The sequence below is a fragment of the Ectobacillus soli genome, from assembly GCF_042610425.1.
Lineage (GTDB): Bacteria > Bacillota > Bacilli > Bacillales > Bacillaceae_G > Ectobacillus.
Map to the genome: position 1 here is coordinate 2018506 of NZ_JBGJZM010000001.1, position 57671 is coordinate 2076176.

47 protein-coding genes and 4 pseudogenes (2 of these 51 only partly in view) are annotated in these 57671 nt (G+C 36.4%); 23 read left to right on the forward strand and 28 right to left on the reverse strand.

All coding sequences use genetic code 11. The features are described from left to right. The 3 genes in view from dptH to dptF are tightly spaced (each overlapping or abutting the next) and all read right to left on the reverse strand, a layout consistent with a single transcriptional unit that may run on beyond the window. Positions 1-1861, reverse strand: partial view of a DNA phosphorothioation-dependent restriction protein DptH gene (dptH, locus tag ACAN53_RS10285; RefSeq protein WP_379969621.1) — the beginning only. Its footprint begins 3476 nt before the window's first position; 1861 of the gene's 5337 nt are visible here — the first part of the coding sequence; the start codon lies at positions 1859-1861; its stop codon lies off the left edge, out of view. Further along, positions 1842-3218, reverse strand: coding sequence for a DNA phosphorothioation-dependent restriction protein DptG (dptG, locus tag ACAN53_RS10290; protein WP_379969623.1), 1377 nt, complete (start codon positions 3216-3218; stop codon positions 1842-1844). The genes dptH and dptG overlap by 20 nt, the downstream gene beginning before the upstream one ends. Beyond that, positions 3218-4939, reverse strand: a complete 1722-nt coding sequence (gene dptF, locus ACAN53_RS10295) for a DNA phosphorothioation-dependent restriction protein DptF (protein WP_379969625.1) — start codon at positions 4937-4939, stop codon at positions 3218-3220. Before dptF ends, dptG begins: the two co-directional genes overlap by 1 nt. Before the next feature lie 225 nt (positions 4940-5164). Here dptF and ACAN53_RS10300 point away from each other — a divergent pair. Continuing rightward, positions 5165-5287 (forward strand): annotated as a pseudogene (locus tag ACAN53_RS10300) (IS3 family transposase); the annotation flags it as partial. Between the two features lie 205 nt (positions 5288-5492). Here ACAN53_RS10300 and dcm read toward each other — a convergent pair. After that, a complete protein-coding gene (gene dcm / locus ACAN53_RS10305; protein WP_379969627.1) occupies positions 5493-6743 on the reverse strand; it encodes a DNA (cytosine-5-)-methyltransferase in 1251 nt (416 codons plus the stop codon). A gap of 274 nt (positions 6744-7017) precedes the next feature. Between dcm and ACAN53_RS10310 the strand changes: the two genes are divergently transcribed. Continuing rightward, complete coding sequence (locus ACAN53_RS10310) at positions 7018-8403, forward strand: Sau3AI family type II restriction endonuclease (RefSeq protein WP_379969629.1); 1386 nt, start codon at positions 7018-7020, stop codon at positions 8401-8403. Between the two features lie 255 nt (positions 8404-8658). Here ACAN53_RS10310 and ACAN53_RS10315 read toward each other — a convergent pair whose 3' ends face one another. The 6 genes from ACAN53_RS10315 to ACAN53_RS10340 all read right to left on the reverse strand — a co-directional run bounded on the left by ACAN53_RS10315 (position 8659) and on the right by ACAN53_RS10340 (position 18041). Continuing rightward, positions 8659-11208 carry an SNF2-related protein gene (locus ACAN53_RS10315; RefSeq protein ID WP_379969631.1) on the reverse strand — a complete coding sequence of 850 codons (2550 nt, stop codon included), beginning with the start codon at positions 11206-11208 and terminating at the stop codon, positions 8659-8661. Further along, positions 11208-12413 carry a hypothetical protein gene (locus ACAN53_RS10320; protein ID WP_379969633.1) on the reverse strand — a complete coding sequence of 402 codons (1206 nt, stop codon included), beginning with the start codon at positions 12411-12413 and terminating at the stop codon, positions 11208-11210. Before ACAN53_RS10320 ends, ACAN53_RS10315 begins: the two co-directional genes overlap by 1 nt. Further along, complete coding sequence (locus ACAN53_RS10325; protein WP_379969635.1) at positions 12410-14800, reverse strand: hypothetical protein; 2391 nt, start codon at positions 14798-14800, stop codon at positions 12410-12412. The genes ACAN53_RS10320 and ACAN53_RS10325 overlap by 4 nt, the downstream gene beginning before the upstream one ends. A 12-nt stretch (positions 14801-14812) precedes the next feature. Next, positions 14813-16369, reverse strand: coding sequence for a MutH/Sau3AI family endonuclease (locus tag ACAN53_RS10330; protein WP_379969637.1), 1557 nt, complete (start codon positions 16367-16369; stop codon positions 14813-14815). Between the two features lie 203 nt (positions 16370-16572). Beyond that, on the reverse strand, positions 16573-17163 hold the full coding sequence (locus ACAN53_RS10335; protein ID WP_379969639.1) for a DnaB-like helicase N-terminal domain-containing protein: 591 nt from the start codon (positions 17161-17163) through the stop codon (positions 16573-16575). Then, complete coding sequence (locus ACAN53_RS10340; RefSeq protein ID WP_379969641.1) at positions 17160-18041, reverse strand: DnaD domain-containing protein; 882 nt, start codon at positions 18039-18041, stop codon at positions 17160-17162. The genes ACAN53_RS10335 and ACAN53_RS10340 overlap by 4 nt, the downstream gene beginning before the upstream one ends. A 177-nt stretch (positions 18042-18218) precedes the next feature. Between ACAN53_RS10340 and ACAN53_RS10345 the strand changes: the two genes are divergently transcribed. Continuing rightward, positions 18219-18353 (forward strand): hypothetical protein, encoded by a 135-nt coding sequence (locus ACAN53_RS10345; protein ID WP_379969643.1) that lies wholly within the window; start codon positions 18219-18221, stop codon positions 18351-18353. A gap of 169 nt (positions 18354-18522) precedes the next feature. On the opposite strand, the gene ACAN53_RS10350 is transcribed toward ACAN53_RS10345, so the two are convergent. Continuing rightward, positions 18523-19161 carry a TetR/AcrR family transcriptional regulator gene (locus tag ACAN53_RS10350; protein ID WP_379969645.1) on the reverse strand — a complete coding sequence of 213 codons (639 nt, stop codon included), beginning with the start codon at positions 19159-19161 and terminating at the stop codon, positions 18523-18525. Positions 19162-19351: 190 nt separating this feature from the next. On the opposite strand from ACAN53_RS10350, the gene ACAN53_RS10355 reads away from it, so the two are divergent. From ACAN53_RS10355 to ACAN53_RS10365, 3 genes and pseudogenes are all read left to right on the forward strand, one after another. Further along, positions 19352-20236 carry an SDR family oxidoreductase gene (locus ACAN53_RS10355; RefSeq protein WP_379970305.1) on the forward strand — a complete coding sequence of 295 codons (885 nt, stop codon included), beginning with the start codon at positions 19352-19354 and terminating at the stop codon, positions 20234-20236. 169 nt (positions 20237-20405) lie between these two features. Beyond that, positions 20406-20681: pseudogene (locus ACAN53_RS10360) on the forward strand (hypothetical protein); the annotation flags it as partial. Positions 20682-21283: 602 nt separating this feature from the next. Next, positions 21284-22108 carry a cupin domain-containing protein gene (locus tag ACAN53_RS10365; protein WP_379969647.1) on the forward strand — a complete coding sequence of 275 codons (825 nt, stop codon included), beginning with the start codon at positions 21284-21286 and terminating at the stop codon, positions 22106-22108. 257 nt (positions 22109-22365) lie between these two features. Here ACAN53_RS10365 and ACAN53_RS10370 read toward each other — a convergent pair whose 3' ends face one another. Beyond that, positions 22366-22560 (reverse strand): YgaP family membrane protein, encoded by a 195-nt coding sequence (locus ACAN53_RS10370; protein WP_379969649.1) that lies wholly within the window; start codon positions 22558-22560, stop codon positions 22366-22368. Positions 22561-22819: 259 nt separating this feature from the next. Next, positions 22820-24559: a CoA-disulfide reductase gene (locus tag ACAN53_RS10375; protein WP_379969651.1), complete on the reverse strand. Its 1740-nt coding sequence runs from the start codon at positions 24557-24559 to the stop codon at positions 22820-22822. 278 nt (positions 24560-24837) lie between these two features. Here ACAN53_RS10375 and ACAN53_RS10380 point away from each other — a divergent pair, with 278 nt between their 5' ends. Then, positions 24838-25338 (forward strand): GreA/GreB family elongation factor, encoded by a 501-nt coding sequence (locus tag ACAN53_RS10380; RefSeq protein ID WP_379969653.1) that lies wholly within the window; start codon positions 24838-24840, stop codon positions 25336-25338. Between the two features lie 275 nt (positions 25339-25613). Next, positions 25614-27464, forward strand: coding sequence for a sensor domain-containing diguanylate cyclase (locus ACAN53_RS10385; RefSeq protein ID WP_379969655.1), 1851 nt, complete (start codon positions 25614-25616; stop codon positions 27462-27464). 35 nt (positions 27465-27499) lie between these two features. On the opposite strand, the gene ACAN53_RS10390 is transcribed toward ACAN53_RS10385, so the two are convergent. Continuing rightward, positions 27500-27814, reverse strand: a complete 315-nt coding sequence (locus ACAN53_RS10390; RefSeq protein ID WP_379969657.1) for a hypothetical protein — start codon at positions 27812-27814, stop codon at positions 27500-27502. Between the two features lie 375 nt (positions 27815-28189). Further along, positions 28190-29068: a LysR family transcriptional regulator gene (locus ACAN53_RS10395; protein ID WP_379969659.1), complete on the reverse strand. Its 879-nt coding sequence runs from the start codon at positions 29066-29068 to the stop codon at positions 28190-28192. A gap of 190 nt (positions 29069-29258) precedes the next feature. Here ACAN53_RS10395 and ACAN53_RS10400 point away from each other — a divergent pair, with 190 nt between their 5' ends. From ACAN53_RS10400 to ACAN53_RS10410, 3 genes and pseudogenes are all read left to right on the forward strand, one after another. Next, complete coding sequence (locus ACAN53_RS10400; RefSeq protein WP_379969661.1) at positions 29259-30008, forward strand: MFS transporter; 750 nt, start codon at positions 29259-29261, stop codon at positions 30006-30008. A gap of 47 nt (positions 30009-30055) precedes the next feature. Then, positions 30056-30463: pseudogene (locus ACAN53_RS10405) on the forward strand (MFS transporter); the annotation flags it as partial. 353 nt (positions 30464-30816) lie between these two features. Then, on the forward strand, positions 30817-31722 hold the full coding sequence (locus tag ACAN53_RS10410) for an SDR family oxidoreductase (RefSeq protein WP_379969663.1): 906 nt from the start codon (positions 30817-30819) through the stop codon (positions 31720-31722). An 84-nt stretch (positions 31723-31806) separates the two neighbouring features. Here the strand turns inward: ACAN53_RS10410 and ACAN53_RS10415 are convergent, their stop codons facing one another. From ACAN53_RS10415 to ACAN53_RS10425, 3 genes are all read right to left on the reverse strand, one after another. Beyond that, on the reverse strand, positions 31807-33411 hold the full coding sequence (locus ACAN53_RS10415) for an MDR family MFS transporter (protein ID WP_379969665.1): 1605 nt from the start codon (positions 33409-33411) through the stop codon (positions 31807-31809). A 20-nt stretch (positions 33412-33431) separates the two neighbouring features. After that, the gene (locus ACAN53_RS10420; protein WP_379969667.1) at positions 33432-33875 is read right to left on the reverse strand and encodes a MarR family winged helix-turn-helix transcriptional regulator; all 444 of its coding nucleotides are present in this window, start codon (positions 33873-33875) and stop codon (positions 33432-33434) included. A gap of 213 nt (positions 33876-34088) precedes the next feature. Then, the gene (locus ACAN53_RS10425) at positions 34089-37115 is read right to left on the reverse strand and encodes an efflux RND transporter permease subunit (protein ID WP_379969669.1); all 3027 of its coding nucleotides are present in this window, start codon (positions 37113-37115) and stop codon (positions 34089-34091) included. Between the two features lie 132 nt (positions 37116-37247). Between ACAN53_RS10425 and ACAN53_RS10430 the strand changes: the two genes are divergently transcribed. Together ACAN53_RS10430 and ACAN53_RS10435 are read left to right on the forward strand one after the other, a co-directional pair. Then, on the forward strand, positions 37248-37847 hold the full coding sequence (locus tag ACAN53_RS10430; RefSeq protein WP_379969671.1) for a hypothetical protein: 600 nt from the start codon (positions 37248-37250) through the stop codon (positions 37845-37847). Between the two features lie 58 nt (positions 37848-37905). Next, positions 37906-38295 carry a YybH family protein gene (locus ACAN53_RS10435; protein ID WP_379969673.1) on the forward strand — a complete coding sequence of 130 codons (390 nt, stop codon included), beginning with the start codon at positions 37906-37908 and terminating at the stop codon, positions 38293-38295. Between the two features lie 270 nt (positions 38296-38565). On the opposite strand, the gene ACAN53_RS10440 is transcribed toward ACAN53_RS10435, so the two are convergent. Further along, positions 38566-39441, reverse strand: a complete 876-nt coding sequence (locus ACAN53_RS10440) for a DMT family transporter (RefSeq protein WP_379969675.1) — start codon at positions 39439-39441, stop codon at positions 38566-38568. 405 nt (positions 39442-39846) lie between these two features. Next, positions 39847-40620 (reverse strand): alpha/beta fold hydrolase, encoded by a 774-nt coding sequence (locus ACAN53_RS10445; protein ID WP_379969677.1) that lies wholly within the window; start codon positions 40618-40620, stop codon positions 39847-39849. 247 nt (positions 40621-40867) lie between these two features. Between ACAN53_RS10445 and ACAN53_RS10450 the strand changes: the two genes are divergently transcribed. From ACAN53_RS10450 to ACAN53_RS10460, 3 genes are all read left to right on the forward strand, one after another. Further along, on the forward strand, positions 40868-41545 hold the full coding sequence (locus tag ACAN53_RS10450) for an ArsR/SmtB family transcription factor (protein ID WP_379969679.1): 678 nt from the start codon (positions 40868-40870) through the stop codon (positions 41543-41545). A gap of 76 nt (positions 41546-41621) precedes the next feature. After that, a complete protein-coding gene (locus tag ACAN53_RS10455) occupies positions 41622-42869 on the forward strand; it encodes an MFS transporter (RefSeq protein WP_379969681.1) in 1248 nt (415 codons plus the stop codon). Between the two features lie 25 nt (positions 42870-42894). Continuing rightward, positions 42895-43587: a class I SAM-dependent methyltransferase gene (locus ACAN53_RS10460; RefSeq protein WP_379969683.1), complete on the forward strand. Its 693-nt coding sequence runs from the start codon at positions 42895-42897 to the stop codon at positions 43585-43587. Positions 43588-43716: 129 nt separating this feature from the next. Here ACAN53_RS10460 and ACAN53_RS10465 read toward each other — a convergent pair whose 3' ends face one another. Genes ACAN53_RS10465 through ACAN53_RS10475 form a run of 3 tightly spaced genes read right to left on the reverse strand, consistent with a single transcriptional unit; the run spans position 43717 to position 45636 of the window. Then, complete coding sequence (locus tag ACAN53_RS10465) at positions 43717-44091, reverse strand: DnaJ family domain-containing protein (protein ID WP_379969685.1); 375 nt, start codon at positions 44089-44091, stop codon at positions 43717-43719. Between the two features lie 34 nt (positions 44092-44125). Then, positions 44126-44797 (reverse strand): methyltransferase family protein, encoded by a 672-nt coding sequence (locus ACAN53_RS10470; protein ID WP_379969687.1) that lies wholly within the window; start codon positions 44795-44797, stop codon positions 44126-44128. 23 nt (positions 44798-44820) lie between these two features. Beyond that, positions 44821-45636: a MerR family transcriptional regulator gene (locus ACAN53_RS10475; RefSeq protein ID WP_379969689.1), complete on the reverse strand. Its 816-nt coding sequence runs from the start codon at positions 45634-45636 to the stop codon at positions 44821-44823. 324 nt (positions 45637-45960) lie between these two features. Here ACAN53_RS10475 and ACAN53_RS10480 point away from each other — a divergent pair, with 324 nt between their 5' ends. Next, a complete protein-coding gene (locus tag ACAN53_RS10480) occupies positions 45961-46659 on the forward strand; it encodes a DUF421 domain-containing protein (protein WP_379969691.1) in 699 nt (232 codons plus the stop codon). 772 nt (positions 46660-47431) lie between these two features. Here the strand turns inward: ACAN53_RS10480 and ACAN53_RS10485 are convergent. After that, positions 47432-48277 carry a hypothetical protein gene (locus ACAN53_RS10485; RefSeq protein WP_379969693.1) on the reverse strand — a complete coding sequence of 282 codons (846 nt, stop codon included), beginning with the start codon at positions 48275-48277 and terminating at the stop codon, positions 47432-47434. Between the two features lie 352 nt (positions 48278-48629). Here ACAN53_RS10485 and ACAN53_RS10490 point away from each other — a divergent pair, with 352 nt between their 5' ends. The 3 genes from ACAN53_RS10490 to ACAN53_RS10500 all read left to right on the forward strand — a co-directional run bounded on the left by ACAN53_RS10490 (position 48630) and on the right by ACAN53_RS10500 (position 50785). Then, the gene (locus tag ACAN53_RS10490) at positions 48630-49223 is read left to right on the forward strand and encodes a YdeI/OmpD-associated family protein (RefSeq protein WP_379969695.1); all 594 of its coding nucleotides are present in this window, start codon (positions 48630-48632) and stop codon (positions 49221-49223) included. A 616-nt stretch (positions 49224-49839) separates the two neighbouring features. After that, positions 49840-50190 (forward strand): hypothetical protein, encoded by a 351-nt coding sequence (locus ACAN53_RS10495; protein ID WP_379969697.1) that lies wholly within the window; start codon positions 49840-49842, stop codon positions 50188-50190. Positions 50191-50272: 82 nt separating this feature from the next. Further along, complete coding sequence (locus ACAN53_RS10500) at positions 50273-50785, forward strand: DinB family protein (RefSeq protein ID WP_379969699.1); 513 nt, start codon at positions 50273-50275, stop codon at positions 50783-50785. A 257-nt stretch (positions 50786-51042) separates the two neighbouring features. Here the strand turns inward: ACAN53_RS10500 and ACAN53_RS10505 are convergent, their stop codons facing one another. Further along, on the reverse strand, positions 51043-51471 hold the full coding sequence (locus tag ACAN53_RS10505) for a cell wall hydrolase (RefSeq protein WP_379969701.1): 429 nt from the start codon (positions 51469-51471) through the stop codon (positions 51043-51045). A 138-nt stretch (positions 51472-51609) separates the two neighbouring features. Then, complete coding sequence (locus ACAN53_RS10510; protein ID WP_379969703.1) at positions 51610-52680, reverse strand: DUF5667 domain-containing protein; 1071 nt, start codon at positions 52678-52680, stop codon at positions 51610-51612. Positions 52681-53020: 340 nt separating this feature from the next. On the opposite strand from ACAN53_RS10510, the gene ACAN53_RS10515 reads away from it, so the two are divergent. The 3 genes and pseudogenes from ACAN53_RS10515 to ACAN53_RS10525 all read left to right on the forward strand — a co-directional run bounded on the left by ACAN53_RS10515 (position 53021) and on the right by ACAN53_RS10525 (position 55486). After that, a complete protein-coding gene (locus ACAN53_RS10515; protein WP_379969705.1) occupies positions 53021-54130 on the forward strand; it encodes a GerAB/ArcD/ProY family transporter in 1110 nt (369 codons plus the stop codon). Positions 54131-54428: 298 nt separating this feature from the next. Continuing rightward, positions 54429-55004: pseudogene (locus tag ACAN53_RS10520) on the forward strand (transposase); the annotation flags it as partial. Positions 55005-55135: 131 nt separating this feature from the next. Then, positions 55136-55486, forward strand: coding sequence for a DUF805 domain-containing protein (locus tag ACAN53_RS10525; RefSeq protein ID WP_379969707.1), 351 nt, complete (start codon positions 55136-55138; stop codon positions 55484-55486). Between the two features lie 8 nt (positions 55487-55494). Here the strand turns inward: ACAN53_RS10525 and ACAN53_RS10530 are convergent, their stop codons facing one another. Together ACAN53_RS10530 and ACAN53_RS10535 are read right to left on the reverse strand one after the other, a co-directional pair. Next, complete coding sequence (locus ACAN53_RS10530) at positions 55495-55890, reverse strand: hypothetical protein (protein WP_379969709.1); 396 nt, start codon at positions 55888-55890, stop codon at positions 55495-55497. 58 nt (positions 55891-55948) lie between these two features. Beyond that, positions 55949-57671, reverse strand: partial view of a glycoside hydrolase family 94 protein gene (locus ACAN53_RS10535; RefSeq protein ID WP_379969711.1) — the end only. It continues 6296 nt past the right edge of the window; the window shows 1723 of its 8019 coding nt (coding positions 6297-8019); its start codon lies beyond the right edge, outside the window; it ends in the stop codon at positions 55949-55951.

Below are 57671 nucleotides of genomic sequence, written 5' to 3' on the forward strand. Positions count from 1 at the left end.
CTTCCACATACTCTTTTGCTAGTACTGAAAGTTCCTCATTGTAAAAGGCAAAAGACGGGATTGTGTTACTTACTTTAAAATATTCTAAAAATGCACAGTAGCTCGCTTCTAAACGCTCAGGCATTGCAATTTTCTTTGCATGTAGACCTAATAAATCCTTCTTTGTAACATGCCAGCTTGCTTTCACCCACTGCTCTTCGATTTCATACAAATAGCGAAATTCCTTTTTTATCACTAATGGTTGATCACCAATCATAATTCGCTGATTCAAACGTGTATATTCAACATTTATTTTTTTACACATCTTTCGCTGCCAAACTTGGAAGGGAGTCACAGGGAAAGAACTTAAATCCTCATCTTCAATTTCAATGGTAAATACCGCTTCTTCAATTTTCACGGGAAAGGCTAATTTAGACGTTTCTACATCTAATATATCTGGAGAAAATCGTAGCTTTAAACCACATTCAGGAATTTCTACTACTTCTTCTTTATTTTGCAGCTCAAAATCTGCTTCCGGTACTTCGCCAAATACTAAAAATTCATTTTTAAGCTCTAGTACAAGATGACCCTTTGTATTTAATGAAAAACTGTTGTCATGTGTTGCCAAAATTTTTTCAACAATTGGTAACACTAAAAATCTGAAGCTATAAGCGCCTTTCGTCATATTCTCATGCTTATAATCAATTTTTACAAATGTTGAACCATTTTTTAGTTCAATTATCACTTCAAGTGAATGTCCTATAGCTTTAGTGAATTTTTGGGATTTATCTTTGATATATTCTTGTTTTGTTTTTGCGGTAAATGGGAGACTGACTTTAAGTCGCTGTCCAGCCTTTGCTTCCGGGATAAAAACAACAAAGTCATACGTGCGGATACGGCTTTCTATTTTCCAATATGTCTTCACTAAAACCTTTTTATCAGCATCTTCCACTCGCCAAATCTTTACTTCCTCTGGCTTATATGCAATCATTTTTATTGATTCAACTTTTTCCTTCGCTTTAATAATTTCTTCAAAGGTAAGCGAATCATCCTCTTTGAAAAGCTTTCTACCAATTGAAGAATCAAAATTTTCCTTTAGTAAATCCTCACTATTTCCTAATTCACGCGTACGTGTAATATCCTCGAATAGTGTTTGGTTATCATTTAATCGCTTTTGAATTTCTCGGTCTAAATTTTTATAATCCCGAGTATTTTTTTCATATATATCACGTGCCTCAATCAATCTTTCCAATAGTGGATCTTTGAAATAGTTAATCATTTTAAGATCTTCAGTAGTCATTTCATCTTGGTTCACCCAAGTCAACAAATCCTCAAAATCTAAAAACGAAACATTTTGAATGTGATTCATATCATCTCGATGTTCTAAATAGTTATAAAGCATTTCTTTATTATGTTTTGGTAACTTACTTTCAGTTACCATTTTTATAATATTGCCAACCATACTCGAACTATGTAGTGGGAATCCTTCTGCAGTTAAATTGACACTCCCTCCGCGAATAGAATCCAGTTTCTTATTTGAAATCATTACGATTGAAGCATTTTTCCAATCACCTTGCTGTTCACTCATCTCATTTCTTAAAGTCACGATAAAGTCAACATGTGTACTATCTAGTGTAGAAGCAATTACAAATTTTGCGTCGTCGTAATGTAATGCAATCGTCTTGTATTCGTTTGAACCATCAGGGCTTTTGTATACAAATGTTGTTGCCTCTTCTAAACTTTGTAACGATTCTACTACCCGCTTCATATATTCCTCAGAAGGCAACTCCATATAATAACGCCCAATTTCTTGATTTGAAGCCTTATGCTTAAAGAACATCCGGAGTTGTTTAACAACTACTTTATAAAATGGACTTAACATATTGTGCATCCCCACTATCACTTTTTTTATCTAGATAGTTTAACTTGTCTAACAGTTCAACTATTTCTAATTTCGTATCATCATCGACAATGACACCTCGTTTATCAAATTCAACCCATAGTTGATTTAACTCAATACGCGGTTTACTTCCAACAGCAACAGCTGTTAATAATAATAATTGCTTCAGATTAAGTGCTAAAATCGTTCCTAATGCTCCCCCATTTTTTCTATAAAACTTCGAAATAAAGGTTGTATAAGCTAATTTATAACGTGTGAAAACTTCTGTACTAATTTGACGACGGATTTTTTCAAACATATACCGATATGCTGTATCGATATCCTGCCCATTATATGCTTCTAATTCCTCTAGCCCGTGATAGTGACTAAACACTTCATTGATCCATTTATATAGCGATTCAATGTATTGCTTTGCTGCCTCTTCACCTGCTTCAGACAAGATTTTTTTGTAATCATGGTAGTATAGGTTTTCATCTGTTGTAAATGTATTTAATGCTAAAATATTAAGTAAATGCTCATGCGTATAGAAGTTCAAAATCTGACCTTTTATACGTAAAAAGCCTTCCTTATAACCTAGCCTCCATTTTGAAGCCTTTTCCTGATTCATTAAAAATGGTAAACTATGTAATTTCATTTCATCGAAATTACTAAACTTATTAGTTTGGAAAATGATTTGAGTCATTGCTATAAATGTGTAGTGAATGAATAAATTATCAATATGCTCAACAAAAAAACCTGGATTTTTCGATAGCGCCCTTACATCCTCTAAAAACAATTCCTGATACTGTTTAAATAATACGCGGAACCGTGGTTTTAAAGAACTTTGCGTCTTAGGAATTTCAATATTTAAAATGTCATGCATTAACCCCTCATGCTGTAATTCACTTAAAACAACTTGAATTTCATCGTGTATATCGCGAATATAAATATCATAGAAAAACTGAATAACCTGCATTTGTCCTTTATATTCTGCTTTTTCTTCAGGTAAGTGAATATACTTTAAATATTGAAAAGAATCCACATTATTCGTATCAACATTTCCTAATTCATATGTTAAAAACTCTTCAAACATCGCTTTTGACTCGTCAGAGTCATAATCCCCGGCATCCAAAATGTTATTTAGGAAATTATCCGCTTTTGTAAACTCTAACGCTTCATTACCCACTAAACGTAATAATGCCGCTGTTACTGTTGAAAACCCATCTTTATATGCTGCTCGGTCAGCGGTTCGTGAAGGTAATGGTAAAATACGAACATACTTTTTTCGTTCAAAGCTATATTTATCATTTTTATCTGTTACAAAATTTTTGATTTTATCAAAATCTAATGTATATGTCATTATCTTACCTTCTCTACCTCGAATTTTACTGAACCAAAGCTAGGCTTAGTAATTAAATACTTTGATTTATCAACACTTCTCACAATCATAACTTCCTCGCTACTTTTTTCTACCGAACTTAATAGCTGCTTATAGAAATCTTCAAATTGAATTGCTACATTCATTTCATTTTTATTCGGACGATAGCCGCCTTTTACTTTTAATAGCAACTCGTACAATCTTAAATCTAAGTTAAAGACGGATTTGCAAAAGCCCAAGGTTATATAGTTGTCAAATTGTAAAATTACTTCATCTGACTCCTGTGCACCAAATGATTTCTGTACATACTCTTTTAATTTCAGTGGAAATGCTAAACGATGTGGACGACTTAAATCATTCGATACGAAATAATAGTTTGGTAGCGGTGATCCCTTCCATTTAATGAATGCTTCCTTCAAAATAGCAAATAATTCCCCTATCATTTTTTTATCACCTGTATGGAAACTGTATAGATACTTCACAAAATCCAGAAATGTTTTATATACGGTAGGCTCTGTTAAATCCTTCATTCGAATAATGAATTTAGACAGCTCTTGTAATTGATTTTTTTCAATTGCCTGCTGAATTACATTTCGAAAAATATCAGACTGCCAATCTACTTTACATTCATTAAAAATTTTTTGAACAAACACTTGCTTTTCCGATAACACATGTAAATTAGAAATTAACACATCGATTTCTTTTACACGTATCTGTAATGGATCGATTATACAGATTTTTTCGAGTAGCGATGAACGCTCAGGATGATTAAATAAAAGATTTGGCAATGTATGCTCAATGCTAAATCCTGTTTTATTTGAATTCACTTCTAACTCTGATGGTACAATTATCGTAAAAATAAAGTTATAGAATGCTCGAGTAGATAGCATAATTTTCTCTCGCAAAATTACATGATAAATCTTTTCTAGTACACGGACACGAATTTCTTCATTTTGTAAAAGTTGATAGTTCGCATGTGCAATTGTCAAAATGCCTGCTTCGACATCCTGCTTCCATGCCTGATAAATTGGATTATCGCAATCATCTTGTACGATTTTTGTGAAAATAGATTCTAAAAAAGCAGATTGCGGTCCATTAGGTGTTAATGCAAAAACTCGTTCGCTTGCAAAATTATATAATTGAAACCTTTTATTTTTATCGGAATTACTGTCCGTGAATAATGAATTTTCATCAAACACGCCATTTTCATTAATAAATTGTCTTAGCTGTGCAAATTGCCCTTTTTCCTTTTGAGAAATATAAAAATTGTGCAATACTCCAATATTAATCGCTACAATTATGTGCTGAGTAGGGGTGTGCCCATCATTAAACCCTTGTAAAATCTTCTCTAATGTTTCGATAGAAGATTCAGTCGGATTATGGGATACCGTCGCATCATTATGTACAAAAACATTTAAAAATAGTGACGGGTATGCTGACTTTAAAGCTGATTTTAAATATGAAAGCAAGTGTGACTTTCCATCACCAACAGACCCACATAATAAAATTAACTGTTTCTCATCTTGTTGCTCGAGACACTTTACTGCTTTAATAATTTTATCTTCAATTGGACGCTTAGTATGCATATATTTATTAAAAGGCGTAAATGTGTTCGTATGTATAACTGTCTCTTTTGATGAACTTTTTAACATTTTTATTTGATTTAAAAATTTTGATTCTGGATTCGGCTTTATATTTGTCATTACATCACCTTTTGTCTCTTTTGTTATTATTCTACCATTTATCCATTCATTAAGTTAACTTAATATGCCTCCCTGATATATACCAAAAAAAAGATATGTTCTAACAATTGAGCAGTAGTAAACATTCAATTATATAATCACTATGCATCTTTTTAGAAAAAAGTGCTTTCCCACACAATGTTAAAGAACATCATATTACACAAATATATCTTTTAATATAAATATATAGATAATGCAGTCACAGAAAATTTCTTTGGCTTATTAAAATCCTAACTATTGTATCTCTATGAATTTGGCAGTATAGAGCATTTTAAGAAAAAATTAGAAACCTATATTTACAAACACAAATGAATCAAAATAAATCGAAGAGGAGTGAGCCTGTAAAACAGAATTCACTCCTACTAGCTGCTTAATATATTTGTCTAACTTTTTGGATTTACTTCATTTTTGTGAGCGTTTTTGTTACTTTAGTTTCTATTTAGATGTCTTGGCCTACCATTTTTCGTAACTCATCAAAAAGACCTCGCTATTTAGCGAGGTCTACATAATTATTTTAAAATAGACTAAGTTGTTTAGGCTTGTTTTCTGCAACTTTACTATCTTCTTTTTCAATTTTAAGAATCTGTCTCCCCATTCTTTCGATTAACCCAACAACTAAAGCATTGCCCATACAAAAATACCTCATTCTATCAGACATGCCTTCCGTCCAGTTATCAGGGAATCCATTAAGCCGCTCACATTCTTTAGGAGTAAGAATACGTAATCTATTTGTTTGTGGGTCTTGGACAACATGACTACTTCGATTAACGGTTCCTTCACTCGTTAACATTGTTCTTCCTGGCTTATCAAGTGAATCAGGAAATACCATCCCACCTTCGGAAAATATATATTTATGCCCAGTTGCTGATATGCGTTCAATTCTCTTAGGACCTTTTAAATATTTGTACTTTTCAATTGCGCTTTCATTTAAATAATACTTTTCTTCTACATCTTGTTCAAGAATTTCACCTAAAGTAATAAATTGTTCTACTATAGGAATTAGTTCTTCTGTATATACAACACCATTACGCATAATACCACCGTTCAAATATTTTGCTGAAAATTGGTCAGATATCTCAAGTATGTCCTTTGGTAATTCAAAAGAATTTGGTATGTGCTTTTCAGAATGAATTTCTGCAGTTGGAAATACATTAGCAAAAAAGCCCTCTTGATGAAGCATATTCCGACTTTCTATTACAGACATCCTTTCAACATAAGGTGTATCGTTACGAATTGCAAAAATAAAAACTCTACGACGACGTTGTGCTTGACCATACTCTGCTGCATTTATAACTCGCCATTCTACGGTATAGTTTAAATCGCGAAAACTCGCTAGCATAATTGAAAAGTCTCTTCCTCTTTGTTTTGAAGGAGATTTTAATAATCGATCAACATTTTCAAGTAGTACGTATCTTGGCCTAATTTCAGACACAAAACGAACAATTTCCCAAAACAAAACTCCTTTTTTCCCTTGAATTCCTTTTTCATTAGATAGGCTACGTGCAACAGAGTAATCCTGACAAGGGAAACCACCGACAAGTACTTCAATATTCATATCTCTTAAACTTTTTTCATCCACTGTTGATATATCTTCGTTAGAATGGATGCCTTTATTGTTAAAGTGACGAGTATAGCAATCAAATGCGTCCTGTGCTTTTTTTGATGGTTCCCATTGGTTCCCCCACACTACATCGAATTCTTTTGTCGCTTCAAGACCAAGACGAAACCCTCCTACACCAGCAAATAATTCTATTACTCTTAACATATTTTGAACATCCTTTCGATACATGCAGAACTAAGAAGTTTTATAGTATTTACTTGTACTAAATAACTTAAATAAGAATAGACTAGATTATTTTATAATATCATAAATCGTCTAATGTTTCATATGTCTACAGTATGCTGAAAATAAATTTACTTCTAGTATATTATACACAAAATCGAACGTATATTCTATATTAACCTTTTTATTGAAATATTTGCATATTTCATCTATCTTTTAAGTTAAAGCGCATTCTTTATTAGAGGAGTACATGAAAATGGACTATCAAACTATGGAAGAACTACTTATTAAGGCAAAAGAAGCAGAAGGAAAATCATTTAAAGAATTAGACAAATATAATCGACTCGAAAATATCAAAGCAAAAGGTGCTTTAGGTCAAGTTATTGAAGAAAGCTTTTTTGGTTACTCAATTAACTCGGCTGCTAGACCAGACTTTGATAATATTGGTGTTGAATTAAAAGTTACTCCCTTCAAAAAAAATAAAAATAAATCCTTATCAGCAAAGGAGCGACTTGTACTAAATATTATCAATTACATGGAAGAAGCTTATACTACTTTTTATTCATCTAGTTTTTGGAAGAAAAATAAGTGTCTATTGCTGATGTTTTATGAGTGGAAGCCTGATGTTAATCGTCAGAACTTCTATATACAAAAAAGTATCCTTTACCAATACCCTGAAGCTGACTTAGAAATTATTAAACAAGATTGGAAAACCATTATAGATAAAATCCGTAGTGGTAAAGCTGATGAACTGTCCGAAGGAGATACCAATTACTTAGGTGCTTGTACTAAGGGTTCGAACAAAAGCTCACTTCGACCACAACCCTTCTCCCAAACCATGGCAATGCAAAGAGCATTTTCTCTAAAACAATCATATATGACCAGCTTGGTCAGAAAATTCGTAGACCAAGAAGAATTAGTTAGTTTTGCGAAGACGGAAGAATTAAAGACAAAAACACTTGATCAACTTTTATACGAGCGCTTCTCTCCTTTCGTAAATTTAACTGACAAAGAAATTGCCACTAAAACTGGAATAGAATACAAAAATCAATCGAAATCCTTTGTCGCAAATATAATAAGTTCTTTATTAGGCATAAAGGGTACAAATCTAAATCAAATAGCTGAATTTGCAAAAGCCAATATCAAGTTTAAAACCATACGTCTTGAACCGAACGGAAAACCTCAAGAAAGTATGTCGTTTAAAAATATTGATTTCCATCAATGGACAAGTGAATCATGGGAAGATAGTTATATACGTAATTTTTTTCTCGAAACCAAATTTCTATTTGTTATATTTAAATATAAGGAAACAAAGAAACAGAACTTTAATCGTGAATTGTTCTTCGAAGGAATAAAACTGTGGAATATGCCCTTCTCTACCATCGAGAAAGAACTAAAACAAGTCTGGGAAGAAGTAAATAAATTAATAACAGAAGGCTTGAAAATTAGCTATATAAAAAAAGGTCAAAAAAAAATAGAAACAAATAATCTACCTAAAAGCTCCTTCAACGGTGTTGCTCATATTAGACCAAAAGGAAGAGATGGCACTGATAAGATTCAATTACCAAATGAACAAACGATTACTAAGCAGTGTTTTTGGTTGAATAGTAGTTATGTTGCACAGATAGTAAATGAGGACTAAATTTCATACAAACATAAAAATGCCCCTAAACTTTTAAATCTTAAGACTTTAAGTTTAGGGGTAAAAATTATTTTATTCTTCCATCTATTAAACTAATACAAATAAACACTAAATTATTCTGCTTAGATTCCGAATGTTATTGCCTTCCTATATCTTGAAATCAGATAAAAAACTATCTGTTTTGCAAATGTTACCTTTAAATCGCGCATAAATTTTGTGTTAGTGATTCCATAAAAATTCAAAATTCTTTTTTAGCTATAGTTTAAATAATGAAAGAATATCTTCTATGTCCTCAATTGGGTCAGGGGTCAGTTCCTTTCCTTCTATAGCATCGAGCATACGTTGTTCTTTTTCTTTTAAGCGTACATAGACTTTTTCATCAATTGTATTATGGACTTGATCTTCTGTATCTAACATAAAGTAATAGTATTGAGTATATTGGTTGTTTGGCAGACCTAATCGATGAATTCGGTCTCTAGATTGCAACATGTGAGTGAGATTAAATGAATACTCTAAATAAATTGCGTCATGGCAGGTCTTATGTAATGAGACAGATTCTGCCAGCGTGTGTGGATTGGTTATTAATACGTCTATTTCTTGTTTTTTAAAGCTTTCAATAATTCGATTTCGTTCTTCTTGAGGTGTAGCACCATAGATTACAGCAGCTTTAACACCTTTTGAAATTAAATCGCGATATACTTTATCAATTGTATTTACAAACATGCACCAAATAATGCATTGTTTTTGTTGCTGATGTAAATTATAGGCCAGATGTAACGCTTTATGATATTTCGTTGTTTCTTTTACTTTTCGAATAATGTTTACTTCCTCTTCTGAGAAACTAATGACATCATTTTGAAACTCTGCATACCAATCAACATTACTTTCTTCACCGTATATTTCTACTATATCAATTGCTTTAAGTAAAAGTTCTGGATTTGAAGAAGCTTGTGTTAGTCGTATATATAAATGTAATGGCGAGTGACCATATTTTTGATATAGTAAGTCAATAATCTGATGTTCTTCATAAGTAGTCGAGCATCTTAGAAGTTGGTCTTCATTTGCTTTTGGTACATTTAATTGTTTTTTAGTTGTTCTCCAAAAGAAAGGATAGAGCTTTTCATTAATATTCTTTACGAGTTGTAATGAAGGCTTTTTCAATTCATTTGGTTCGAAGCCAAAAAACATTTTATATTCTTCCATATATAAAATGTTTAAAAAGTTATAAATGTCTTGATAAGAATTTGGGATAGGTGTTCCTGTTAATGCAAATTTATAGATTGGTTTCTCAGCAATTCGTTTAGCAAATTGTGCTCTCTTACTCGTTAAACCTTTGATTTTATGTATTTCATCAAACACTAAAACTGTGCGTTCATCAATAACATCAATAAGTGCAGCTTCATACTTAGGTAACGATTCATAGTTAACTAATATCAGATTCTTTCCCATTCCGTTCAATCGCAGTTGCACTTCAGCAGCATCTTCTTCATGAATATCGAGTACCTTTAACTCTTTTTGGTCTCCAAAATTCTCTTTGAATTCAAGTTTCCAAGATAGAAAGGCGTTTTTGGGTCCAATCATAATAATTTTGTCAGCCGTATTGATTTCTTTAGAGTTCAAATAGGCAAATACCCCATAAATCATTGACGTTTTACCAGATCCAGGTACAGAAAAATTAGCAGCTTTTTTCATTTGCGTCATATAAAAAGAGCTCCACATTTGTTGTTCTCTTAAAGACCTATGAAGTTCTTTGGATACAATAGCCGAAAATTTCTTAAAATCGGTAATTATTCTACTATCATGATTTTTAATAAGAAGTGCGTATTTTGAACGTTCTTCAATCCAGTATGCATGATCATCAATATAATCTAATAATGTTTGGCTCACTATAAATTGAAATTGCTTTTTAGTTGCATACTTCTCGAGTATTGAGATAATTTTTTGCATGTCAATATATGTAAGATTATCTTTGAAATTAGGATACTCATCTTCATAGTACGGTTTTAATTTTCTAGAAATGAAAAAATCATTTGTATTGATTTGATAACCTTTCAAATTATCCTGAATAACCAATTGATTTTCCTCAATTGTTAATATGAGAGCATCCTCTGTTAGCATATCTTTGTCCACAATAATCCTTCCTTTGTCATATTTAATAATTTCTTTCTTAATAACTTCATCAATATCTTTGATGTAAATATTCATCTCTTGAGCTTTATTATTCCAAAGTTTCTCAAATTGCTTAATTGCAATTTGTATCTTTTGTTGATCAAAGGAGGAGGATAGCCATGTCGTTGTTACATCAAATGCCTCATAATTATGTTCTATTGCGGCTTGAGTTTCATTATTTGAACCAGAAAAGTAAATAATATTGTTCTCTGCATCAGTACAAATACCGAATTTTGAATGAAACAATCCCTCTTTTACAAAGCCTATTTTAATATCTACATAGCTGTTCGCAATAAGATATGCTAGATTATAGAATTGTACCTTCTCTTCTAGATTTAAAGTTTCATTTAACTTGCCTAGAAGATTATTTTGTAATTTTTTTCGTAAGTCGTAGCCAACTTTAATCAGATTAAAATCTTCATCACTAATTTGATTTGATATGATTAGGCGGAATTTACCGCCATTTTGAACTAGCCCTTGTAATCCTTTCGCGTAAGCAGCAAGAGCTTTTGCACTAAAATACCCACTAACCCTATCGTATGAAATAGTATGATACAATACAGGATTATAAAAATCTTTTGCTATATCGGATTCAGACGTATAATAGCTAGGGTGAATGAAAAGTTCCGTATACATTACATTTTCTCTTCAAATAATTTAATAGTGAATTGCACCTTGTCTAAGATTTCTTTAAAATCATTTTTGCTCTCATCATCCATGTGTGAAAGTGCTACAGAGTCAATTGCGTCAAGTAAATCAAATGCATTACTTAATAAATCTATTGGCTTGTTACGTGCTGATTCTGTTCGAGAAGCTTCAAGTTTCTTGTTAATAATCTTATTTCCTTCTTCTTTTACTTCGCTAAGATCCTTGCTTGCTTTTGCAAGATCTTGTATTGAATTAATAGGAGTACTTTGAATCGTATCATGAACCTTTTCTACAATATCTTCGTATTCATTCAAAAATTCATTTACACTTTTTGATTTAAGAATATCTTTACCAATGCTACGAATATGGCGAGTTAAATCTCCACCTGACGATGTAAAAATAGCAGTGAATAGTGTATCCTTGACAGCTTCTTTCTGATTATCACTTGTACGTTTTAAAATCGTCATAATCTCTTGTAAGGGCCCATCAAGATTTAAATCACGCGCTATATAGAATTTTCCTTTAGCATTAATAAATTCAAGGTATTCTACCATCAAAATAGCTTCTGCTTTTAGCTTTTCAACTTCTTTGTCTTTTTTATTTGTATTTGCCGCGTATTCTTTTACAGTGAATGTTTCATTTTCTACCAAATCTCGATAAACATCTACTAAATTATCAATTGGATTATAGTCAACAGGTTTTTCTTCTGCATGTTGTAAATTAAGTTCTAAACGTTTTATATCCTTTTGCGAAATCCCCTTATCTGTGTCCAATATGACAGCTTCAAAGTAGTAATCTTTACCACTCTCTTTATGTAATTCACGTAGACATGTGAAGCGACGATTTCCATCTACAATTCGTCCATTTTTTAAAACGACTCCAGCAACTCTCTGACCAAATTTATCTATATTATTTTTAGTGTTACGTAGTGCTACCGCATTAGAGTTCACAATAAATTCGTGAATTGTTTCATTATAGCTTTCAATATTGTCTAGAGACAACTGACCATGTTCATCAGTATGTCTACTAATATTTGTAGCGATACGCCCGTTTAATTCATTGTAGTATAAGTATGTTAATGGTATACGATATACTTTATAGTTCTCTGTTTTCCCCTTAATTGTTAGTTTACGTGTCCCATTTGTTTCTTGGATATCTTGCCCTATTATTCCCAATAAATCAATTTCTGTCATTGATCATAAACCTCCTCATAGTAATCTTCTTTATCAGCATAAAATCTATATAATTCTTCAGAATAATATATGTCAGTGTCTCTTAGTAAGTATACCACTTTTGATTTTTCTAATATAATGCCATATGTATTTTGGATAGTATCAAGAAAATCGTAAATATCAATTTTTCGCATTTGCAGTATTAAGTCAAATAAAAAGTTCTTAAGTGATATTGTTTCATTAGTTATCCTAAAAATATAACCTTCCGAAGTTTGAATAGTACCTATCTCATCAAATGTCCAAATTAATCGATTGTAAAAATCATTTGTAAAACCTAAGTCTTCAAGGTAATGAGAAAAACCTTTTTGTTGGAGAGCGTATAAAGTAAAATAGTCAGTACTATTAACGAATGTGAGTATCGCGTTCTTATAATTTGTGATATCATCTTTACTCATTTGTGCTTGTGAAAATTTATTATATGTCATGTAAACATCTTTTTCTACTTTGAATATGTCATGGTTCTTCTCTAAATCATATACAACTGTACCGAATGACTGAGTTCCATATATCGGAAGATGCTCGTTGTAAAAATAGTCTTTCGACAAAATCATACTTCTAAAGTATTGATCGACGCTGTTGTAATCATTTTTTAAAATATAGTTACTTCGTAACGTGTAGTCTAATTTAGATAAATTCATATTATTAATAAAATCTTCTGGAAAGTCAGTACGAATAGATTTACCTATTTTTAATACTTCTTGCACTGTATATAGCGGTTCCCTGAGTAATAAGGATAGATTAAAAATGTCGTTACTTGAAAGTAAATTATAATCTAATTTAATCATGTCCCCATCAATGTATTTATGCAACTGAGATAATATAAAGCTTCTTGTAGAATCTGCACGAATTCCCCAAACCTCTTCTACAAATTCTAAAAGTTCATCAAGTTCTACAGGAGCATATTCTCTAAATAAGAGAAGAAGAAAGTCCTTTTTAGTTATATGGCCAACCGAAAATTCTGGCATTCTAGTATAATTTACATCATCTTTTTGCACCTGTAATTTATATAAGTTGTGCAACTCATATTCGGTTCTAATATCAATTTCTTCCATTAAATCCTGATTTTCTTTAAAGATTTTTCTCATACTATATATACCAGGTTCCAACTGTAGAAGAGAATTTAATGTATACAATATACCAGGAGTAATAATATCGAAATCATAATATCTATAGGCATTACTGTTACCTCTAATAATATTTGGACATCGATTACTTAGCCCTCTAATAGAAACCTCATCGCTAAGAAGTGAAGAAGGAAGATTCCGCTTTATTATGTATTCATTAAATTTATCTAATATCATTGAATCATTCAAGGCATTTAATGCATAGAAAGGAATTATTTCTTCAAAAATGTTATTTTTTGATAATTCTTTAATATCACCCTTTCTATCAATAAAGCAGTTATAATGACGTAAGATAATCTTACGCTGTGCATCATTGAATCTACTATTAAAAATTTCGTCTAATAATGATTTTTTACCTCGCTTATATTTTAAATCTAAGTATAAGTACACATACCCTTCTTCGTTGTATAGAGTACAGAACAGGCTATTGCTTATATTAAATTTTTCAAAAACAGCTGAATATTTAATATCTTCTTCGAATGTAGGATTATTATTTAATATACGATTTAATATATTGTAGATACCTTGTCTCGAATATTGATGATTCTCAGCTAATTCCGTAGCAGATACCCCACTCAAGAAAGATATAAAAATCTCTTTATTTACAAAATCTTTTTTCATATATTCTGCAAGATGAGGATATTGTCTTATAATAACGCCTTGTGAATCACACTTTATATATTTTTTATCATGAAATTCTTTAATAATCTTATCTAATGTGTCATTTTCTAATGTATATGGAACTTCTTTTAGAATCTCATTAAACGTTGTTGAGGCTTTGGATGACATTGAGGAGAGAATGTCTTCTACATTTTGTTTGACCAGATTATATGGTACATTACCTTTTTTTAATTCGAATGTATTGTAAGCAGCTTGTATTTTGTTAAAAGTAGACTGTTTATTTGCACCATTCTTCTCATTAAATACTTCGAGCGTCAAATTAGGTATGTCTGAATAGGCAATATTTAAGTTGATTAAGTTGTCTATAATGTTTGGGGAAAGACCTACATGTGCTAGTTGAGCTACACATTCTTTTTCGTAATTGAAATTAGCATCATCTAAAATTTTCATGATGTCATAATATAGTTTAGGCTTTTTATTAATCATGGGATGTACTTTTTCAGCATGAGATAGAAAGTCTTTAATCGTAATTTCTTGATTTACTAAGTTTCTAATTTGATTCAATGAGATTCCATGATTATACAGCATATAAAGGTCATACATAACCATCACTTCCTACGAATTATAAACATATTGATAATACATTTCTTTAGTATGAAAAATTTTTTGAAGTTCTTTAGCATAGTATAAATCAGATGATTTTGCAAAATTAATAGCATTCTCATAACTTAAATTAATTTGCCATTTAGTTTTAATTTTCGCCACAAAATCATCAATACTAATATATGGCTCATTTTTTGATATTAAATATTCAAAAAAGGTAGTATTTGAAACCTCAGATTTTGTTTTTATAAATATTATTATATTTTTTGCTAGTTTTAAATATTTTAAACGCCCTGGGCGTTTTAAAATACTTTCATAAAATATATTGTCAAATCCGCAATCTTCTAAATCATGATAAAATCCATTTTCTCTTAATGATTTAAGTGTAAAGAAAGTATAAGATTTAACACTTTGTTCAACTGCACATTTATAAGATACTAATTTATCTTTAGTCACATTAGCCCTCTTAAGACAGGTGTCCGTAATGAACATATTTTCTTCTATTTTTAATAGTTTATAAGCGTTTTCGAAATTATCTATCTTTCTTCTAACAAAAGGAGTTTGAAATAACGGATTTTCAGGAACCTCAAAGTAATCATTTTTAAAGATTATATTTTCAAAATATTCATTGGCATCTTTTAGTGAGTTAGAAATAATAAAATGTGTATCAATTTTATATCCTATAGTTTTTAATAAATTATTATTAATATCAAAAGTTGTAAAAGTAAGTAGGACTTTCTTTACTAATGTAAAAAATTCTTCTATTGTATAAATTAATCTGTCTAATAAAGATTCTAATATAATTAGTTCATTACTTGAAAATCTTTGTTCATTGATAGTTGTTGAAACACTCCTTCTATTAATTGCAGAAAGATCATGTAATATTTCCCCAATATAACTACTATTTAGCCAATAAGCTTGTTTTGTAATAAATTGTCCATCTGGTAATTCTATAGTATCATTACTATCTTTGGCTTTAGGACGTATATGAGCGACTGGATTGTCACTAATACAAGGTAGATTATTTTGAATAGTAACTCTGTTACCAACAAGTCTTTCAGTAAATTCTATACCATTAGTAACAATTCTTTTCGTATCAGCCCACATTTTTTGGACTTCACAGTCCAGTGTTTGTTGAGGCATTTTCCAAATTTTTATCCCTTTAAAATATAAAACAATAGATTCATGAATTTGTTTATATTGAAAAACTACAAATAAAAAAATTGTGGTATCAAATTTTCTTCTTAAATAGCTATTTTGCCATTCTTCATCTACAAGATTGATAAATTTTATTTGATCAAAAGACATAGATTCTTTAGGTTTACCATTTACTTGTAATCTAATGGTTTTGATTGAGAGTTGCAATGGTTTTAAATCTTCAGCTAGTTGTTTTTTATCGAAATTTTTGTAATGTAACATTTTATTTACTAGAGTAACAATAGATAGCTTTGTAGAAATAAGTTCTGGATTTATTCCCACTTTGTACGCTATGTCTTCAAAAGATAGACCTATCAAATCACTTATTGAATTTCTTATTACAGATTCAATTTCTTTTAAATCTAATGTCATATAATCACCTGTATATACAAATGTTTATTATTTTGTTCAGTATTATCATATAAATTAATTCTAACATAACTATATTCTAATTAAAAGATAGCTCAATTGGTACTAAAGCGGGAAGAAAGGAGATAATTATCCCCTTTCTCCCCGCTACAAACACTTAGGCATAATCATAGAAGAGCTACTTTTTAGATGTCTTTATTCATTTTTCACAAAAACTTATCACATAGGTTTTCATGTATATTTTGTTTTTTCAAGCTGATTCCTAAAATTTTCATGTAAAATCCTGTATCGATTCCGCTAAGTTCACCGATGTCCTCTTGAAAGCTTTCAAACACTTGGATGATCGCATCGCTAAATTCTACTTCCTCCGTACAGCCGTCCTCTTCCAGCTCACTTAGTTTCGTAATGCCTGATCCGATTATTTTTTCATCTTTTAAGCTGTGAAGTTGTTCATACATATGATGGGCGATGCGAGCTGCCTTTCGCATTTTCCAAGCGCTTCGCACCATTTTCTCATAATGAAAAAAATTTGCGGTCGTTGGGACGCTTTCAATCATGCTGACAAGAAACGAAATGCCGCCGATTTGTTCTAAAAAGGATGGCCCCATTTTTTCACTAAGCGTAACAAGGTCAACGGGTCCCCCTTCTTCTTCCATCTGTTTCATCATCCGGAAAATTGCTTGGTGAACAGCGGAAGTAAAGTGCTCCTCCGTTAAGCGACACTCCTTTAGCAAATCGTCCTCAAGCATAATGGAACCTAGCACCGATTGCTCCGCCTCTATGCTCTGAATACTCATTGCTCTATACCCTGTTCCTTCAGAAATTCACGCAGCTCTTCATCCGATAGGGCATGCTTCTTCCACTGTTCTTGTTTCTCCAGTAGTTGCTCCGTTGTATTTTCTATGTATAAGGCTGAAACCTGTTTCTTCGTTCGAAATTTTTCCTGATCCTCCTCTGTATCACTTACTCTCTGATACCCCTTTGCATGCCAATCTCGTAATATTCCTTTTACGTACGCAAGCGATCGTTTGTTATTTTCAAAGGCAATTTGAAGGGCTTTTAATACAAGCTCCTCCGATAGGTCATCGATCCACGCACTTAGCTCCTGCGCTGCATAAGGTGATATACTGCTAAAATGTTGTTCATAAAACGTAAAGACGTTGCCCGCTGGATTTTCGTTTGTTTCTACATTGGTTTCTGCACTATTTATCTCGGCATCGTCCGCCAGTTCAGAGGCTTCCGGTACTTTTTCATTCGTACTGCCAAAATGGGCAAGAAGTAACGGTATGCTTAACTCCTCTTCTATACATTTTTCTAAAAACATATGTAAGAACGTCTTGCTTTTCACACTTTTCAACTCGCGAAGCACACACTTTTCCACATTTGTGTTTGTAATTGGGTTGTATCGTAACCAGTTCGGCATATAGATTTCCTTTGTTTCCGAATCATACAGCACTTTTCCATACTCAATAAAACGCTGAAGCAGCTTGTCCACCGTTTCTCGGTTATATCCCGTCTCCATCTCCGCCAACCGTTTTGGCAAGGGAAAAATTCCGCACTGCGTCGTTTTCGTACATGTCAGTAAATATAGATAAAAATATCTCTCTTCCGGAGTCAATTCCAATACAAAAGCATCTTGCCAAAAATTCACCTGCACAAGCCGGTATACCGCCATCTTCCTTCCTCCCATCCTAAGTAGACTCAAAATGGTCCCTCTACTTTACAAATAAAGACAAAACGAAAGAAAGTGGGAATTTTTTTGCGAATTTTTTAACGATGCGAAAATGATTATGTGCTTGTTTTTATTTTGTATTGTACTGATTTATTACTTGGAAGGGGGTTGCAAGGGGGTATGGAGGGGGTTCGAAGTCTATTAAAATTTTATGAGCCGTTTTATGACCTTTTCGTGTATCCTCATCAGATGAATAAGAAAGATGAATTTGATAATCCTCGACCACTTCTTTTAACAGATTTAACCGTTCTTTGACAGAGGGTACTTGTGCGACTTTTGGTTCCTTTTCAATCACTTCAATTAGCTTTTCGCAGTAAGTCACTTCATCTTTTACTTCGTAATCTTCTTATTATAAACAGTTGAAAGTTTGATTTTCTCAAACTTTCAACTGCCTAATTAAGAGCAGTCCTGAGAGTGAACATGATTACGAAATCGTTTGTAAAATTTTTACGATTCTGTTTTCAAAATCAGAAATGTCTACCTTATCCAGATAGTCGGGTCCTAGCAATTGATACTGTTTCATTTTATAAAAATCCATAATCGCTTGTTTTAAGGTGACATCATACTGAATCGAAAATGATGGCTCCATGAAGCGTCTCAGCACAGCATCGTCTTGAACCATAAACAGTACCGCATTCAATCTGTTGAAAACCTTCTGATTCATCCCAGATTCAAAAAAAGTTTGTAAATTTTTATTTCGATTTTGTAGGGCAGCTGCAAGATTCTCAAAATGGTACGGATAAAATTCTTTGAGATCCTCTAAGAACAAATCAGATATATAAGTGACACAGATCAAAGATTGTAAAAATGTTAATTCAAAGCGCTCGACATAAGTGATGGAATCGTCTTTGACAACGGTGTCTGCCCCTTGCAAATAATTAATGTAATAATCTACAACCTTCTGGATGATTTCATCTTTGGATGAGAAGTATTTATAGAGTGTCACTTTGCTGATATCCATATATTTTGCGATATCGTCAATTTTCAGTTGGCTGAATTTGATTCTTCTTATAACAGGCTTTATTTTCTCGATATATTGTTCAACGCTTACGGGTTTTCTCATGAAATGAAACCTCCTTTTAGTACTCATAAATCATATTATATCGGATTAGTCGTCATAACAAACACTTTTTATTAAATTTAATAACTTAACCTTTTTTATAAATTTAGTTCAATTTGTTAAATAAATGGTTTATAATGGTTATTGAAACATCCTAAATTGAATATCCAAGGGAGGAAAAAAAATGAAAAATATGCGTGTTTTCGTAACAGGAGCGACTGGTTTCATCGGTTCCGCCGTTGTCCGTGAACTCATTGATGTCGGGCATCAGGTCGTTGGGCTTGCCCGCTCGAACAAGGCTGCCGAAGCATTGGAGGCTGCCGGTGCCGACGTGCTTCTCGGCTCCCTCGACGACCTCGACAGCCTTCGAAGCGGAGCCTCCGAGGCGGACGGGGTCATTCACCTGGCCTTCAAACACGACTTCTTGGACTTTGCGGCAGCTGCCGAGAGCGACAGTCTTGCGATCGAGGCGATTGGAACGGCGCTCGAGGGCACAGGGAAGCCACTCGTGGTCACCTCGGGAACATTGATGCTTTCACCGGGGAGACTTGGAACGGAAGAAGACGCGTCGATTCAGTCTACACCCCGGCGCTCCGAGGAGGCGGCGATCGCGCTGGCTGGTCGCGGGGTGCGATCATCGGTTGTCCGTCTCGCACCGTCTGTACATGGCCAGGGTGATCATGGTTTCGTTCCGGCCCTTATCAGCATCGCGCATGAAAAAGGCATTTCGGCATATGTGGGTGAAGGACGCAACCACTGGCCAGCGGTACATCGGCTTGATGCAGCACGTCTCTTCAGGCTGGCGCTTGAAAAGGGGGCAGCAGGAGCTATTTATCACGGGGTCGCCGACGAAGGTGTACCATTCCGAGACATTGCTGGCGTCATTGGTAGACACTTGAACCTACCGGTGCTCAGCATTTCCCGCGAGGAGGCAGACGCTCACTTCGGGTGGCTTTCCTTCGCAGCGTCGACTGACAACCCGGCGTCGAGCGCACTAACCCAGGATCGCTTGGGATGGCGGCCAATACATCCCGCCTTAATCCCCGACCTCGAACAGGGGCACTACTTCAATAGCTGAAGATATCCGATCCGGGTTACGAAGAAGTCGCTCGATTCTGCCGATTATATAGGCTTCAGACTCATTTAAGCAATATATTGATTGGGTGGTTGAAGGTGACAACACCATTGAGCTGAAGCTTGAAATGATGAAAAATCCCAAACAAGCAGTTCTAAAAGAAATTTCATTAATGTTGGAATTTGCTCCTCCAGCTGTGAATACTGATCTAGACGCAGGTCTGAATATGACTGGAGGACCATTAGATGCATTTGCAGAGGGAATTTTCAAAGGATTAGCAGAGGGTAAAAAGGAAATAGGATATGGAACTTCTGTGGATTGCTTACGTATATCACGGGACGATAGTTGTTTTAATAGGTCATATCGGGGAAAATACAGCAAAACTCGCCTCAGGTATTTTTGGCGAGTTTTCTTTTTTTATTTATCCATTCCTGCCCCGTTACTTTAAGCGAAAAATTTCACAAACTCTTTACTGATACCAATTTACTTTAAATATCTTATTCCACAATCTGCCTCTTTAATGGATCAACTTTTGCACAAATAAGGTTCTCTCTTTTAAAAACAAAAGCCTGTCCATAATCCTGGATAGCTTTCTAAGATAATCTATTTACAAAATAAAAAGGACCTATCTCTATAAGTCCTGTTCCTTGGTACAAGCCCCACCTACGCTGTATACCTTTGACAGCCACGCGTGCCATCCAACCTAATACTATCATAACAGAAAACATTTAGATCTTGTTGGTTAGTCCTTCGTCAAATCCTGCTATTCACATGTCGAAACATGACGCAACAAAAAAAAGGAACACACCAAAAGAATTTTACTGAAGTAGGCATAAAAAAGGAAAGGGTTTCCCCCTCTAACTTTTCACACAAATATATATCAATCATCGCACTGCGTCGTCTTCGATTACGTCAACAAATACAAATAACAACAACATTCCTCCGTTTTAGGCTAAAAACGCTTTCTTTCAATAAGTCACCTTGAATCTAAGTACATTCCCATAACAAGTGCATAGGATAATTTTATAAACTGTGAAAGGATTGAGAAAAATGTACTATGTTCCTTATATGTATCCATATCAATATCCTTATTATGTCAATGGTTCAATGTATAACTATGGAAGACAGTCTGATTACTGGTCTTTTTCTAATGAGCTAGAGTATGCAAACAGATTTAATTCTTTTCGCTCTTCAAACGGTGATGGACGTATTTTGTTAACAGATTATGGTCCAAAATCATTAGCCGTTAATATCAATGAAGCAGCGAAGCAAAATAATACGTATCGTACTGCTTTATGGACAGGACCACATTTACAAGTTACTTTGATGAGTCTCAATGTTGGCGAAGATATCGGTTTAGAAATTCATCCTAACGTTGATCAATTCTTACGTATTGAACAAGGCCAGGGGATTGTTCAAATGGGTAAGAGTAAAGATAACTTAAACTTTAAACAATATGTCCAAGATGATTTTGCAATAATGATACCTGCTGGAACATGGCATAATCTAACCAATACAGGTAATATTCCGCTAAAACTTTACTCGATATATGCTCCTCCTAACCATCCATTTGGTACTGTCCACGTTACCAAAGCAGCTGCATTGGCTTCTGTAGAAGACCACGGTCATAGCAATGGAGATACAGTCATTTCTGGCAAGACTCCAGATGAATGGATACAGCACACGGAATATTTAGTAACTAAAGGATTAGAAGATGTTAAAAGAGGAATAAATGCTACACATATTCTTCAAGAATTTATTCTAATGGGCGTTCTTGTAGGGAAAGGGTATTCTCCTGAAAAAGCATATGAAACAGTAGAAGAATGGGAACGTACTGGAGAATCCAAACTTCTTCAGAAAAGCAAAAATATGTAGTATAGAAATAGAGAATATAAAAAACGTATTTTGATCAAATTTTTTTCAAAACACGCTTTTTCTTTTTGTTCTATTATCAAGGTTATTAGTATCAATTAGCAAGAGACCTTACGAATAGAGGATCCATTGGATTCTAATTGGACCATTAAGAAAAATAGCGAAGGTAAGAATAACTTTTGGTTCGGTTTTAAGGCTCATTTCAACAGCTTATGAAATCATTGCCTATAATAAGCGCAATGAAGGGATACAACTATGCTTCAGTGTTTATTTTCAACTTTGCAATTCTGAATTCCTAGGATGGCATTCGCTGGACAATAGCGGGTAGCACCAGTAATGATGGGCACGAATCCTATTATTCCCCACCAGCTTCTGTAATAAAGTCCAACTAGGATAATAACAGTACCAATCCCAATTCTTATTGCTTGCTCCGTTTTCCCAACATTACATTTCATCTAATCCCTCCTAAAAAATACTTTAAAGATGGTTAATATTATAATCATTCCTAATCAAAGTATGCAATCTAGATATTTTATTAGTAAAAAGATTACAAATAAATATATCTTTCATTAAAGATCCCAGTAGAGTATTCATGGAAGGCTGGCGATATTACAGCTTTATTAATTTAAACAGGATTTTCTTTTTTCTCTGTCACTCCATAAGGTGAGGCTGCTGTAATGAATACAGCAGCCTGTTAAGCAGCTACTGTAACAATTACCTTTTCTTTATAGTTTGTGTATCGGGATCCATGGTTATATCTTTGGTATATTCTTCAAGATTCATTTCATCGCTTTTACTTACTATTTTAGGATTAAAAGAAAGAATAGATGAAGTTTTATACCCTCCAGTCACATTTAGGACATGAAAGCCATTTTGAGATAATATTCGATCGGCAATATACCCTCTTATACCGACTTGACAATACTCAATAATTGTTTTATTTTGATCTAACTCATGTATTCTGTCTCTCAGACTATCTACAGGTATATTGACTGCCCCATCTATATGACCGCTTTTAAATTCTTCTTCGGTTCTCACATCTATGAGCGTATAGTCGTCCTTGTCATGATTAGCTATGTCTTTCCAAGCGACCATATGGGATCTTCTTGCTAAAACGTTTTGAGCAACAAAACCAGCCATATTTACAGGATCTTTAGCAGATGAAAATGGGGGAGCATAACAAAGTTCTAGTTCTGTTAAATCTTCAACCGTTCCGCCTAATCTTATCGTTGTTGCGATAACATCTATTCTTTTATCTACTCCTTCGTATCCTATACCTTGTGCGCCTAAAATCTTTCCTTCCTCATTAAAGATAAGTTTTAGCGCCATAGGTCTTGCATCAGGGTAATAGGAAGCATGAGACATGGGATGAACATAAATAACCTTGTAAGGAATTGTAAATCTTTGTAGTGTTCGTTCATTAGCTCCTGTGCTTGCCGCAACTATATTAAAAACTTTAATAATAGATGTACCTTGTGTTCCCTTATAGGTTGAATGTATGGCGCAAATATTATCGGCCGCTATTCTTCCTTGTTTATTGGCAGGACCAGCAAGTGGAATCGCTGTTTCTCTCTTAGTTATAAAGTCCATTACTTGTATTGCATCTCCTACAGCGTAAACCCCATCGATGTTTGTTTGCATGTTTTCATTTACGATAATATGACCCCTTGGTCCAAATTCCAAACCTGAATCGTTTAAAAAAGCAGTATCAGGTGCAACTCCTATTGCTAATATAGCTATATCTGCATGAAGTTTTGTATCACTATTTAATACCACTTGTATTTGTTTTCCTGACTCGTTAAAGGCTTTGACACCATCATGAAGGAGCAATTTGATTCCATGGTCAGTTAGTTCTTTCTCAGCCATCACAACCATATCTGAATCAAAAGGGGCAAGGATATGAGGGGCAGCCTCGCAAAGCACCACTTCAAGTCCCCTTTCTTTTAGATTTTCAGCCATCTCTACCCCAATATACCCACCACCAATTACTACGGCAGATTTTGTTTCATTCTTATCAACATAAGCCTTTATAGCATCCGTATCGGCAATATTTCTTAAAGTAAAAATGGTATCATGATCAATACCAGGAATGGGAGGTTTTAACGCTTTCGTTCCAGGGGAAAGGATTACATAATCATAGCCTTCTTCATACGTTCCCTTATTTTTGCTTTGAACTGTCACTTTCTTATTCTTTGTATCAACATGTGTAACCTCACTAAAAATTCTAACATCAATATTAAATCTGGCTTTCATCGCATCAGGAGTTTGTACTAAAAGTTTATCTCTGTCCTTTATAACTTCCCCAATGTAATAAGGAAGTCCGCAGTTTGCGAAGGAAATATGTTCGTCTCTTTCAAACATTATGATTTCAGCTTTCTCATCAAGTCGTCTAAGCCTTGCAGCAGCGGAAGCACCACCAGCAACTCCGCCAACTATTAATACTTTTTTATTCATTGTACCCTCCTATACTTATTCATTTATTTATATCCCTTCCTCTACTAGAGTTTGATGTTTTTTTATCTGACATACATAATATGTAATAAATTTAGTTCATCCATCACAATAGTCATTAAGTTATAACATAATACACATACTTGTACTGGTGTATTATATAGAAGCCAAAAAGATAAATACGTTCAAAAAATTTTCTGTTAGAGCCAAATTCGGCAACTAGCAATCGCATTTTATTGTATGATTATTAGAAATGAACATGTACTAATGAGGAGAGTCTTATGCCAGTTAAAATCACACCTACGGGAAAACAATTGATTTTTCAACAAATAGCCAGTCTTGAACAAGAATTAAAGCAAGTACGTATTGATAAAAATATTGCCTATCATGCTTGTGGCGATGATAAGTTAGCCAATCCTAATTTTCATAAATTAGAGCAAGATGAATACTTATTAGAAAGACGCATTCACGAAATTCAACATACGTATACAACAGCTGAGTATATTCAATTTGATGAACGTAATACGGAAACAGTTGATATTGGCTCTATCGTTAAGTGTTCGTTTGAGTATACAGATTTTACGGAAGAAGAAATATATGAAATCGTAGGGTACGGTGAATCGAATATAGAAGAAAACAAACTTTTCTATGATACACCGGTTGCGATGAAGTTGATAGGTTTAAAAATTGGCGAGGAAACTATTTTATTCATTCCTTCAGGAAAAGTGAAATGTAAGGTGTTAAAGTTGTATAGCGGGTGGGACGAAGTAGGGATTCGTTAAAAGATAGTTATTGAAATCTCTACTAGCAGGAGTTATCACTACAATTCGAATGAAAGAAACCATAAATAAGTAATAGTTTTATAAAACCTTTATCACTTTTGGAACTCGCGGGTGCGTTAGTTCAAGAAATTAAAGGCAGGAATCATAGTAATGAACTGATAGTGATAATAATGGCAGATTAGGATTTATTTTGTCAAACGATGAAGATAATTTAAATTTTATGATAAAATTCAGGTAGAGAAACTTTAATAATCATATATTGGAAGGACACCAACGTGATTTCGAAAAATAAAAAAACGACTTTGAAGCCGGCTTCCGTGCTAATTATAATCATAAGCTCAATTTTACTAAACTTTATTACTCCTCTGTATGCAAAGGCTGAGAATAGAATGGATGTAAAACCAGATACTCTTCGTTTGCCGCTTTCTTCCTACTTAACGATCATAAAAGATTCCCAAAAAAATATGGATATGAATGAAGTTCTTCGAATGATGAAGGACCATTCGGCTGAGAATTTCGTTGAAAAGAAAACAAACATCGGCCTAACCTCGGCTGCTCATTGGGGTTATGCTGAAATTTATAATGATTCCCCAGCCCCGCGGACGCTGATTTATGAGATTGATGGAAGAAATGAAAATATTGAGTTATATATTGAAAACTCATCTGGAACATATGAGATAAAAAAAGCAGGAACTGAATATCCCTTTTCGCAAAATGGTATAAAGTATCGAAATATTGCCTATGAACTCAAGTTTCAACCATATGAACAGAAAAAAGTAATCATTAGAAATACCTCTTTAATTGTGAGGTTTCCAATAACTATTTGGGATCAAACGACTTTTATCGAAAAATCTACGAGTGATGCTAATTTTTTAGGTATTACATATGGAATTTTCCTGATCATGATTGTTTATAATCTCTTTCTCCTTTTCTCTTTGAAGGAAAGAATATACTTGTATTATATAATGACAGTTTTAAGTTGCTTGCTCTTTTTTATGGTAATTAACGGCACTGCGTATATGTATCTTTGGCCTAATCACCCTTTTTGGGAAACAAGAAGCTACATGTTTTTCGATACCTTTACGTTATTTTGGTTTTTCCTTTTTTTAAAGAATTTTTTAGAAACGAAGAAATATTTACCGAAAATGAACATGGTTATTGTATTTATGATTATTTTAAACGTCTTTGGGATGTTTGCTTCAGTCAGCTTAGATTTTGTTTTGAGCAGACATATTCTACCTTTCATTAACTTTCCTTCACTTGGAGCCGGTTTATTGGCAGGAATCTGCTTAATCAAAAAACAAAGACGTATTGCAATTACCTATTTAATTTCCTTTTTCCCTGTTTTTTTTGGATCTTTTCTTTATTTATTCAAACAGTTTGGACTCCTTTCTTATAATGTGATGACAGAATATTCTTTGCAAATCGGCTTTACGTTGCAAATTGCCTTCTTATCTATTGCACTAGCAGATAAAATTAATATGTTGAAAAATCAAGTAATGATGGCAAATGATACAGCACTGAAAGCCCAGCAAGATGTAACCATTCATTTAGAAAAAAAAGTACGGGAAAGAACTGTAGCGTTAGAAGAAGCAAATCTGAAATTGCGAAATTTATCAAATATCGACGGCCTTTCCTCTTTATTTAATCGGAGATACTTTGACGAAATGCTACAAAAAGAATGGCAGAAACATATAAGTGAAAATAAACCAATATCACTACTAATCTGCGACATTGATTTTTTCAAAAAATATAATGATAACTATGGTCATCTCGCAGGGGATTTGTGCATTCAAAGTGTCGCAAAAGAAATAAAAGAATGCTGTTCGCCTAGTGATATTCCTGCCAGATATGGCGGAGAAGAATTTGTGATTCTGATGAGGGATACAAACGAAGAAAGAGCGAAAGAAATCGGCGAACGATTACGACAGAATGTATTCCATTTAAACATACCGCACGAAGCATCTTTAATGCATCATATCGTGACTCTAAGTATCGGAATGTCTACCCTTTATCCTGACGCAATCGGTAACGAAAAGACTCTTTTGGAACTCGCCGATAAGGCTTTGTATTATAGCAAAGAGAATGGAAAGAACAGAGTTACAGTATATAACGAGAATTTTTAACAATAATCCCAAATTCGATGCTTCATTTTTTCGAATTAATGCGGCACCAGTACCTCGCCCATCAGAAAAATGAGTAGCATCAATCCTATAAATGTGACAAGAAAAACGAAAATAGAGCGTTCTTTCTTTTTAAAAATGGATATCATGCCTATAAGAAAAGCACATACCCCTGCAGTAAGCCCAATAACCATAGGTATAGTAACAGCAAGATTATTAAAAAAGGTTTGATCCTCAATTGGGCCCTGTACTTGTGCAACAATTGTACCAAGAGCTAATAAAAGAAAGAACGTACTAAGTAAACCAATAGACCATTTACCAAGAAAAGTACTTGGGAGGAATTTTCTTTTCATAACCTCATCCCCTCTCATCGTTCTATTTCTTATTTTCATTATATCAGTTCTGCAATTTATCGAAAACAGACGGTTTATTATCGAAAGCAACATATTTATTATCGAATCCACCTCTTCACCTCCATAAAAAAACCTGTACCAGGCTACCCTGGTACAGGTTTCTTCGTAATAAATTAGGCCATTACAGGAACAGCCGTTTCCTCTACTTCTTTTTTCTTAGATCTATGTTTTTTCTCTAATAATTACGCCCGATTGTTTACTATCATTATTTATAGGTTCACCATATTGTATCTAAATGAGGCTCTACACTTTTCATTTTTTCAGAAAAAAATAATCTCTAAAAGGTTTCCACGATATTTCATAAAAAGATCATTTTTAGTCTGTAAAGTAGTTTAGAAAATGTTCTGCAGCTTTAGTAAGTTGGTGTTGTTTCAAAAATATAATAGCCGGTTCAATATATAATGAAAAATTCTCTATTTCAAGGATTTTGATATCTTGATTAAAGGTCACGTAAATTTCTGATTTTGGAATAATAGAAATTCCGATTCCAGAGGCAACAAAACTCAGCAAGGTAGAAATATCTTTACACTCTATCACGATATTCGGAGAAAACTGATGCTTATGGAAGTGGCTTAGAATTGTTTCGTAAACGGAATACCCTTCCATAGGACCTAGCATGAGAAAGGGATAATCAATTATTTCCTTTAAACTCACTGTATTTTTAACAAATCGACTTTTCCAACTCGATGGAATCACCACTACAAAAGGGTCCCGCGGAAGACTTCTCACTCGATAATCTTGTAATTTCGTGGGAAGAACCATGAAAGAAAGTTCAATCTCCCGTTCGACTAGTAATTTCTGAAGGTAAGAAGAATCCCCATTCCAAATCTTTATAAATACATTTGGATACTTTTCCCTAAAATTACGAACGTTTTGAGGAAGGAAATTAACGCAACTGGAGGATACCCCAATTGATAAGGTACCCCGAATTCCCTGTTCCATTTCTCTGATTTCTTGTTTAATCGAACTGATGTCTTGCAACATGTGAACAGCATGTCTATATAAGATTTTCCCTGTCTCAGTTAACTCCCATTGATGGGTGTACCGTTTGATTAGAACAGTCCCTAGTTCTTCTTCTAAACGTTTAAGCTGTTGACTTAGAGGTGGTTGTGCCATATGTAATAATTCCGCTGCCTTCGTGATATTCCCTTCATCCACTATTGTTTTAAAGTACTTTAGTTGTCTAATATCCACTATGTCTACCCCGTCATATATTTTTTATATACTATTATAACAATAAATATATTTTTTATATGATGGGAAATTTGTTAAGATAATTTTATTGTTCTTTCTTGTGTATTTTTTCTTTTTCTGCAGCTTTTCAAACACATAGAAAAATAATTCCAAACAATTCGAGGAAATTTAACGGAAAAGGAGATCTGATATGAAGGAAAAATTATGGACGAAAGACTTTATAAGTGTTACAACTACTAATTTCTTTCTAATGTTAACCTTTTACTTATTAATGGTAACCATTTCTGTATTTTCAGCAAACGAGTTTCACTCAACTGAAAGTCAGGCCGGCTTAGCTTCTAGTATTTTTGTTATTGGTGCACTAGTTGGGCGTCTATTTGGTGGAAGATACGTGGAAAGCATTGGTCGGAAAAAAATACTTTTAATTGGCCTAATTTTAATTGTTATTTCATCGGTTCTATATTTTGGGGTTAATAGTTTTGTGTTACTTATAGCGAATCGTTTATTACATGGTTTCGCATTTGGAGTTGCTGGGACTGCGACAGGGACAATCATAGCCCAAGTCATTCCAAAATCCAGAAGTGGAGAAGGAATAGGTTACTTTGCTTTGAGTATGACATTGGCAACCGCTATTGGACCTTTTGTAGGTATATTTATTCTTCAACGGTATAGCTTTAACATCATTTTTGTTTTTTGTTTAATCTGTGTATCTATTAGTTTACTTTTAGCTCTTTTCATAAAAGTTCAAGAGATTTCACTAACAGAAGAACAAATAGAAGAAATGAAAAGATTTAGACTTTCTAACTTTATTGAACCCAAATCTGTACCTATTACACTCGTTGCTACGGTCACTGCTTTTTGTTATTCAGGTATTATATCTTTTCTCACATTCTTTTCGACTGAAAATCATTTAACTGAAGCCGCGAGTTTCTTTTTGTAGTATATGCTTGTGCTGTACTATTTACGAGACCATTTACTGGTCGTTGGTTCGACTCGAAAGGTCCAAACTTTATCATGTACCCAGCAATTATTTCCTTTATCATCGGTATGTTTATTCTAAGTCAAACACATAACGGTATCATTCTTTTAATAGCTGGTGCTTTTATCGGTTTTGGATATGGAACATATATGTCAAGTAGTCAAACAGTTGCAGTCAAGGTTGCACCCCCTCATCGTATCGGGCTAGCAACATCAACTTTTTTTATTCTTACAGATATAGGTCTAGGGATTGGACCTTTCCTACAAGGATTTCTAGTTCCTACAATAGGATATAATGGATTATATATCACCCTTGCTATTTTATTAGTGGTTTGTTTACCATTACATCATTTCTTATACGGAATAAAAGCTCATTCGGAAAAAAGATCTGATTCTACAGTAGAAGCACATTCATAAGAAGTAACCAATCACATGGCTTTTTATTGAGGAAAAATAATAAAGGCAATGCACCTTTTTAAATTGTGCTTGCCTCTCTTTTAACATTTGGGATTATAGTCTTTTTGAATTTTAATAATAAACCTCACTTACTTATGATACGGTTCACCGCACATGCTATACTGGCAGTTGTTTCATGAATTTTTCCACGCCTGCTTTTCCCCTAAGAATATCACAGCTTTTTTTATCTGTTTTTTAATGTAAAAATTTGAAATGAACATATATTAAAACAAGTACCTTTCCCTGTGTAATAGGACCTTTTTCTTATGCATATTTTTATTCTTAAGTTATTATGTTTTTTGGAGGAGAAGCCAATGAAAAGTTATCCTTCCTACCCTTATTTCAACAAGAAAACTGAATGCTATGAAAAATTTATTGCTTTTCCACCACAGCATCAGAATCAACAGCCCGGCATGGAGTACTTAATGAACCCTCGACCTATCTTTGAAAACCCATCCTATATAGGCAGTCAGAAACTTCAAGGCCATGTAGCCATTATTACAGGAGGTGATAGTGGTATTGGGCGTGCCGTTTCTATTGCATTTGCCAAAGAAGGTGCCGATATCGCCATAGCATATTTGAATGAGCATCAAGATGCTGAAGAAACCAAAACTATAATTGAACAATTAGACAGAAAATGTATACTGCTACCTGCTGACCTGCGATATAAAGATCAGTGTGATAAGGTTATTGAACATACCATAAGAACCTTTGGAAAATTAAACATCCTCGTCAATAACATTGGGGTCGTCTATCCCCAACAATCTCTTTTGGAAATATCAGAAGAACAACTTATTTCTACCTTCGCAACGAATATCTTTTCCTATTTTTTCATGGCACAGGCAGCATTGCCTTATTTAAATCCAGGGAGTTCCATCATTAATACTGCCTCAGCAGCTGCCTACCTTGGAGAAAAGTCGTTAATTGATTATTCTTCTACGAAAGGGGCAGTTGTTTCTTTCACACGTTCTCTCTCATTATCGTTAGTCGATTATGGTATTCGCGTAAATAGCGTAGCACCTGGCCTGACTTGGACACCATTAATTCCCTCCGCGTTTTCAGCAGAAAATGTATCATTATGGGGCACTAGTACTCCCTATGGACGTGCAGCGCAGCCCTTTGAACTCGCGCCGACCTATGTTTATCTTGCCAGCCAAGATTCCTACTATGTAACAGGTCAAACACTGCATGTAAATGGCGGGATCTTTACCGCCACTTAATTAACATTTTTTTGGATTTATTGTTTCCACCATTTCTTATAAAAGAAACCTGCACCAGCCTGGTACAGGTTTCTTCGTTATAAATTATTCCATTACAGGAACAGCCGTTTCCTCTACTTCTTTTTTCTTAGATTTTTGCTTTTTCTCTAATTTAAGTTGTTTTAATAACATGGTGCATAGAGCTCCTATGATAATAAATAGCAGTCCCGTGAAAAATACACTATGGAGCGTATCCATTAAGGATGTTTTTAAAATAGGAACGATTTTATCAGCTAAGGCTGCTGGCATTTGCTTTAGTACATCTGGATTAAAGAGCACTTGGTACATGCCTTGCGGATTTGTTGTAATTGTATCCTTCATTTTTGCTACAAGTGGTCCTGCTTGTGCAGGCAATGTATTTAAATACGGAACGAGGTTGTCGTTCAGCATTGTTTCGGATTTACTGTTCATGACCGCGCCTAATACCGTAATTCCAAATGTTCCCCCAATGGAGCGGAAGAATTGGCTCGATGAAGTGACGACGCCAAGTTCGTGTGGCGGGAATGTTTCTTGCAACGCAAGCGTAAGCGTTGGCATAACAAATCCCATTCCGAGTCCAATAATGGCCATATATGAAGTTGCAGCGAGCTGCGTCGTTTGCATATTTAATGTTGATAAGAGCCAGAAGCCGCCTGCCATGACGATCATACCGAAAATAATTTGCGTCTTCATTCCGATTTTATATACAATTTGTCCGCCGATGATACTTGCAAATATCATCGAAATCATCATGGGAGTCATGATTGTACCCGATTGCGTGGCACTTACTCCGACAATCCCTTGCATAAAGAATGGAACGAACGTAATGGCACCAAACATCCCGATGCTCATGAAAAATCCAATCAGATTAAGCGGAGTAAAAATTCTACTTTTGAACAAGTGCATTGGCAAAATAGGTTCTTTTGCTTTTCTTTCAACAAACACGAAGCTTACTAAGCCAATTACCGCTAGGACAAACAAGCCAATCTCCTGCCAGGAATCCCAGGCGTAATCTTTTCCGCCAAAGCTAAGGCCAAGAAGTAAGCTGACAATCCCGACAATCATCGTAATCATACCGGCAATATCGAATGAAATCGGTCCGGTATGTTTCTTCGCTTTAATCCCCAAGGTGATAAAAATCGTCGCAATGATTCCAACAGGAAGGTTGATAAAAAACACCCAGTGCCAATTTAAGCTATCTACAATCCAGCCGCCTATTTGCGGGCCAATTACGGATGCAAGGCCGAATATTCCGCCGAATACCCCTTGAAATCTTGCACGTTGTGCCCCTGTAAAAATATCACCAATTACAATCATCGCCATTGGCATTAAGACACCGCCGCCGATTCCTTGTAAGGCACGGTATAAAACGAGTTGCGTCATCGTAGTAGCTGTTCCGCATAAAGCAGAAGCGACCATAAAGATAATAAGCCCCGTTACATAAACGGACCGGCGTCCGAGTAAATCAGATAACTTTCCAGCAATCGGTACAACCGTCGTGGATGTTAACAAATAAGCGGTTGTCATCCATGTCATCATACTGAGGCCACCAAGATCACCGACAATACGAGGCATAGCGGTTCCGACTATCGTCCCATCAAGCGCAGCAAAAAACATCGCAATAATGAGCCCAATAATTAATAATGTTCGATTATACTGATGTGATTCCATTGTTGAACTCTCCTTTTTATCTATCTATTTTGCTGTGCAGCTATCTCTGCAAGCTTTTCAGCAATTTCTGCAAACTTCGTAAGCTCCTCTTCTGACAAGAAAGAAAGATACCGTTTAACGATTGCTTTTCGTTCGACTAGGATTTTTTGAAATTTCTCATCCCCTGCTTCTGACAAGCGAATGTTTACGACGCGGCGATCCTTGTCATCGTGCACGCGCATAATAAACCCATGCTGCTCGAGCCGGTCCATCATAAACGTCATCGCACTTGGCTTCACATCCATATGATCCGCAAGCTCGGATACCTTACACTTTCCTTGTCTTTGAATCAGTGATAAGACGATAAATTGTGACAACGTAATCCCATGCACACTCATGCTCTTCAACATTTCAGCTTGCATTTTTCGAATCGCTTCTTGAAGTGCCGATTGAATTCGGTCAATCAGCTGCTCAGCTTTCTCCATAGTTAATCCCCTTTTATATTTTTATACACTAAATATATTATTTTGCTAATATTTAATCCTAGTTAAATATATATGAAGTATAAATAAATTTCAAGTAAAACGTTCATTGGAATTTCGACCGTATCTCGCATGCATGAAAAAAGGTCACTGAAACGGAATTCCTGTTTCAGTGACCTGGATAAAGTGGGTTTCTTCTTATGTCATCTACCTAAATTAAGCACTAATCTCACTTGAGTTTGCTTTCTTTTGTCGTTGTTTCTTTGCTTTTCGGAAATGGAACAGCTCATAAACGACTGGGATAACAACGAGTGTTAGCAAGGTTGCAACGGCTAAGCCGCCGATTACAACAATGGCAAGACCTTGCGATACGAGGCTTGCACTTTCTGCTTGTTTAAAGAGAAGCGGAACCATGGCCCCAATGGTAGCAAATGCTGTCATAAGGATTGGACGCATCCGCGTTGAAGCAGCTTCCACAATCGCATCACGAATAGTCATCGTTTGTTCATTATGCTTCACGCGGTCGAGCAATACAATTGCGTTTGTTACAACGATACCGATAAGCATTAATGCACCAAGCAGTGACGTTTGATCCACTGGAATGCCGCTAATTAACAGGCCGAGAATCGCACCAATGGCTGCAAGTGGTAAGGAGAACAAGATGGCTATTGGAGCTCTTAGAGACTTAAAGGTAACGACCATGATAATGAACACTAAGCAAATAGATGCTAACATCGCCATAAACAAATCACTGAAATCATCGGATTGTTGCGCGCTTGCTCCGCCGACATAGACCTTCGTATTTTCTGGTAAGGATAGTGCTTTTGTATTTTTATCTCCATTAATAAAGGCATTTAAGCTTGTGGAAATGGACGATAATTTCGCTGGATCCACTTCGGCCGTAACGCGAATAAATTGGTTTCCATCCTTATGGAAGATGCTAGTTGGCTTATCCTCTTGCTTCAGTTCTGCTAGTTTCGAAATAGGGGTCATGCCTGTAGCAGTTGTAACCGGAATTTTCGTTAAATCATCCTTTGATTTTGGATCGATAATTGGTTCTAATTGTACAGCCGTTTCTTTATTATCTACTGTCACTGTACCGAGCGGTGTCGTATTTAACATAACGCCTAGTTGACGGCTCACCTGTTGTACATTGGCAACAGATTGGTTGATTTCGAATGAATAGACCGTTTTGTTCTCATCTTGGTTCGTTTTTGCAGCTTTCACACCGTCAATTGTTTTTGCTTTTTCTTCAATTTTCTTTGCAACGGTTTGTAAATCCTCTAGCTTCTCTCCGGTTACATCGACCGTTATAGATGTTGGTGCATTTGATAACATGGACGAAGCCTGTGCGGTAAACGTCGCTCCCGGGTAGTTCACACTTTGTTTCTTGATTTCTTCCGTAAATGAATCTAAATCCTTTTCATTCTTTAAAAATATGAAAAATCGCGCTGACGTCGGAGATCCTACATTGCCGTATTTCGCCGCATCATTTGAGTTTCCGATTTGTAAAGAAGAAATTTTCACCTGATCTTGCTTGGAAATATAGTTTTCGAGATCCGCTGCATGTTTCTTTACTTCGTCGATTGGAGTGTTATTTGGATAGCTTAGCATTACACTAACCGTATCCGCCTTTTCCTTACTAATTGCCCCCTTCGGCATCGCAATATACGTTCCGATTGATCCGAAAAATAGGAGTAGTGAAGTAATGAGAATCAACCATTTGTGATTCAGTGACCATGTCAAAAACTTGCTAAAACGAACAGCTGGCTTGTGCTCTCTTATCTTCGCATTTTTTAATAAGCTTGAGCTCATAAGTGGTACTACTGTTAAAGCGACCAATAAAGAAGAAAGTAGCGAATACGTAACCGTTAAGGCAAAAGGAAGCACTAAATCTTGCAAACCACCACTAACCAAACCGATTGGTAAAAATACAGCAACTGTCGTTAACGTAGAAGATGTAATTGCTGTTCCAACTTCTTTTACCGCATCAAGAATGAGAGATGATGAAAATTTTTCCGTTTGCATTCTTCGGAAAATATTTTCAATGACAACGATACTATCATCAACAAGGCGCCCTACTGCCACTGCAACGCCGCCTAGCGTCAGAATGTTTAACGTAATTCCACTTCTTGATAATAAGAATAACGTGAAGCAAAGCGATAATGGAATGGAAATGATCGTAATGAACGTCGTACGAATGCTGCGCAGGAACAACATGATCACAATCGTAGCAAACAAGGCGCCGAGCAATACTTCATTCATCATACTTGTCACAGAGGACTTCACAGTGTTCCCTAATGCCAGTAAAATCTCGGCATGAACATTTGAATACTTATCATTGACTTGCTTCGTTACTTTTTCAATATCCTGGCTCACGGATACTGCGTTCGACTGACCATCCTTCGTCACAACGAATAATAAAGCCTCTTTCCCGTTTACATGCGTCACTACATTTTCTGCCTTCTTGATGTCAATCGTTGAAATGTCTTCAAGCTTTACATTTGGAGCAACTTGAAGCTGCTTTAAATCAGTTATATTTTTAACATTGCCGATAACTTGTAGGTTCCCTGTTTTTCCATCAATATTCTTTTCTCCTAACGTTACCGCAACATTTTGCCCTTGCAGCGACGTTATAACGCTTTCCATGCTAACTTGTTTTTGCTGTAGCTTCTCAGGATCCAATTTGATCGATACATAAGAATCGGTAATACCTGACGCTTGAACGCTGGCTACCCCTTTCACATCTTGGAACATCGGCAGAATGCTTTTTTTCGCTAATTCGACATTTGCCGGTGTAAGCCCTTCATCAAAGGTAAACGCAACGTCTACGATTGGAATCATAGATGTGTTTAATAAAACAATATTCGGTTTGGATACATTTGCTGGAAGTGTAACTGAACCTAGTGCATCTTGTACATCTTGTTTTGCTTTGTCTAATTTCGTTTTCGAATTAAACGTAATATCAATTTTCGTAAAGCCATCACCAATCGTTGAGTACGTATTGGTCTTTCCAGGCACAGTAGTAACCGCTCGTTCAATCGGCTCTGCTACTTGCTTTTCCATACTGCTTGAATTCAACCCCTGCCCCATCACTACCACAGAAATTTGCGGGAAATTCGCAGAAGGGAACAGTTCCATCGGCATCGTCCGATAGCTTACAATCCCCAAAACAAAAATAACAAGAGTCATAATCAAAACAGCAGCCTTATTGCCGAAAGACCACTTTGTAAAAATTGACACGATTCCACCTTCTCTTTTCATAATATTTCCACAAAATCATTGTATCATCAGTTCACACCCTCTTAACATATGCTTATTGTCACATTTTTTATAGATTTCCTATGACGAATAGCACATAACAGTAGGATTGTGATGGGAATGGAGATATTTAGTATCGAAATCGGCGGGTGGATGATGGATAGTCAAAATTCATTATCGAAACGGAGCTGTTTATTACCGAAAACCGGCTACTTATTATCGAAATCAGATGGTTTATTATCGAATCCAAGTTTCAACGAGGCATCGTTAGAACTAATTACCTTTGGACCGCCATCCGCAATTTTGACCGTTCGTGTGCAACACATTATTCCCTTCCAAGCATCCACATTGTGTAATACAATTGTCATTGAAGAGGCATGTCGAGATACACGAATGGAGGTAAAAAAGATGGATGTTGCACAAGTGAAAATATATCTGAAAGATCCTTCCAAAGCTATTTTAGATGCCAAGAACCACGAATTTACCCAGTTCGAAATGCAAGACGGTCTTGATGCTTTATATAATCAATTAAAACTAAAACAAAAGGGACCCTTCTCAGGAATTGGATCCTTATTAACAAATATCTATCAATGGGATGCCTTGAAGCTTATTACTTCACAAGATTACTTGGATAGTAGGATAAACCCATTTATAGAAAAAATGAACGCAGAATTACAATGGACTCTGAAACAATATGATGATTTTATGGATTGATTCTCTGTAAAGCTCTCATTTTATCTCCAGTTATGAAAACCTAAAGGAGGACTCCCCTTTGGAACACGAACTAAAAGAACTCATAAAAAAATGCGATGAAGCAATTAAGAAAGAAGATTTCGACACGTTAATGAACTACTATACAGATGATGCAATTTTAGTTGTAAAGCCAGAGATGATTGCACAGGGAAAAGAACAAATCAAAAAAGCCTTTATTGCAATCGCCAAGTACTTTAATAACAGCATCGTACCTACGCAAGGGGAAATGATGATTTTAGAAGCGGGCGACACAGCACTAGTCCTTTCCCAAACCCTTCTTTCTGCGGATAAAGGGGATTCGGAGTTTTCCATGGACCGACGCGCAACCTATGTATTTAAGAAAAATACAGCGGGAAAGTGGCTATGTGCGATTGATAACTCATACGGAACGGAACTGCTTAGTAAGTAGATAAAAAAATGCCAACCCATATAAGGCTGACTTATTATTGGCGGCTTGTTTTTGTTCTTACTAAATCACGCTGATTTTCCTAACCAGGAAGAGTACGCTGTTTATGACTTTGTGAAGAAATGTACGTAAACTAATCTGCCATGTTCGTTTCTGGCAGAAACTTGTATGCTTTTATGTTGTTTCATATCGTGACGCATTTTCTAAGGTTTGATTTGTTTACCATTACAAAATCAAAACCCCTTCAAATACGATCGAAGGGGTTTGTAACTATTATTTTTTCTCGAAGATAACGAAAAAAACACCCGTAAGAATGAGGATGGAGCCGATCCAAAACGTTACACCAATGCTCTCTCCTAGAATCAGCCATCCGAGTAATGTCCCTACCACGGGTTGAAAGAAGAAAAATATCCCCCCACTTGAGGCATTCAGCATTTGTAATCCACGATTCCAAAGTAGAAATCCACCTGCTGTTGATACAATGCCCAAATACAAGATTCCTCCCCAAATGGCCGGATGAGTCAACTCGGAGATAGGAATTGCGTGTAATCTTGGTAAAACAAAAGGAGTCAACACGATCAGGGCTACCAAGATGGAATAGGTCGTTACCACAATTTGTGAATACTCACTCGGCACACGCTTTACAAGTACGGACATAAGTGCCCATGTTAAAGCGGCAATAAGCAGTGAAATGCCACCTAGTTTACTAGACAGATTCACATGACCGACTCCAACAATGAGAAAAACCCCAATTGTCGCTAAACAAACGGAGAGTCCTTTTTTTAATGTCAACCGTTCTTTAAGAAGTAAGCGTGCAAAAATAACCATAAATGCTGGTGTTGAAGAAGTGATGATGGCTCCCATTTGTGCTGAGGACAACATGGTACCCGTTTCCTGCGTCACGATTGAAATGGTGTTACCAATTACTCCAATGGCTATGATGATTAAGAAATCGCGTTTCTCGATTCGCCAATTTTGCCGTGTAAAGAAGCCGAAAACGAGAAGTGCAACAATAGCCACTAAATACCGCATCCACACAAGTTCCAGTGGGGGTATAACTGCTACTACAATTTTAACAACAACGTACATACCGCCCCAAATACTGGAAGCTAAAGCTAAATATATAGAACCTAATAAGGTGGTTTTCATTTTTTATACCCTCCGTATTTTGTTTAGGTCGAAAATGCCCCTAACGGAGAGATGTAGTCACCTTCACTCCATTAAGAGCAGAAGCGTGCTACTGGTACATCGTTTTCATATAAGGAAGTCCAATACATTTCGATTCACCTCTCGTCCTACTTAACTACAATAATCTGTGTTTTATTGTAGCAGAATATTTAGTTTTTTTACATGTTTAGAGCTTCCTATACTAAGAGTTAGATTGCAGAATTGTCCTTAAAAACCGGGGTGTTTTCGTTCAAAAAATAAGAGTAGTGGTGAAAAATGACCCACTGCTCTTGAATCCCTTAGAAGCTCCCTTTTAAATGCCAGATGACCATCTAACATTAAGAAATAAATACTAAATCGTTTATGCATACTACCCGTTTTCTTTCCTCACAAATGACTTCTTTCGATAAACCCTTTTATTGACTGATTCAAGTATTTCGCTGCCTTCGTAGGGACTTGATGCTTCACATGATCAATCCCTAGCAAATCACTGTGCGGCAATTTTTCATGCATGCGCTTTGCGTAATAGGAAAAAATTTTATCCATCTTCCCATACACAACTAAAATCGGCTGCTTTATGTCCGCTAGTTGATTGGTGCAGTTATAATGCAGACTGTATTGATAATACTGTTCCACATTTTCTGCATTTCCTCTTCTAGCTGCTTTAAACATTTTGACAAATAACTTCCTCGTATTCGAATTACTCCATGAAACAGACCATGCCAAAATAGAAACAGCGCCAGCTTTAGCCAGCCTCATTCCGAGCATTATTTTATTGTTCAAATGTGCATCGTTCACTTCCGACATACCGCTGATGACAATTCCTCCAAGTGCCTGGCTTGCAAAAACCTGCAGAAACTCTAGGACGATAGAGCCTCCAGTCGAATATCCGCATAGAAATGCTTGTTCAATTTGTAAATGATCGAGTATACAGCAAATATCCTGTGCAATGAGTGGATAGGTGATGGGCTCATGTGAAAATTGACTTCTGCCATGACCTCGCATGTCAAAGGTAATCACTTTAAAGGATTTACTTAATTCCTCGATTTGGTATGTAAAATTTATACTCGTTAATACAGGAGGGTGAATGAAAACGATTGGAATCCCGCTTCCTTGCACTGAATAATAGAGGCTGCACCCGTCTACTTCTAGCATTGGCATAAATATGATTCCCTCCATTTGGTGAAACTTTTTTTGACTTTAAAGCGCTGTTCTTCCCTTTAGGACTTACATCTACTCCTACTATTTAACAAGGGAAACTACTTTATACAAAAAATCTCCTGAGCCCCTCTTTCCTAATCTGATTTTCTCCATAATACCGATCTAAGCAGTCAAACTTTACATTTATCTGTACATCCATTAAACTATTCAATAAATCAATTGAATAGTTTAATGGATGGTGAAGCGTATGAATAAAAAAAGAGAATTTAAAGATGCCATTTATAGTCAAATCGCCCGAATCGGCAAAGCAATGTCCAGTCCGAAACGATTAGAGTTACTAGATATACTTTCTCAATCTCCGAAAACCGTAGAAACACTTGCCAGAGAAACGGAAATGAGCGTAGCCAATGTCTCACAACATTTGCAAACACTTCGCGAGGCCCATTTGGTGGAATCAAGCAAACAAGGGAACTTTGTTTTTTACAGATTAAGTTCTCAGGCTATCGCTACCTTTCTGATAGGGATGAGGAATGTAGCTGAGGAACAAATTATAGAAATCCAATCTATCTATGATCAGTTCTTTTCAAGTCAGGATCCGGCAGAGCCAATCACGTCTGTAGAGCTGTTAGATCGCCTTAAGAAAGGAAGCGTCACTCTCCTTGATGTACGTCCAAAGGAAGAGTATGCAGCCGATCATATTCCAACTGCCATTTCCATACCGATTGATGAATTAGAGGACCAACTAGTAAATCTTCCGCAAGATCAAGAGATCATTGCCTACTGCCGAGGACGTTATTGCGTGTATTCCTTACAAGCCATCAATCTCTTGCGTTCTAGGGGATACAAGGCTGTTCGTTTAGAAAATGGGGTACAAGAATGGAAACAAGCCGACTTTCCTTTAGAAGGTGAATCTAATTTGCACTAATTAAAAAAATATGAACTTGTATGTCTATGTTGAACCCATTTGAAAAGCAATCATGTTCAAGTACGGAGGAATTGATATGAATCAACATAAAATGCAGCAGCTCCCTATTCAAATTGGACTGAAAGAAAATGCCTTATTCTTTTCACTACTCGTTTTGATTAACTTGTTTGTCGGTTCAATGGTAGGATTAGAACGAACCGTCTTGCCATTACTTGGGGAAAAGGTATTTGGACTCGCTTCCGCAAGTAGTGCATTGTCTTTCATTGTGAGTTTTGGCTTTACAAAGGCTATTGTTAATCTCATGGCCGGCGGGATTGCGGATCGGATTGGACGAAAACGGGTATTACTTGTTGGTTGGACGATGGGCTTGTTTGTCCCGCTTCTCGTCATTTGGGCGCCTTCGTGGTGGTGGATTGTCGTTGCGAATATGTTTCTTGGTATCAACCAAGGACTTGCTTGGTCAATGACGGTCAATATGAAGATTGATGTAGTGAAGTCGAATCAGCGTGGTATGGCAATCGGCTGGAATGAGTTTGCTGGATATAGCGGCGTAGCACTCGCTTCTATACTTTCCGGCTATGTAGCTACCCACTATTCGTTGCGACCAGAACCATTTTATCTAGGCATTGTATTCAGTATAATCGGTCTCCTCCTATCTTTTTTCACAAAGGATACAGGTGACTATATCAAACTACAAGTACAGAAGCACAAACAAGCTCTTCCTAAAGAGCAACTGTCTACAAAAGAAATCTTTCGTAAAACAACGTGGAAAGATCAAACCTTATCCAGTTGTAGTTTTGCAGGTCTTTCCACCAATCTAAAAGACGGCATGGCTTGGGGATTGTTTCCCGTATTCTTTCTACACTCTGGTCTTTCTATTAGTCAAATTGGTGTGATTGTGGCGCTTTATCCAGCGGCATGGGGATTCTTCCAACTATTCACTGGAGCGTTAAGTGACCGTATTGGCCGAAAATGGCTCATTGCTTCTGGCATGTGGATCCAAGCTAGCAGCATTTGGTGGATTGTTTTTACCGGTACCTATACCTCTTGGTTAGTCGGTGCGATTGCACTAGGACTTGGAACTGCCATGGTTTATCCAACTCTGCAAGCAGCCATAAGTGATGTGGCACATCCAGACTGGCGTGCTTCTGCGATGGGCGTATACCGTTTTTGGCGTGACAGCGGCTATGCTTTCGGTGCAATTCTTGCAGGAATTTTGACGGATCTACTAAATGTAACGTGGAGTATCGGTCTTGTGGCCTTCTTGCCTTTACTAGCAGGTGTGAATGTAGCCATTCGAATGAAGGAAACACTAAACAAATAGATACAAAAGGAGTTGTGATGTAGCTATGGCTTTGTTTGATCATTCTGCAAAAACGTATGACGAGTGGTGCAAAACCCCGCTTGGTTCATTCGTTGATACCGTAGAAAAACAAATGATCGTCGAACTGTCGGACCTAAAACCAGGAGAACAGGCTTTGGATATTGGTTGCGGAACAGGTATATACTCTCTTTTACTAGCATTACACGGACTAGAAGTGACGGGCATTGATATTTCTTCTGAAATGCTGCAGAGAGCAAAAGAGAAAGCAGAAAAACAAAAGCAATCCATTCATTTCATGGAAGGAGACATTCATAACCTCCCTTTTGAAGACAATACGTTTGATTTAGTCATTTCAAACCTAGTACTTGAGTTTGTTGATTCTCCTAACGATGTGATAGCAGAAGGAATGAGAGTGTTAAAACCCGAAGGCCGAATGGTAGTCGGGATGATTGGTAAAAAAAGCGATTGGGCTAAAATGTATAAAAAACGCGGAGAAGAAAAAAAGGAAAGTGTTTTTGCAGGAGCACATTTTTTTAGTTTAGAAGATATAAACAAGCTATATCAGAACGAGCCATCCTTGACTCGGTTCGGATTATATGTTTCTCCTCATGAATTTATTTCGCAAGAACTTGCTTATGATTTAGAAAAGGAACGTTCAGCAAAACAGCAAGAAGAAGGCGCTGGTTTTATTGTTGCACAGTGGATTGCTTTGAAATAAGGTGTGATTAACTAATCAATAATATCCTTCATACGAAAGGCAAATGGTACGAGCATGTTTTGACCAAAACATGCTCGTACTTATTTTTGTTCGATTAGCTTCTTTCACGAAAGCCATACGACGAACTTATTATTCCCACAGCTTATATCTATCTGCAATGTTCTCTAAGCTTATTCTTCCGCGTTGCATAGATGGCGGACAAATCTCATTATATTTGGTTATTTTTACGTTTATTTCATCCATTGCATCTTTTATTGTTGATTCCATGGCGTTCTGTTCCATCATTTGCAATGTTGAAGCAATTTTCTCCCTTATTTCCTTTTGCAAGTTTATCCAAGGAGGTAAGTAACCTGCATCTTTTGCTATATTTAAAAAATTACTGTATACATCTCCGCTAAAGAAGCTGTTCGGAAAGGGTTTCCCGAATCCTGGAATTTTCTTTACTTCTTCATCCATTTTGGAATCTTTGATAATCTGATCAATCAAATTAGGATTGTTTCCCATATGTGTCTCCCCTTTCTAAAATAATTTGATTTTCTTACCAAATGAAAGGAATGAGCCGATACTGTGTTTGTAAGCAATACTCTTTATAGCCGCTAAGCTCTCTTAAAAGCACTGCTTCTTCATTTTTTATTCGGAATAAAAGGGTAGGTATTATAAAGAGCATCGGTATGATTGCAAAATAAGATCCAAGTGCTAGTGGCAGAAAGAAAGACATGATTACCATTCCTAAGTACATCGGATGGCGAACGATTGAATAAGGACCTGTTGTAATAACATGCTGTTCATTCTCTACTTGAATAACAGTGGAAGCATAGCTATTTTCCTTAAAAACAACGAAAATAAAAATATATGCTGCAAAAACAATCAGGTTTGATACCATTACAAGCCATATTGGTTCATGAGACCAATGAAAACGGAAATCAATCCCCGGAATAAGAAATCCAATATAATATAGTTTAAAAAAGGCAGGCGCTTTTTTAGTAGTAGCTTCCTCTCTAACCTTCGTTCGTCTTGCTAAAAGTTCAGGATTCTTTTTGCTAAAGTAAATTGTAATGAAAAGAGTAAGTAAGGAGAAACCAAACCAAAAAATCCAAGCTTCCCAAAACTTCGTTGTGCCTGCAGGGAGAAATAAGATCATCCACATAACGATCATAAGTAGCATTGGAACGATATACATCTTTAGCTTTGACACGCTATTAGTCCCCATTTCGATTTCCTCCCTGATTACTATCATTCTGACCGATAATTAAGATATTTTTGTATAAGTTGCTTATGTTTCATCTGTGCCGGGGAAAGAACATTCTTTGCCATCTCATTGAATAAAAGTTCATTCGTTTTTCCAAATCCAGATTTATCATGTAACATTTCTTTTAGAAATGGCACACTCTTTATAAATGCAGCACCTTCCCTTGCCAGAATTTCAATTTCAGGATCGTCTTCAGACATTTGCTTCAATTTAGAAAGACGTCTGCCAAATTCTAGAGCTGTTTGAAATTGTTCGGGATGTGATTGAAAGTATTCAGCCATTAATTTAAAATTTTCTTGGTGATCTTCTCCCCATTGAAAGTCTTCTAGAATACCAAAAATATTACGTTGTTGATCAAAGAGTTCAGGATATGCGATATACTTTTCCCTTTGCTCGGGTGCCAATATTTGTGTAACCATTTGAAATAATTCAGATTCAGAGGAAGTATCTTCAAGCTGTACTGCTTGTTGACTTAGTAATAGTTCTATCTTTGCTAATTGCTCCTCGATCGTCGTTTTCTCATGTGAAAGTTCAGCTCGCAATGACTGCAGGACTTCTCGCAAAGTTCTGTGGCTCTGTGTATCTCCTACTATTTCTTTTATTTGTTTCAGGTCTAGCCCTAATTGTTTTAAATGTTTAATCATTCTCATACGAGCAAGTTCCTCTGCTCCATACAAACGATAACCACTTGCAGAACGTTTTGGTTCTTGCAATATACCAATTTTATGATAATACAGCACGGTCTTTAATGTACTTCTAGTTAATTTGACGAAATCACTAATTTTAATTTGATTATCCACCTATATCCTCCTCGATTTCATTGTAAACTCTACCCTAAGGGTGGAGTCAAATCAATCCTAAAAATCATTATTGGTAACGAAGAGCTTCCCTGTGGGCTTTTCAACATGGTTGCAAAAGTTTCCTAAGTTCTTTTTATTTTAAATTACCCAGATTTGACTGAAGGTAAAATAAGAAGAGTATAAGCCATATAACTATTCAAATGTCATGCCAAAAAATAAAGTGATGCTTAAAAAAGTTACGCATATCCATTTTTAAACTGCAAATAATAACAATTGACGAATATGATTGTGGCATGACATTTAAAGAACTAGGACGTGGATTATATGGAGTTTTTTAGTGGTCAAGTATCACTGACCACCGTACAATGGGGCTTAAGAGCGGTTATTGGTTTCTTCTTTTTAATAATCATAGCTAAGCTAATGGGACAACGATCTATTTCACAGTTTAGATTTCTGGATTTTGTTATTTCGTTGATAATAGGGAATATTATTGCCCATCCTTTATCAGATGAGAAGTTAGGATTACAAGGTTCTATGATTACCATGAGTGTACTAGTAATTTTATACCTTACGGGAGTGTTTTTAAGCTTAAGGTGGGATTTACTAAGGAAAATTTTTGATCCTCCTCCCATACCACTTATAGAATATGGGAAAATTAATTACAAAAATTTAAATAAAGCTAGAATATCAATTGATAATCTTTTATCTGAACTACGAAAAGAAAAAACTGAAGATATTCAAAAAGTGGCACTTGCATTATGGGAACCCGGAGGTACCATATCCATATTCCTATATCCTCAATATAAGCCAATCACTTATGCTAATTTCAATTCAGTAGAACCTTTTGATTTTCCTAAAATCATTATTAAAGAACAAAAAATTATTTACAGCGAGTTAAGACAACTTGGAAAAGACGAACAATGGCTATTAAATAAAATAAAAACATCATATAACGTAAATTTAAGCGATATATTACTTGCCACTATTGGAAATGATGAAGATATTAAAATATTTTTGTATTAATTAATTCACAAAAGCCATATTTTATTCTACCGTTTTTCAAGTTCAACTACAGATGTTCTTTTTCTTTTGTTTGTGGCATTCTAATAATGGTTCTTACGATAGTTTGGTGAAATGAAGAAACAAACAATAATCCTGTTCCTGTTATTGAAACCAATGAGAAGGATAAAGAGCAAAAAAAGCAAGAAATTGAGGAAATGCTTAAAAAGTTAAGAGCTTAAAACAAAGGAAGATGAGACGTGAACGCAACAGACAAAAAACATGTTGATTTTACAGAGGATCTACAAAATGAGGTCTTTACCAAAAATATTAAATCGATGTACATTCAATCAAACGGTTAAGAAGTTAAGCTGCAAACGCCGTTCTGGCTGTCATTATAGGGGTAAAATCGTTAGCTTTATAGACTCCTCATTAATCATGAAAATCAGAAACTCTATTTAGTCTTCCTTTTATTATCTTACAACGTCCAAAACTTGTTTTGATTTCTCTCGTGCGTAGTTGGTTTAACTGATTTTAAAATGAAAATTCAGGGATATTACGGGCCTCGTCTTAAAATATTTAATAGTAACTAGAACCATTTCTATAAAATGGGTTTTGAGAGGGTGAAAAAGAGAGTGTTAACACTCTCTTTCGTTTATACAAAAATACAACCTTTTTCTCTTTATTTTTTTCTAATAGTTTAACAAATTTAACAAACAAAATAATAGGCATAAAAAAAGCACAGCTTCTTCACCAATGATTGCGTGATTTGCTATGCTATTTCTTATGTCATTTCTTATAATTTTTCAAGTTTCGTAATAATAATTTTCGAAGCATCTCCATATCCTTGGACCTTATATATTGCTCCAGTTTGAGAAGCGGAGAGGAACGCAGAATCATCATTTAATCCATTGCTACCATGAACAACGAGCTGATATCCATTCATGTATGAAAGAAAATAGACTTGTCCGTTTTTTTGAATAAACTTACCACGTAAGGCATGATAAGAACTTGTCTGATTAGGTGAGTATGATTGAGTATTAGGAATAGCCGATTGAGAAGTTGGCTTAGGGCTTTGTGCAAAATCTTCTACCACATTTGTTGTGTATGATTGACTATTAGTCGCACCAGTAGCCGGTTGAGAAGTTGGCTTATTCACCGTCCCAGTTTGGTTAGGGCTTTGGTTACTAGACTGACCATTTGTTGAGTATGATTTAGTATTAGCCGAACCAGTAGCCGGTTGAGAAGTTGGCTTATTCACCGTCCCAGTTGGGTTAGGGCTTTGGTTACTAGACTGACCATTTGTTGAGTATGATTTAGTATTAGCCGAACCAGTAGCCGTATGATGAGAAGTTTGGTTAGGGCTTTGGTTAATATAACCATATGTTGAGTATGATTGAGTATTAGCCGAACCAGTAGCCGGTTGAGAAGTTGCCGGTTGAGAAGTTGGCTTATTCACCGTCCAAGTTGGGTTAGGGCTTTGGTTAATATACTGACCATATGTTGAGTATGATTTAGTATTAGCCGAACCAGTAGCCGCATGAGATTCGGTTGGGTTCACTGTAGTTATTCCTAATATAGCCACCATAGGTACAGCTAAAGCCATTACAGTACTGATCCCTTTTGTCATTTTTTTATTCAAGAGTATCATCCTTTCTATGTATCTTCATAATTTTACCATCATAAGTCTACTTTAATAGAACAAAAAAGTCAAAAAATTTCAAATTATATGAAGGGTAAATACAATTTAGTATTACATAATACTTTGACTTATGCATATTTCAATTGTAATTTACTAATAAATATAATTTAATAAGGTGGTCGAGAAATATGACTGAAGTATATGCAATCTCAATGAACAAAGGTGGCGTTGGTAAGACATCGCTCGTTTAATAATTGTCTTTCTCTGGTGATATCGGAACCATAGACCAATAATCCATTGCAAATACGAATATGTTGCGCTTAAACAAACTATTAGAGAGGGGTGCTCCTTAATGACAAATAGTAGAATGAATCCTAAGGTTGATGAATTTTTAAGTAAAGCTAAAAAGTGGAAGGAAGAATATGAGAAGTTGAGAAATATCGTTCTTGACTGTGAGCTGACTGAAGAATTTAAGTGGATGCATCCTTGTTACACATTTGAGAAAAAAAACATAGTTTTAATACATGGATTTAAAGAATATTGTGCGCTTCTGTTTCACAAAGGTGCCTTGTTACAGGATGCCCATGGGATTCTAATCCAACAAACGGAGAATGTACAGGCGGCGCGCCAGATTCGTTTCACCACTGTTCAAGAAATAGTTGAAATGGAAACCATCTTGAAAGCCTATATATCTGAAGCCATTGAAGTTGAAAAAGCCGGTTTGGAAGGGAATTTTAAAAAGAATACAGAATTCATTATTCCTGAAGAACTTCAAAATAAATTCGATGAAATCCCTGTCTTGAAAACTGCTTTTGAAGCATTGACGCCGGGACGGCAAAGAGCATACATTCTTTATTTTTCAGGACCCAAACAATCCAAGACCCGACAGTCAAGGGTTGAAAAATATATACAGCAAATTCTCAATGGAAAGGGATTAAATGATTAGTATATTGATGAGAAATCGTCGGTGAGGAGTCCCCTGCCACAACAGGAAGACCATGGATTAATTATAGAGTAGAAGTTCCGGAGTGACTAATAAATACTATATTGAAATAAGCAAACTCTATACAATTCTTGACTTTTCAATACATCCAAGCCAAAATTCTATAACCTGCCTTCCCATACAAAAGAGAAGCCATCGCTGCTATGACTTCTCCTTCTGTAACTTATGCTTTATAAATGAGGGGGTCAGACAAGGTTCTATTCATTCTTTAACGGACTTTTCATCAAAATAAGTGTATGAAGGTTCTTCTTCAGCTGCAATGATCATTTCGATCTCTAATTGTTCAAGTAAATACTCATTCATGCTTCTGTTCTTGTCCATTTACTTTCAGCCTCCCTTTCTAATACACGCTTATATTTTTAAATCCAATAGTGGAATCCCCTGATAAGATAGGGATTGTAGTTGTAATTATAGCAAGGATTGATATATACAGCTGGATTTCTGTTAGATTTTCTGACAGGATTTATTTCTTTCATATTATTCCCTATTTCATGATAAAATACCAACATATTTATCCTTTCTAAGTACAAACTATCCTAGTTGTTGGGAGGCAGATTGTATGCAAGTCCTCATTTGGGTCATTATCCTTTTCGTGGTGTATAGTCTTCTTGTTCGCCGCAAACAGGCGGTGATTTTTAAAAAGGATCATTTAACTGTGCGTTCATCTAAATTAGCAAATCTAACATTTTCAAAGGATGAGATTCTAGGTGTACATATTCTGACAGGAAATCTTCCAAACAACGCAGTGGTTCTAAACAGCTCCTTGTATTTCGGACCTATTACGAAACTTTGGACAGGAATGCAACCAGATCGAATTGTTTTCACTACAAATTCTAGTGCCTATGTCGTTTATGTTGAGGATTGTGATAAATTTATAGAAAGATATAGGAACTGGAAGGAGTCTAACTAACTGCCTTACGTTGTATTTCCTAATATATTACGATTGAAAACATGCTACTATAATGATAAACCAATATATGGAGGCGAGTTTCATGATTCAACGTCCGAACCAAAATGAGTACAATCCTTATTACGAGAAGTATATCTCGCTTATTCCAATTGGGGATATCCTAACATTTTTGAAAACGCAGCATGAGGATTTGCAAGCTTTACTGCGAGATGCATCAAATGAACAAGGCGAGTATCGCTATGCACCTGAAAAATGGAGCTTAAAAGAAGTAATTGGCCATATGATTGATACGGAACGCATTATGAGCTATCGCTTACTTGCGGTCAGTCGCGGCGAAACAATGGCTTTGCCATCCTTTGATCAAGATGAGTACGTAAAAGGCGCCGATTTCGATTTATTTCCACTTGCCGATCTGCTGGCCGACTTTGCTCTTGTCCGGGCATGCACCTGTTCTTTACTTGGCGGACTATCCGATGACGTCCTCGCCCGCACCGGAATGGTGGCGGATTATCCGACAACTGCACGGGCGCTCGCTTATATTATCGCAGGACATGAATTGCATCATCTTTCGATTATTAAGGAAAGATATTTGTAAACAAAAAAACGGAGATGCCTCTCCGTTTTTTTGTTTTTGCGTTTATTAGGTGTCTGGTTGGATCGCATTTGATCGGGGTTCGATTGCATCCTGGATAATTTCCTTCAGGTCTCGCTCAATCCGTGTACTTCGGATCGCATCTGATCGATTTCCGATCGCATTTCTTCTTTTTCCGATCGCATCCGCCGCACTTCCGATCGCATCCGCTCGGGGTTCGATTGCAACCTGACCAATCTCCTCACTACCATCTGCAGAATTTAATACGTATTATAAATATTTTGACACGTTTCAGATGTTGGTTCAAAGAAACAATGCTTTTTATATCGTCCAACTAAGGGTTGCCCATACCACTGATCCGGACAATCACCAGGCGGACGGAAATACCACAAACTAAATTTTGCAGGCCAATGCCTGTATCCATTAATAGCACGCCGAGCTAGCGTTTTATCACTTTCTCGCGCCCTTTGATAAAAGTATCCATGTTGAACGGCTTCAAATGCATGCTCTTGATAAACCATTTGTGGAATCGTACGAAGTCCTTTAAAATCCGAACAGTTCGCTCTTATACGGTTAATCCCCACATTCCCAACAAGCTGCATCCCAAGCGTTCCTTCCCCTTCCGCTTCTGCGCGAAGTAGCCTTGCAAGCAAGGTAATATCTGTTTCCTTAGCACTCACTACCGCCATCCTTCCACCTCCCATCATTTTATAGTATTAAGGGTGGCGGAAGATGATGACCTGCTGGCTGGTCCATTGTTTAAAAATAATGTAAAAGGGGACATCCAAGTTTGGATGTCCCCTTTTACTTCTTAATGCGTTGAAATATTATCTATCTTTTTCATTATTTTTCTTTTGATTATCTTTCTCGTTTTCAACCTTTTCTTGTTTCTTTTCTACTTTTTTATCTTCTTTATGATTGTTTTGTTCATTCTCTACTTTTTGCGTTGGAGCTGATGTGGCAGTATGTTCTTGTTCATGTGTTACTGGTTGTTGTATGGATCCATTTTGTGTTGCGGCAACTTCTGGGTGTTGCTCACTTGCCGGATTTGTTACATTCTCTCCTGCTTCATTTGTTGTCGTTTGTGCTCCATTTGTGTTTGTAACTGCTGTATTTGTTGCTGGAGCTGCTTGCGTTTCTCCTACAACTTGAAGATTTGTATTTTCTGTTTGCTGTGCTGTTTGAGTTTCTTTTAATTTTTCAATTTTTGCAGCAAGCTTCGTGAAGCTCTTCTCGATATTTTTTGCAATGGCTTCTTTCGCTTGTGGATTTTTCACTTTATCAAGCACCGCTGCCAATGCTTCGATGTTATGTCCAATATGTACTTGTACTTCCTTTTTCTTTTCTTGTTCCTTACTTTCTTTTGTTACAGGAGTTGTTGTTGATTGTGTTGTTGCCGGTTGTGTTGTTGCTGGTTGCGTTGTTGCCGGTTGCGTTGTTGCCGGTTGCGTTGTTGCTGGTTGCGTTGTTGCTGGTTGCGTTGTTGCTGGTTGCGTTGTTGCTGGTTGCGTTGTTGCTGGTTGCGTTGTTGCCGGTTGCGTTGCGGTATCTTCGCCAGTTAGTTTTTCTGATTTTTCAATGCTGTCTGCAGCTTTTTGAAGTGTATCCTGCGTAAGTGTATCATTTCCTTTTTCGTTCAATACATTTGCCTCAGCAATACGCTCGGCTGCTTGTTCAGATAATAGCTTCGCTTTATCTAAATCATTCGTCGCAAGTGCTAGGCGAATTTGTTCAACCGTTGTTTTGACAAAATAGAAGAAATCACCTTCAACAAGGTTTGGCTGTGCTACTTGTGGTGCTACAGTTGTATCATTACTTGCTGCAAATGCTGCTGTTCCAGTCATCATCATACTTCCAGCGATAAAAGTAGTCATGGCGCTTTTGATTAGTTTATTCATTAGTTAGTTCCCCCATTTTGTTATTCACTATACTTATTCGGAGGACCTATATTTTTTGTGGGGGTAACTTCATATTTTCTTGAAGAAGAAGAATGAGGGTGGGACAAAACCCACCTCTGAGATGAAAAAGCCGGTGGAACCATCAGCCCTTTTATATAGCATCTATTCTGATGTTCATTCCGATTTGCTATTGCTTATCGCAAACATACGGAAAAAGAATCGGAAAGAAAAAAGAAATCCTACGCCTATAAATCCATAACATATACAGTATTTTATTGATTTAAGCATTTTTTTCAATATTTAGTGGGATAATAACAAAAAATGGAATGGGAGTGAAAAGATGCTGGAGAAAGGGAAAATTTCAGCCTTACAGATGGGAATGATCACGTATGCAACTATAATCGCAAGCGGGGCCTTATTACCAAACATTACAGCGAAAGCAGCGGATCGAGATATGTGGCTGTCGCCGATTTGGGCTTCCCTTACAGGCTTTCTTGTTCTTTGTATTATATATCAATTGAGCAGGCTCTATCCGAAGGAGACGCTTATCCAGTACAGTGTACATATTCTTGGCACAATCCCGGGAAAAGCCGTTGGTTTTTTCTACTTATTCTATTTACTGCACATTAATGCATCTCTCATCAGGATTTACGGAGATTACTTGGTTGGTAATTTTTACAGTAAAACTCCGACGATTGTGGTCTTAGCAAGTATGGTTCTTGTCTCTGCCTTTACAGTACGCGGAGGGGTGGAAGTATTGGGAAGATTCACCCAGCTCTTTGTGCCATTTTTGATTTTGATGTGGCTGTTGATTATCATCCTGATCATTCCGGATTTAGAACCGAAGAATATGTTTCCGATCATGGAGCATGGCATCATGCCCTCCATTAAGGGGGCACCACAAAGCTGGTTCACCCATTATGCTTTATTTGCTTATATATTTCCTTTCTTGACTGACCGGAAAAAAGGAATGAAATGGGGGATGATTTCGATATTCAGCGCCATGCTTACCTTGACTATTTTTAATTTGACTGCTCTCTTCGTATTCGGAGAAAGTACAGCCGACAGGCTCTACCCGTTGATGGATGTTTCCCGATACATCAGCATTGGAAATTTTTTTGAACATGTTGAAGCGATCGTGATGGCAATTTGGGTGTTAGGGGCGTTCATTAAAATCTCGGTGTACTATTATGTGTTGGTTCTTGGTACAGCCCAATGGTTACATCTCTCTGACTATCGCCCTGTCGTATTTCCACTCGGTTTTTTGTTGATCCTTTTCAGTATTTGGTCAGCTTCTAATTTGCAGGAACTGATTGCAGCATATGGAAGATCACTACCTTTTTACTATGATACATTTCACTTGGTGATTCCTATACTTCTTCTTCTCATTGCTATCATAAGGAAAAAGAAACGGAAAGGAAAACGAGATTATACGCCTATAAATCAATAACATATACAATATTTTGTGAATTTAAAAATTCCGTGGAGACAATTGATGGTATTTACCCGTTTATGTCCCCTCATTTCTTACTATAGAAATGCGCCCGTTGAACAAGGAAAGCGATACTCTTGTTATTCAAGCATGGCACTCTTAAATTAATTAAAAAAGCAAATAAAATTTTAATAGTTGAATCAATTTCATAATTTAAAGCCCTTGTCCCCCAAGGAGTTCAATGTATAAAAAAAAGGCACCCCACAAATTCCTGTATACTGTTTAGTAACGACACAAGAATGGAAGGTGACTCCCTATGTCTATTAAACGACAAGGAAGCTTGTTTGACATGCAAGATTTATATGAAATGGAACCAACGAAACGATTTGAAGACATATTTTCGACTTTACACATTGAACCCTTGTTAGTTGTCGTGTCAAAAAAGAATGTTTATGGTGCTCCTACTGAACTTAATTATCCAGCAATGATCTATGCTCTCGTTGCTCGTATCGTGGAACGTATTCCCACCATTAAAGATCTCGTGAAACGGTTACGAAATGATTTTATGTTTCATCTTGAGTGTGGTTTCTTGTTCTCTGATCATATCCCATCAGAGGCTTCCTTTTCTCGTTTTACTCAAAAGTTAAGTGAGTCGAATGCGCTTGAAACCGTTCAAGAAACCTTGCTTCTTCAAGCTATTCAAGAAGGTTTTCTTCAGGATGATGTCGTTTCGATTGATGCGACACATTTTGAATCACGAGACCGAGCTGCGCCACAAGAAAAAAAGCCCAAACCACAACCGAAAAAGCGTGGCCGTAAATCGAAGGCTGAACAAGAAGCCTTTCAAAAGGAAAAACAAGAACGAGAAGATCAAGAAACCATCTACGAAAAAAATTATCATGAAATTGATTCAAATATCAAAATTTTCTAACTTTTATATAATTTGATTATGCTATACTTATTATGGTAATTGTAATTACATTACTGTTACCGAATACAATCGCTTGCTGAGGGGGAATAGAAGTGAACGAATATGTGAAGGTATTGCAGAATTATGTAGGATTTGAAGGAAGAGCTAACCGTAAAGAGTATTGGATGTTTGCACTTATTAACTTATTAATTTCAATCGTTTTAGGAATCATTCAGTCGGTAGCTCATCTATCTCAAGTTTTAGCGTGGATTTATACATTAGCTGTTCTATTACCATCTCTAGCAGTTTCCGTTCGTCGATTACACGATACAGGAAGAAGTGGATGGTTTTTACTACTCGCTATCCTTCCGATAATCGGTCACATTATTTTACTTGTATTCTTCTGTCTCCCAACCAAAGAAAATGATCAAACATTTGGACCAGCAAACAACCTGACAACATGAAGCGAATGTCATTTGCATGAACCGCCTATCCATTGATAGAGCGGTTTTTTTATTTTAGTTAGAATTTTTCCGCCGTTAAATCTACCTTTCCCGCCGTTATTCCCCTCTGTTCCGCCGTTAAACCTTAGGTTTCCGCCGTTGAAATTCCAGTTCTCTCTTCTTTCCTCTTTCCTCGCTCCCCCTTCGCCGTTAAACCTACCTTTCCCGCCGTTATTTCCCTCTGTTCCGCCGTTAAACCTTAGGTTCCCGCCCTTAAAATTCCAGTTCTCTCTTCTTTCCTCCTTCCTCGCTCCCCCTTCGCCGTTAAACCTACCTTTCCCGCCGTTATTCCCCTCTGTTCCGCCGTTAAACCTTAGGTTTCCGCCGTTAAAATTCCCTTTCTCTCTTCTTTCCTCCTTCCTCACTCCCCCTCCGCCGTTATATTTTCACTTCCCTCCCCCATCCAAAAAAGAAGAAGGCTCCTCAGCCTCCTCCTTCTTCTCCGTATTTTCTTGTATTCGCAAAAACCTCGACCTTGTGCACGCCTCCATCATCGACGAGCTCTAGATACGCTGCTGCTCCTACATTTTTTCCGTCTACTACCCATGTAAACGATTCATTTTCCCCGGAAAATATGGTAATGGCATACAGCGTCTCCCCATATCGATAGTTCACCTCGAATGATTCCCAATCGTACGGTACGCATGGCGTAATATACAGTCGGTTCTCCTGTCTCTTTACGCCAAGTACATGTTCGAGTCCAGCTTGGTACATCCAGCCCGCGGCACCGGTGTACCAGGACCAGCCGGCTCGCCCTTCGTGTGGATGGGCGGTGTAGACGTCGGCGGACATGACGTATGGTTCGTTTCCGTATGTTTCGACGTCGCGTGCTGTTTTCGTGTGCGAAATAGGGTTTAGCATCGAGAAGAGTTCGAATGCTTTGTCCCTCCGGCCGAGCATCGACCAAGCGACAATGCCCCAGATGACGCCATGAGTATATTGGCCGCCGTTTTCCCGAATGCCGGCCGGATAGCCCTGGATGTAACCCGGACTTGGTTTCGTTTCACTAAATGCTTTTGTCAACAATCTAGCAAGACCAAGTTTTCGGTCAACGAGTTCGCGGTCAAAGGAGCGCATCGCCCGTTCCATGCGATCATGCGTTGTTCCGCCAGAAATGACGGACCACGACTGAGCAATGGCATCAATGCGGCATTCCTTACTTTCAATGGAACCGAGCCATGTGCCGGCGTCGGTAAACGCCCGGCGGAACCAGCCGCCGTCCCACGCCTTCTCATTTAGATGCTTCGCAAGGTTCGCGGATTCCTCTACAAACTGCGCTTTCACATCTGCAGAAAGAATGCCATCCTCTAATCTTCCAAACCGTTTTAAAATATCAAGTAAAAACCAACCGAGCCAGACGCTTTCGCCGCGTCCCTTTGCTCCAATGCGGCTCATACCATCATTCCAGTCACCGATTCCCATAAGCGGAAGACCGTGTTCGCCGTATTTAAGCGAATGCCGAATGGCACGGAGGCAATGCTCTAACACCGAGCCCTTTTCCTCTGAAATAACCGTATCTTCATAGCGCTCAAGCTCGCCCTCTCGCAGCACATCACTATGCAAAAAGGCTACTTCTTCTTGTAAAATGTCAGCATCGCCGGTTTGCTCAATGTAACGGGACACTGCATAAGGGAGCCACAGCAAATCATCGGAAAAGAGAGTACGAATTCCCTTACTTGTGTCAATATGCCACCAATGCTGCACATCTCCTTCCTTGTACTGATGCGCTGCATTAATCAAAATTTGTCGTCTAACAATACTTGGATCGACATGTAAGAAGGCAAGTGCGTCTTGCAATTGATCCCGAAAGCCGAAGGCCCCTCCAGCTTGGTAAAAGGCAGTCCGTGCCCACAAACGGCAGACGAGTGCTTGATACAATAACCAGCCATTTAACAAAATATCCATCCCGCGATCTGGTGTTTTCACCTGCACCTGTCCGAGCGTACGCTCCCAATATTTTTTCACATCTATACGAGCATCCGCAAAGGCTGAAGGATGACTATATTTGCTAACAAGGCGGTGCACCTCCTCCTTCGAAGAAGTACAACCAAGTAATATCGTAACGCTAGTTTCGCCGCCAGCTGGTAGTTTCACCTGCGCTTGCACGGCTCCGCATGAATTTGAAAAGGTACCGACTTTCATCGAC

Coding starts and splice junctions, on each gene's coding strand:
- ACAN53_RS10420 (WP_379969667.1), bottom strand. CDS start 33,875: ATGGAGAAAGCTGAGCAGCTGATTGACCGAATTCAATCGGCACTTCAA.
- ACAN53_RS10400 (WP_379969661.1), top strand. CDS start 29,259: ATGAAGGAAAAATTATGGACGAAAGACTTTATAAGTGTTACAACTACT.
- ACAN53_RS10330 (WP_379969637.1), bottom strand. CDS start 16,369: ATGACATTAGATTTAAAAGAAATTGAATCTGTAATAAGAAATTCAATA.
- ACAN53_RS10500 (WP_379969699.1), top strand. CDS start 50,273: ATGATTCAACGTCCGAACCAAAATGAGTACAATCCTTATTACGAGAAG.
- dptF (WP_379969625.1), bottom strand. CDS start 4,939: ATGACAAATATAAAGCCGAATCCAGAATCAAAATTTTTAAATCAAATA.
- ACAN53_RS10365 (WP_379969647.1), top strand. CDS start 21,284: ATGTACTATGTTCCTTATATGTATCCATATCAATATCCTTATTATGTC.
- ACAN53_RS10460 (WP_379969683.1), top strand. CDS start 42,895: ATGGCTTTGTTTGATCATTCTGCAAAAACGTATGACGAGTGGTGCAAA.
- ACAN53_RS10350 (WP_379969645.1), bottom strand. CDS start 19,161: ATGAGAAAACCCGTAAGCGTTGAACAATATATCGAGAAAATAAAGCCT.
- ACAN53_RS10430 (WP_379969671.1), top strand. CDS start 37,248: ATGGGAATGGAGATATTTAGTATCGAAATCGGCGGGTGGATGATGGAT.
- ACAN53_RS10515 (WP_379969705.1), top strand. CDS start 53,021: ATGCTGGAGAAAGGGAAAATTTCAGCCTTACAGATGGGAATGATCACG.
- ACAN53_RS10390 (WP_379969657.1), bottom strand. CDS start 27,814: ATGAAAAGAAAATTCCTCCCAAGTACTTTTCTTGGTAAATGGTCTATT.
- ACAN53_RS10335 (WP_379969639.1), bottom strand. CDS start 17,163: ATGAGTATTCAGAGCATAGAGGCGGAGCAATCGGTGCTAGGTTCCATT.
- ACAN53_RS10380 (WP_379969653.1), top strand. CDS start 24,838: ATGCCAGTTAAAATCACACCTACGGGAAAACAATTGATTTTTCAACAA.
- ACAN53_RS10410 (WP_379969663.1), top strand. CDS start 30,817: ATGAAAAGTTATCCTTCCTACCCTTATTTCAACAAGAAAACTGAATGC.
- dptG (WP_379969623.1), bottom strand. CDS start 3,218: ATGACATATACATTAGATTTTGATAAAATCAAAAATTTTGTAACAGAT.
- ACAN53_RS10320 (WP_379969633.1), bottom strand. CDS start 12,413: ATGACAGAAATTGATTTATTGGGAATAATAGGGCAAGATATCCAAGAA.
- ACAN53_RS10310 (WP_379969629.1), top strand. CDS start 7,018: ATGGACTATCAAACTATGGAAGAACTACTTATTAAGGCAAAAGAAGCA.
- ACAN53_RS10415 (WP_379969665.1), bottom strand. CDS start 33,411: ATGGAATCACATCAGTATAATCGAACATTATTAATTATTGGGCTCATT.
- ACAN53_RS10315 (WP_379969631.1), bottom strand. CDS start 11,208: ATGTATACGGAACTTTTCATTCACCCTAGCTATTATACGTCTGAATCC.
- ACAN53_RS10375 (WP_379969651.1), bottom strand. CDS start 24,559: ATGAATAAAAAAGTATTAATAGTTGGCGGAGTTGCTGGTGGTGCTTCC.
- ACAN53_RS10510 (WP_379969703.1), bottom strand. CDS start 52,680: ATGAATAAACTAATCAAAAGCGCCATGACTACTTTTATCGCTGGAAGT.
- ACAN53_RS10450 (WP_379969679.1), top strand. CDS start 40,868: ATGAATAAAAAAAGAGAATTTAAAGATGCCATTTATAGTCAAATCGCC.
- ACAN53_RS10470 (WP_379969687.1), bottom strand. CDS start 44,797: ATGGGGACTAATAGCGTGTCAAAGCTAAAGATGTATATCGTTCCAATG.
- ACAN53_RS10495 (WP_379969697.1), top strand. CDS start 49,840: ATGCAAGTCCTCATTTGGGTCATTATCCTTTTCGTGGTGTATAGTCTT.
- dcm (WP_379969627.1), bottom strand. CDS start 6,743: ATGTTAAGAGTAATAGAATTATTTGCTGGTGTAGGAGGGTTTCGTCTT.
- ACAN53_RS10480 (WP_379969691.1), top strand. CDS start 45,961: ATGGAGTTTTTTAGTGGTCAAGTATCACTGACCACCGTACAATGGGGC.
- ACAN53_RS10345 (WP_379969643.1), top strand. CDS start 18,219: ATGGAGGGGGTTCGAAGTCTATTAAAATTTTATGAGCCGTTTTATGAC.
- ACAN53_RS10445 (WP_379969677.1), bottom strand. CDS start 40,620: ATGCCAATGCTAGAAGTAGACGGGTGCAGCCTCTATTATTCAGTGCAA.
- ACAN53_RS10355 (WP_379970305.1), top strand. CDS start 19,352: ATGCGTGTTTTCGTAACAGGAGCGACTGGTTTCATCGGTTCCGCCGTT.
- ACAN53_RS10370 (WP_379969649.1), bottom strand. CDS start 22,560: ATGAAATGTAATGTTGGGAAAACGGAGCAAGCAATAAGAATTGGGATT.
- ACAN53_RS10465 (WP_379969685.1), bottom strand. CDS start 44,091: ATGGGAAACAATCCTAATTTGATTGATCAGATTATCAAAGATTCCAAA.
- ACAN53_RS10455 (WP_379969681.1), top strand. CDS start 41,622: ATGAATCAACATAAAATGCAGCAGCTCCCTATTCAAATTGGACTGAAA.
- ACAN53_RS10490 (WP_379969695.1), top strand. CDS start 48,630: ATGACAAATAGTAGAATGAATCCTAAGGTTGATGAATTTTTAAGTAAA.
- ACAN53_RS10505 (WP_379969701.1), bottom strand. CDS start 51,471: ATGGCGGTAGTGAGTGCTAAGGAAACAGATATTACCTTGCTTGCAAGG.
- ACAN53_RS10340 (WP_379969641.1), bottom strand. CDS start 18,041: ATGGCGGTATACCGGCTTGTGCAGGTGAATTTTTGGCAAGATGCTTTT.
- ACAN53_RS10440 (WP_379969675.1), bottom strand. CDS start 39,441: ATGAAAACCACCTTATTAGGTTCTATATATTTAGCTTTAGCTTCCAGT.
- ACAN53_RS10325 (WP_379969635.1), bottom strand. CDS start 14,800: ATGTATGACCTTTATATGCTGTATAATCATGGAATCTCATTGAATCAA.